47 protein-coding genes (1 of these 47 running past the window's edge) are annotated in these 57,671 nt (G+C 41.7%); 18 read left to right on the forward strand and 29 right to left on the reverse strand.

Annotation, left to right across the window (positions count from 1 at the left end; genetic code table 11):
• Positions 1-331: 331 nt before the first annotated feature.
• On the reverse strand, positions 332-1,189 hold the full coding sequence (locus NYF15_RS05345) for a tetratricopeptide repeat protein (RefSeq protein ID WP_062570212.1): 858 nt from the start codon (positions 1,187-1,189) through the stop codon (positions 332-334).
• A gap of 83 nt (positions 1,190-1,272) precedes the next feature.
• Here NYF15_RS05345 and NYF15_RS05350 point away from each other — a divergent pair, with 83 nt between their 5' ends.
• Positions 1,273-2,586, forward strand: a complete 1,314-nt coding sequence (locus NYF15_RS05350; RefSeq protein WP_371353024.1) for a M20 family metallopeptidase — start codon at positions 1,273-1,275, stop codon at positions 2,584-2,586.
• 1 nt (position 2,587) lies between these two features.
• On the opposite strand, the gene NYF15_RS05355 is transcribed toward NYF15_RS05350, so the two are convergent.
• From NYF15_RS05355 to pomA, 4 genes are all read right to left on the reverse strand, one after another.
• Complete coding sequence (locus NYF15_RS05355; protein WP_371353025.1) at positions 2,588-4,498, reverse strand: DNA topoisomerase III; 1,911 nt, start codon at positions 4,496-4,498, stop codon at positions 2,588-2,590.
• A 51-nt stretch (positions 4,499-4,549) separates the two neighbouring features.
• On the reverse strand, positions 4,550-5,041 hold the full coding sequence (locus tag NYF15_RS05360) for a hypothetical protein (protein ID WP_371353026.1): 492 nt from the start codon (positions 5,039-5,041) through the stop codon (positions 4,550-4,552).
• 132 nt (positions 5,042-5,173) lie between these two features.
• Positions 5,174-6,097: a flagellar motor protein MotB gene (locus NYF15_RS05365; RefSeq protein ID WP_130150836.1), complete on the reverse strand. Its 924-nt coding sequence runs from the start codon at positions 6,095-6,097 to the stop codon at positions 5,174-5,176.
• Between the two features lie 2 nt (positions 6,098-6,099).
• Complete coding sequence (gene pomA, locus NYF15_RS05370) at positions 6,100-6,867, reverse strand: flagellar motor protein PomA (protein ID WP_062570207.1); 768 nt, start codon at positions 6,865-6,867, stop codon at positions 6,100-6,102.
• A gap of 272 nt (positions 6,868-7,139) precedes the next feature.
• Between pomA and xseB the strand changes: the two genes are divergently transcribed.
• From xseB to NYF15_RS05390, 4 genes are all read left to right on the forward strand, one after another.
• The gene (gene xseB / locus NYF15_RS05375) at positions 7,140-7,382 is read left to right on the forward strand and encodes an exodeoxyribonuclease VII small subunit (protein ID WP_062570206.1); all 243 of its coding nucleotides are present in this window, start codon (positions 7,140-7,142) and stop codon (positions 7,380-7,382) included.
• 5 nt (positions 7,383-7,387) lie between these two features.
• Entirely contained in the window at positions 7,388-8,275 is an 888-nt protein-coding gene (gene ispA, locus NYF15_RS05380) for a (2E,6E)-farnesyl diphosphate synthase (RefSeq protein ID WP_130150835.1), read from the forward strand.
• Between the two features lie 87 nt (positions 8,276-8,362).
• Positions 8,363-10,225 carry a 1-deoxy-D-xylulose-5-phosphate synthase gene (gene dxs / locus NYF15_RS05385; RefSeq protein ID WP_371353027.1) on the forward strand — a complete coding sequence of 621 codons (1,863 nt, stop codon included), beginning with the start codon at positions 8,363-8,365 and terminating at the stop codon, positions 10,223-10,225.
• Positions 10,226-10,444: 219 nt separating this feature from the next.
• Entirely contained in the window at positions 10,445-12,568 is a 2,124-nt protein-coding gene (locus NYF15_RS05390) for a hypothetical protein (RefSeq protein ID WP_371353028.1), read from the forward strand.
• A gap of 79 nt (positions 12,569-12,647) precedes the next feature.
• Here NYF15_RS05390 and NYF15_RS05395 read toward each other — a convergent pair whose 3' ends face one another.
• The 10 genes from NYF15_RS05395 to glyA all read right to left on the reverse strand — a co-directional run bounded on the left by NYF15_RS05395 (position 12,648) and on the right by glyA (position 23,022).
• On the reverse strand, positions 12,648-15,734 hold the full coding sequence (locus tag NYF15_RS05395) for a ligand-binding sensor domain-containing diguanylate cyclase (RefSeq protein WP_130150833.1): 3,087 nt from the start codon (positions 15,732-15,734) through the stop codon (positions 12,648-12,650).
• Between the two features lie 33 nt (positions 15,735-15,767).
• Complete coding sequence (locus NYF15_RS05400) at positions 15,768-16,253, reverse strand: phosphatidylglycerophosphatase A (RefSeq protein ID WP_371353029.1); 486 nt, start codon at positions 16,251-16,253, stop codon at positions 15,768-15,770.
• Positions 16,250-17,224 (reverse strand): thiamine-phosphate kinase, encoded by a 975-nt coding sequence (gene thiL, locus NYF15_RS05405; RefSeq protein ID WP_130150831.1) that lies wholly within the window; start codon positions 17,222-17,224, stop codon positions 16,250-16,252. The genes NYF15_RS05400 and thiL overlap by 4 nt, the downstream gene beginning before the upstream one ends.
• Positions 17,225-17,268: 44 nt before the next feature.
• On the reverse strand, positions 17,269-17,679 hold the full coding sequence (nusB, locus tag NYF15_RS05410; protein WP_054552571.1) for a transcription antitermination factor NusB: 411 nt from the start codon (positions 17,677-17,679) through the stop codon (positions 17,269-17,271).
• A 15-nt stretch (positions 17,680-17,694) separates the two neighbouring features.
• Positions 17,695-18,159, reverse strand: coding sequence for a 6,7-dimethyl-8-ribityllumazine synthase (gene ribE, locus NYF15_RS05415; protein ID WP_036966328.1), 465 nt, complete (start codon positions 18,157-18,159; stop codon positions 17,695-17,697).
• A 91-nt stretch (positions 18,160-18,250) separates the two neighbouring features.
• Positions 18,251-19,366 carry a bifunctional 3,4-dihydroxy-2-butanone-4-phosphate synthase/GTP cyclohydrolase II gene (gene ribBA / locus NYF15_RS05420; protein ID WP_130150830.1) on the reverse strand — a complete coding sequence of 372 codons (1,116 nt, stop codon included), beginning with the start codon at positions 19,364-19,366 and terminating at the stop codon, positions 18,251-18,253.
• Between the two features lie 41 nt (positions 19,367-19,407).
• Positions 19,408-20,061 carry a riboflavin synthase gene (locus tag NYF15_RS05425; RefSeq protein ID WP_130150829.1) on the reverse strand — a complete coding sequence of 218 codons (654 nt, stop codon included), beginning with the start codon at positions 20,059-20,061 and terminating at the stop codon, positions 19,408-19,410.
• Positions 20,042-21,205 (reverse strand): bifunctional diaminohydroxyphosphoribosylaminopyrimidine deaminase/5-amino-6-(5-phosphoribosylamino)uracil reductase RibD, encoded by a 1,164-nt coding sequence (gene ribD, locus NYF15_RS05430; protein WP_371353030.1) that lies wholly within the window; start codon positions 21,203-21,205, stop codon positions 20,042-20,044. Before ribD ends, NYF15_RS05425 begins: the two co-directional genes overlap by 20 nt.
• Positions 21,206-21,207: 2 nt before the next feature.
• Positions 21,208-21,657, reverse strand: a complete 450-nt coding sequence (gene nrdR, locus NYF15_RS05435; RefSeq protein ID WP_054552576.1) for a transcriptional regulator NrdR — start codon at positions 21,655-21,657, stop codon at positions 21,208-21,210.
• Positions 21,658-21,765: 108 nt separating this feature from the next.
• Entirely contained in the window at positions 21,766-23,022 is a 1,257-nt protein-coding gene (gene glyA / locus NYF15_RS05440) for a serine hydroxymethyltransferase (protein WP_062570197.1), read from the reverse strand.
• A 293-nt stretch (positions 23,023-23,315) separates the two neighbouring features.
• Here glyA and NYF15_RS05445 point away from each other — a divergent pair, with 293 nt between their 5' ends.
• A complete protein-coding gene (locus NYF15_RS05445) occupies positions 23,316-23,684 on the forward strand; it encodes a hypothetical protein (protein ID WP_371353031.1) in 369 nt (122 codons plus the stop codon).
• Between the two features lie 48 nt (positions 23,685-23,732).
• Here NYF15_RS05445 and thrC read toward each other — a convergent pair whose 3' ends face one another.
• From thrC to NYF15_RS05465, 4 genes are all read right to left on the reverse strand, one after another.
• On the reverse strand, positions 23,733-25,016 hold the full coding sequence (thrC, locus tag NYF15_RS05450) for a threonine synthase (protein WP_237120093.1): 1,284 nt from the start codon (positions 25,014-25,016) through the stop codon (positions 23,733-23,735).
• Positions 25,017-25,034: 18 nt separating this feature from the next.
• Positions 25,035-25,961: a homoserine kinase gene (gene thrB / locus NYF15_RS05455; RefSeq protein WP_237120094.1), complete on the reverse strand. Its 927-nt coding sequence runs from the start codon at positions 25,959-25,961 to the stop codon at positions 25,035-25,037.
• A 9-nt stretch (positions 25,962-25,970) separates the two neighbouring features.
• Positions 25,971-28,388, reverse strand: coding sequence for a bifunctional aspartate kinase/homoserine dehydrogenase I (gene thrA, locus NYF15_RS05460; protein WP_371353032.1), 2,418 nt, complete (start codon positions 28,386-28,388; stop codon positions 25,971-25,973).
• Positions 28,389-28,617: 229 nt separating this feature from the next.
• The gene (locus NYF15_RS05465) at positions 28,618-28,992 is read right to left on the reverse strand and encodes a response regulator (protein ID WP_062570192.1); all 375 of its coding nucleotides are present in this window, start codon (positions 28,990-28,992) and stop codon (positions 28,618-28,620) included.
• Between the two features lie 237 nt (positions 28,993-29,229).
• On the opposite strand from NYF15_RS05465, the gene NYF15_RS05470 reads away from it, so the two are divergent.
• Both NYF15_RS05470 and rdgC read left to right on the forward strand, forming a co-directional pair.
• Positions 29,230-30,993 (forward strand): sensor histidine kinase, encoded by a 1,764-nt coding sequence (locus NYF15_RS05470; RefSeq protein WP_062570191.1) that lies wholly within the window; start codon positions 29,230-29,232, stop codon positions 30,991-30,993.
• Between the two features lie 90 nt (positions 30,994-31,083).
• The gene (gene rdgC / locus NYF15_RS05475) at positions 31,084-31,992 is read left to right on the forward strand and encodes a recombination-associated protein RdgC (protein ID WP_062570190.1); all 909 of its coding nucleotides are present in this window, start codon (positions 31,084-31,086) and stop codon (positions 31,990-31,992) included.
• A gap of 86 nt (positions 31,993-32,078) precedes the next feature.
• On the opposite strand, the gene NYF15_RS05480 is transcribed toward rdgC, so the two are convergent.
• On the reverse strand, positions 32,079-32,921 hold the full coding sequence (locus NYF15_RS05480; protein ID WP_062570189.1) for an HDOD domain-containing protein: 843 nt from the start codon (positions 32,919-32,921) through the stop codon (positions 32,079-32,081).
• A gap of 269 nt (positions 32,922-33,190) precedes the next feature.
• On the opposite strand from NYF15_RS05480, the gene NYF15_RS05485 reads away from it, so the two are divergent.
• Positions 33,191-34,894: a Zn-dependent hydrolase gene (locus tag NYF15_RS05485; RefSeq protein WP_371353033.1), complete on the forward strand. Its 1,704-nt coding sequence runs from the start codon at positions 33,191-33,193 to the stop codon at positions 34,892-34,894.
• Positions 34,895-34,955: 61 nt separating this feature from the next.
• On the opposite strand, the gene NYF15_RS05490 is transcribed toward NYF15_RS05485, so the two are convergent.
• Both NYF15_RS05490 and NYF15_RS05495 read right to left on the reverse strand, forming a co-directional pair.
• Positions 34,956-35,705, reverse strand: coding sequence for a substrate-binding periplasmic protein (locus NYF15_RS05490; RefSeq protein ID WP_371353034.1), 750 nt, complete (start codon positions 35,703-35,705; stop codon positions 34,956-34,958).
• A gap of 55 nt (positions 35,706-35,760) precedes the next feature.
• Positions 35,761-36,165 (reverse strand): HIT domain-containing protein, encoded by a 405-nt coding sequence (locus tag NYF15_RS05495; RefSeq protein ID WP_371353035.1) that lies wholly within the window; start codon positions 36,163-36,165, stop codon positions 35,761-35,763.
• Positions 36,166-36,277: 112 nt separating this feature from the next.
• Between NYF15_RS05495 and NYF15_RS05500 the strand changes: the two genes are divergently transcribed.
• Entirely contained in the window at positions 36,278-38,503 is a 2,226-nt protein-coding gene (locus NYF15_RS05500) for a DPP IV N-terminal domain-containing protein (protein ID WP_371353036.1), read from the forward strand.
• A gap of 149 nt (positions 38,504-38,652) precedes the next feature.
• Positions 38,653-40,290, forward strand: coding sequence for a methyl-accepting chemotaxis protein (locus NYF15_RS05505; RefSeq protein WP_130150819.1), 1,638 nt, complete (start codon positions 38,653-38,655; stop codon positions 40,288-40,290).
• A gap of 45 nt (positions 40,291-40,335) precedes the next feature.
• Here the strand turns inward: NYF15_RS05505 and NYF15_RS05510 are convergent, their stop codons facing one another.
• From NYF15_RS05510 to NYF15_RS05525, 4 genes are all read right to left on the reverse strand, one after another.
• Positions 40,336-41,859: a leucyl aminopeptidase family protein gene (locus NYF15_RS05510; protein WP_371353037.1), complete on the reverse strand. Its 1,524-nt coding sequence runs from the start codon at positions 41,857-41,859 to the stop codon at positions 40,336-40,338.
• A 103-nt stretch (positions 41,860-41,962) separates the two neighbouring features.
• Complete coding sequence (locus NYF15_RS05515; protein ID WP_062570182.1) at positions 41,963-43,645, reverse strand: carbon starvation protein A; 1,683 nt, start codon at positions 43,643-43,645, stop codon at positions 41,963-41,965.
• Between the two features lie 105 nt (positions 43,646-43,750).
• A complete protein-coding gene (dinB, locus tag NYF15_RS05520) occupies positions 43,751-44,803 on the reverse strand; it encodes a DNA polymerase IV (protein WP_371353038.1) in 1,053 nt (350 codons plus the stop codon).
• Between the two features lie 62 nt (positions 44,804-44,865).
• Complete coding sequence (locus NYF15_RS05525) at positions 44,866-45,072, reverse strand: hypothetical protein (protein ID WP_371353039.1); 207 nt, start codon at positions 45,070-45,072, stop codon at positions 44,866-44,868.
• Positions 45,073-45,225: 153 nt separating this feature from the next.
• On the opposite strand from NYF15_RS05525, the gene NYF15_RS05530 reads away from it, so the two are divergent.
• The 3 genes from NYF15_RS05530 (at position 45,226) to NYF15_RS05540 (ending at position 47,778) form a co-directional block, all read left to right on the forward strand.
• Positions 45,226-45,654 carry a thioesterase family protein gene (locus NYF15_RS05530; RefSeq protein ID WP_341803901.1) on the forward strand — a complete coding sequence of 143 codons (429 nt, stop codon included), beginning with the start codon at positions 45,226-45,228 and terminating at the stop codon, positions 45,652-45,654.
• Positions 45,655-45,666: 12 nt separating this feature from the next.
• Positions 45,667-46,719, forward strand: coding sequence for an aldo/keto reductase (locus NYF15_RS05535; protein ID WP_371353040.1), 1,053 nt, complete (start codon positions 45,667-45,669; stop codon positions 46,717-46,719).
• Between the two features lie 144 nt (positions 46,720-46,863).
• Entirely contained in the window at positions 46,864-47,778 is a 915-nt protein-coding gene (locus tag NYF15_RS05540) for an ABC transporter substrate-binding protein (RefSeq protein WP_371353041.1), read from the forward strand.
• Here NYF15_RS05540 and NYF15_RS05545 read toward each other — a convergent pair.
• Complete coding sequence (locus NYF15_RS05545; RefSeq protein WP_371353042.1) at positions 47,729-48,340, reverse strand: fumarylacetoacetate hydrolase family protein; 612 nt, start codon at positions 48,338-48,340, stop codon at positions 47,729-47,731. The genes NYF15_RS05540 and NYF15_RS05545 overlap by 50 nt on opposite strands.
• 296 nt (positions 48,341-48,636) lie before the next feature.
• Between NYF15_RS05545 and NYF15_RS05550 the strand changes: the two genes are divergently transcribed.
• From NYF15_RS05550 to NYF15_RS05565, 4 genes are all read left to right on the forward strand, one after another.
• Positions 48,637-51,582 carry a TonB-dependent receptor gene (locus tag NYF15_RS05550; protein ID WP_237120107.1) on the forward strand — a complete coding sequence of 982 codons (2,946 nt, stop codon included), beginning with the start codon at positions 48,637-48,639 and terminating at the stop codon, positions 51,580-51,582.
• Between the two features lie 90 nt (positions 51,583-51,672).
• Positions 51,673-53,214: a tryptophan halogenase family protein gene (locus NYF15_RS05555; protein WP_130150813.1), complete on the forward strand. Its 1,542-nt coding sequence runs from the start codon at positions 51,673-51,675 to the stop codon at positions 53,212-53,214.
• 20 nt (positions 53,215-53,234) lie between these two features.
• Entirely contained in the window at positions 53,235-53,960 is a 726-nt protein-coding gene (locus tag NYF15_RS05560) for a SapC family protein (RefSeq protein ID WP_371353043.1), read from the forward strand.
• Positions 53,960-54,970, forward strand: a complete 1,011-nt coding sequence (locus NYF15_RS05565; protein ID WP_371353044.1) for a cupin-like domain-containing protein — start codon at positions 53,960-53,962, stop codon at positions 54,968-54,970. The genes NYF15_RS05560 and NYF15_RS05565 overlap by 1 nt, the downstream gene beginning before the upstream one ends.
• A 65-nt stretch (positions 54,971-55,035) precedes the next feature.
• Here the strand turns inward: NYF15_RS05565 and NYF15_RS05570 are convergent, their stop codons facing one another.
• Positions 55,036-56,061, reverse strand: a complete 1,026-nt coding sequence (locus tag NYF15_RS05570) for a glycoside hydrolase family 16 protein (RefSeq protein WP_237120111.1) — start codon at positions 56,059-56,061, stop codon at positions 55,036-55,038.
• On the reverse strand, positions 56,052-57,671 hold the 3' portion of the coding sequence (locus NYF15_RS05575) for an exo 1,3/1,4-beta-D-glucan glucohydrolase (protein ID WP_371353045.1). Its footprint extends 897 nt past the window's final position; 1,620 of the gene's 2,517 nt are visible here — the last part of the coding sequence; the start codon falls outside the window, past its right edge; its stop codon occupies positions 56,052-56,054. Before NYF15_RS05575 ends, NYF15_RS05570 begins: the two co-directional genes overlap by 10 nt.

Below are 57,671 nucleotides of genomic sequence, written 5' to 3' on the forward strand. Positions count from 1 at the left end.
TCAAACTTTCTTTTTAGACCGTTTTAAACCGAAGTTTTACTTAACTCTCTGTCACTTTGCTCAGCGCTTTTCATTGCTGCCTGCCGTGTCAGTGGATGCGCATTATAGGGATGCGAAGAATTAACGCAAGCACTTTTTGTAGAAAATTACTAAAAACTTACCTTTCGCGCAAAAAACAAGCTAAAGGCAGTAAAAAACACAGTTTACTGTACAAAATACAGTCAACTTTTCTCGAGAGGATCTTAAGTATTATCGAAATTAGGTAATACGCAAGTTTTTAAATAAAAAAGCGCCACTATTTTTAATGGCGCTTTTATCAATCAATGATGGATTAGTACAAGATACTATATAGTTTACGACGATACTTAGACGCCAATGCATCGCCATCAGGTAAAGAGGCAATGATTTCTAGATAGCTTGGTTTTGCATCCGCGTAGTTAAGATCTTTTTTAAGCACATTAAATAACACCTCTAAAGCTTCTTCTTTACGACCCGCGTTATTGAGCGCATTGCTTAGCTCTACTTTTATCTCTAAATCATTTGGGTATTTTTCAACTTTAGCTTGCAGTGCTTTTATTTCTGGAGAGTCTGTTGCAGCTAATGCTTGTTCACACTTTGCTTGAATATTTGTGAAATACGCATCACGTTCATTCTCTGCCACTGAATCTAGTAATGCTTGTGCATCTTCTAATTTATGAATTTGAATACAAATATCAGCTAATACTAATTTTACACGCGTATGGCTCGGATCAAGCTCATAAGCCTGCTTTGCATAATTAAACGCATTATTTAAATCTTGATTAATTAACGCTTGCTTAGCTTGCTCCAGTAATAGCTCGTGCTGGGCAGGTAAATGTTTGGCTAGCGCGTCACGAATTTGCTGCTCTGTTTGAGCACCCGGTAACATATCCACAGGCGCTGAATCTTTTAACATCACAAGCGTTGGTAATGCTTGCAAACCAATTTGCTGTGCAAGTTGCGCTGCAAGGGCCTGCTCAACATCACAGTCTAAGGTTGCTACTAATAAATGCTCACCGTATTCATGTGCGATTTTTTCTAAAATGACAGCTTGCTGATGACACTCTGGGTTTTGCGCAGAGTAGAAAGTTAGTAAAACTAATTTTTCGGCTGAGGTCTCACCCAGTACTTGCTGTAAATTCTGTGGAGTAACATTTACCATATTATTCATTTGATCAATTGCACTATATAAGTATTTAGGTTTTTATATGGTGACAAACATAACAATTACAAGCCCATTCAGTCGAGGTCATTATGAAATTATCAGTTATATCTGCTGCGTTATTACTTCTCACTCCCATAACACAAGCAACAACCTTAGATTTAAATCTTCAGAAAACCATGCCAGAGATTGAAAAGCTTTACCTAGATTTACATCAATCTCCAGAACTTTCTTATCATGAAAAACAAACAGGTAAAAAATTAGCAAAGCGACTTACTAAACTTGGCTTTGAGGTTACTGATAATGTAGGTGGCTATGGCGTAGTTGGTATTTATAAAAATGGTACTGGACCAACTGTGATGATCCGTACCGATACAGATGGCTTACCCATTGTTGAACAAACTGGTAAACCGTACGCTTCAAAAGTAACGGTTACAAACGACGAAGGCTCAACTGTCGGTGTAATGCATGGCTGTGGTCATGATATTCACATGAGTTCGTTTATTGGCACAGCCCAACAGTTAATGACACACAAAGAGCAGTGGCAAGGTACATTAATGATGGTCGCACAACCCGCTGAAGAAGTAGGCGGTGGTGCAAAAGCAATGCTTAAAGAAGGACTTTTTACCAAGTACCCTACGCCTGACCACGTTATTGCTTTACATGTCAGTGCCAGTGTTCCAGCTGGTAAAATCAGCATGAAAAATGAGTACACAATGGCAAGTGTTGACTCAGTTGATATTACTGTAAAAGGAAAAGGCGGTCACGGTGCTTACCCACACACAACCATTGACCCTGTTGTGATTGCTTCACGTATTGTGTTGGCACTGCAAACTATTACTAGTCGCGAATTATCACCACTTGAACCGTCAGTGATCACCGTTGGCTCAATTCACGGTGGCTCTAAACACAATGTCATTTCAGATGAAGTTAAACTGCAATTAACGCTTCGTAGTTATAACCCTGAAGTGCGATTACAACAAATCGCAGCAATTAAACGTATCTCTAAAGGGATTGCATTAAGTGCAGGACTTGATGAAAGCTTAGCGCCCGAAGTGTATGTGCATGAAGATGAGTCTATTCCATCTACTTATAATAATCCTGAGCAAACCAATCTAGTCCGTAATGCTATTTCTAACGCAATAGGCAAGAGCAATGTACTGGAAACTGACGCTGTGATGGCCGGCGAAGACTTTGGTTTATACGGACGTACAGATAAGAATATTCCAATTACTTTATTTTGGTTAGGTGGTGTTGAGCCTAGTCAGTATGATGCGGCGATGCAATCTGGTGCAACATTACCTTCTTTACACTCAAGTAAGTTTGCACCTGATTACAAAAAAGCACTTCCTACGGGTATTACAGCTATGAGTAATGCCGCGGTTGCCCTATTCAACAAACAGTAGTTTAGGTTGATTTAGCTCTGGGCTTAGCTTTTCTTTTAAAACGTCGCTTTTGCGGCGTTTTTGGTAATTGAGCAAAGACTTGACTGTCGCACTGTTTGGCTTGATCGACTAAAGCATGTAACTCAGTCAGTAATGGCGTTAAAAACTGCTGATAACTCATATGCTGTTCAGCTATGTTCCCTAATGATGCTTCCCACTTAGCTGTTAAGTCAGGGCTAGCAAGCTGCTCGGGTAAAGTGCTAATAAGTGCTTTACCTGTTGCTGTAGCTAAAATGTTTTTACCTTGACGCTCTAAAAAGCGGCGCTTGAATAAAAGCTCAAGAATGCCTGCCCGTGTAGCCTCAGTCCCTAGACCATCCGTTTCTTTGAGGATCTTTTTAATTTCAGAGTCTTTTACATATCGGCTGATGCCTGTCATAGCACTTAGTAAGGTCGCATCAGTAAAGTGCGCTGGCGGTGTGGTCATTTTGTCTATCACTTCACCTTGATTACAATGCAGCGGCTGACCTTTTTCAAGTGCAGGTAAGGTTTGCTCATCTTTTAACTCTGTTTTGCCCATTAATGTTTTAAACCCTAAGCTAATATCTTGCTTAGCAGCAGCTTTAAAAAGACCACCCGCAATTTCAACCGTTACTTTGGTTTCGTTAAACACATAGCTTGGATAAAACTGAATTAAATAATGACGACAGATCAATCGATAGATTTTTTGTTCATCACTATTTAATGATGCTGAGCGAAGTTGTTTTTCGGTAGGAACAATAGCGTGGTGAGCTGCAACTTTGCTGTCATTAAAACATTTACTCCGCTTACTGGTATCAGCTTGCTTACAAGCTTCACTACTTTGCCCTTCATTATTAGCAATTGCAGCAATAATACTCGTTACATCTTTATGGTGTTCTTTTGGTAAATAGCGATTATCTGAACGAGGATACGTAATTAACTTATGGCGTTCGTACAAACTTTGACAGGTATCGAGCACCTTTTGTGCTGGCATTGAAAACGCTTTTGCTGCATCGATTTGTAAAGCAGATAAGTTATAAGGCAATGGGGCTTGTTGTTTTTTTTGTTTTTGCTCAAGCTCAACCACCTTAGCTGGTTGATTAGTTATTCGTGACACAACATTTTCAGCAAGCCCTCTATGTAATACTCTACCTTCTTCATCTTGATAGGGCTCGCATGCTTTACTTGGTTGCCACTTAGCAGAGAATGTTTGTTGCTGCTCTGTTTCAAGATGAGCCAAAACTTCGTAGAAAGGTTTTGCTACAAAGTTAGCTATTTCATTATCGCGATTTACAACTAGCCCTAAAATAGGTGTTTGAACACGACCTACAGACAACACATTACCAAACCCTGCTTTTTGTCCAGCAAGCGTATAAGCTCGCGTTAAATTCATACCAAATAACCAATCGGCACGTGAGCGAGCTAAGGCTGATACGCTCAAAGGAATAAAATCGCGATTCGACTTTAAATTATTCAGCGCTTTTTTAACTGCACTTAAGTTTAAGTCGCTTATTAAGAGCCGCTGGATTTGTTGTTTTTTAGCTTGGCTTAGTTTTACCTGTTCAATTACTTCATCTACCAATAACTGTCCTTCACGGTCAGGATCACCGGCATGGACGATTATACTCGCTTGCTTAATCAGCTTTTTTAATACGGTGAGTTGTTTGCGTGTTTTTGATTTAGGTTTTAACTGCCATTGTTCAGGCACGATAGGTAAGTGCTCAAATCGCCACTTTTTAAAACTTGCGTCGTAATCGTCAGGCTCAGCTTGTTCAAGCAAATGGCCAATACACCAAGAAACACAATCACCATTAGCAAGCTCAATATAACCATCTTGCTTTTTTTGTGGTTTTGGCAATGCATCAGCAATGGCTCTTGCTAGGGACGGCTTTTCGGCAATGTAAAGTTTCATAACGCAACACTAAATACTGTTTTTATAAACAGTAGTCTAACACAGCATTTTTTACTTAGGAATGGTGTCGGCGAGCCTATTGCGACGGGTGAATAAGTAAATCATAGGCAAATAACATACAACTACAGTGCCTATATTAATAAGAGGGAGTAAGGTTTTATACATATATGTGCTATACGATAAATCCCATAAGTGAATATCAATTACGCGAAATAGTTGTAATATGGGTGCCATTACAACAACTAACTGCCCTAGCACGCTCTGCCAAAGATAAACCTTATCTTTTATACCAAGATAAGCAATGATGGCCATCCATGCTATGTCATTAAATGCCCATACGACGTAACGCCAAACAAAGATGTCATCAAACTCGCTAAGGCTTGAATGGATAAGAGTGCCATATAGAAAAAAACTAGCGGTTATTACAGAAAACCTAAAGGCGAGCCAATCATTTCTGATATAAAAAACAAAAATAGCTGGGCTCAGAATGAACACCCAGCTATTACTCAATATAACAATAAAAGAGTTAAACCAATCCGGCACAAGTAGCGACCTTAATCAGTTTTCTGTTTTACCATCGTTACCATCACCGTTACCTGGCAGGTAGCAATATTTATCAAGCTTTTTCATTCTTATACCCATTACATTCTTTAACTAATTGTAACTGTAACTGATTTAGGGTCTTACATCAATAGGATCCGACTCTTGCGCCTTGCCTTGCATAATTGAGATTTCGACGCGACGGTTACGCTTTCTATCTTCATCGGTAACATTGGGAACAAGTGGCCTCGTTTCAGCATGGCCCACTACGACCATTCTCGATTTATCGAAACCTGGGGCTTTTTCCATTTCACTTGCAACTGCAACTGCACGCTTTGAAGATAAATCCCAATTATTGGTATATAACTCATTGGAAACCTGAAAATCATCTGTGTGACCAGATACCGTTATTTCGCCAGGCACGTCTTTTAGCAAGGTTGCAATATCTCGAATAATTGGTTTGAATTTAGGTTGTAAAAACGCACTCCCTGAAGGAAATGAGCCATTTTCCCGAATACGAATAATAATTTGCTGGCCTAAAGACTCTAGTTCAATCGCACCATCAATAATCTGTTGTTCAAGTTGTTGCGCAATTTTCTTCACAAGCTCGTTGGTTTGTTCTTGATTCGCAGCGGAAATAGATTGATCCATCGCTTGTTCTTGCGCTGTACTTTGAGACTCACCGCCACGCTTGTTACCACGCTGCTCTTGACGTCCACCTGCTGAGCTTTCATCACCGGCTTGGAATTCCAACATTTGCTGGGTCATTTCAACCGTTTGTTGTTGAATTGTTTCGATAGGCGTAGGCTCGGGTTTACCTGGCGTAAACTCCATGGCTATTACTGAAGTTCCTTTTGGGATGTCTTTTACTTCAATTTTGTTTTGCACACCAAAAGCAAACTTCATTGAGCCAGCAATTTGCTTAAACTTAAGAACATCCATTTCAGAAAAGGCAAGCAAGAGTACAAAGAAGCACATTAACAGTGACATTAAATCTGCGAAGGTTCCCATCCAAGCTGGTAAACCCGGAGGTGGACATTTGCACTCTTGATCAGACATGCTTACTCCTCAGTATCCACTTTTCGTTTAGACTCTGCTAAGTAGTTTTTCAAGATACCTTCTATTACTTTCGGGTTTTGACCGTCTTGAATACCTAGTACTGCGTCGAGAATTAAGCGTTGATTAAGAGCCTCTTCGTCTTTACGTAGCTCTAGTTTGACCTGAATTGGAATAGCAACCACGTTCGCTAAGAAAGCACCATATAATGTCGTTAATAGTGCAACGGCCATCGCAGGACCGATAGCTTTAGGATCATCCATATTTGATAACATGGCAACAAGGCCAATTAGCGTGCCTATCATACCCATTGCAGGAGCTATGTCGGCTAACGATTTAAATAGTCCCGCGCCATGTTCATGACGAGTTGCAGTAAGTGCGATATCTTTTTGCAAGGTAGCACGAACCACATCGGCGTCATGACCATCGACGAGCATATCAACGCCCTTGCGCATAAAGCCATTAGGAATTTCAGCTTCTTCGAGTGCTAAAAAACCACCTTTACGTGCTGAATCAGCTAACTCTACAGCTTTCTCTATTAGCTCTTCTGGAGATTCTATTTTGAACATGAAAGCTTTCGCGGCAACTTTACCTATGCCCAAAAACTGACCCATAGTAAAGTTTGACAACACAATGAAAATAGAGCCGCCAAATACAATGACCACCGAAGGGGTGTTATAAAACATTGCAACTTGGCCATCACTACTTAACACCATCGACATAGCAATTAAGCCTATGGCACCAAGAATACCTATTATGGTTGCTAAATCCACATACCCCTCCAGAGGAACAATTGCACGATACCCTAAGGCATCAAATTTTTATTATTAACTGCTTATCGGCAAGCAATTGAAATACTTAAATCATTAAATGAATTAATTTTATTTTAATGTAAGTTTCTCAAGCTACAAGTTTATCTTGTGTCTAAAAGCGTAAAAATAGCATATTGGCGTTGCTTTATGCGTAAAAAAACACATCATTCTTTGACCTAGTTTAGCATTCCCCCTAAAATTGGCCTCACTTTCTATCAGCTAGTGAGGCCACTATGGCAGCGAAGAAACCAGAAAACTTGAGCTTTGAAGAAGCCTTGGATGAATTATCTAATATTGTTGTACAAATGGAACAGGGTGACTTGTCATTAGAGCAATCTCTTAAGCAGTTTGAACGTGGTATTGCATTAGCTAATGCCTCATCAGGTAAACTACAACAAGCAGAACAAAAAGTTGCCATACTTATGGGTAACGATAGCCAAGCTCCACTGAGCAATTTCGATTCAAATTTGGACTAATTTCAGTGCAATTAATAGACCAACTGCAAGATGCTCGCAATGATGTTGAAGCAACACTTAATCACTATTTTGATCAGCCTTTAGATACCGAACAAACAATAAAAGAAGCCACTCATTATGGCGTGTTAAATGGCGGCAAACGATTACGTCCTTACCTTGTTTATGCAACAGGTAGGATGATGGGGGCACAGAAAAAAGACCTCGATATTCTTGCAGCAGCCATTGAGTGTATCCATAGCTATTCACTAGTTCATGATGACTTACCAGCAATGGATGATGACGATCTGCGACGTGGCCGCCCTACTTGCCATATAGTTTATGGTGAAGCAAACGCTATTCTTGCAGGTGATGCACTACAAACACTTGCCTTTGACTTAATTGCCAATCATCCTTTTTCTGTACCGCCAGCGCAGCAAATAAAAATGATCGCCTCATTAAGCAAAGCCTCAGGTATTGAAGGTATGGTAGGTGGTCAAGCGCTTGACATTAGTGCGACGAATAATGAAATCAGTGTCGAACAATTAGAGCGTATTCACCAACTGAAGACAGGGGCACTGCTTAATTGTGCAATAACCCTAGGTGCATTGTGTGCCAATCAGTGTGACGAACACACATTAAAACAGCTTAATTTGTTTGGACAAGCGATAGGTCTGGCTTTTCAGGTACAAGACGATATCCTAGATGTCGAAGCAGATACAGAAACACTTGGCAAACCGCAAGGGTCAGATATTGCAGCAAATAAAGCAACCTACCCCGCTCTTTTAGGACTGGATGGCGCAAAGCAAAAAGCGCAAGATTTACTCGCGCAAGCACATCAAGCTTTAGAGGCGATTAATTTCGATACGAGTGAACTGGCAAGGCTTGCCAACTATATTGTTGAACGCAAATATTGATGCGTAAAACAACGACAAAATAACTAAAAAATCAGAGTCACAATAAGCTATAATGCACTCTGGTTAGCGAAGGATGTATATAAAATCATGACACTTGATAGTAGCAAGTATCCATTATTAAGTTTGGTTGACGAGCCAGCACAGCTGCGTGATTTAGCGCAAGATAAATTACCTGCGTTTAGTAAAGAGTTACGCGAGTACCTGCTTAACTCAGTCTCGCAAAGTAGTGGTCATTTAGCCTCAGGGTTAGGCACGGTTGAATTAACTGTCGCTCTGCATTATGTTTATAACACGCCCTCTGATCGACTCGTTTGGGATGTAGGCCATCAAGCCTACCCACATAAAATTTTAACGGGTCGCCGTGACCAGATGCATACTATTCGTCAAAAAGACGGCTTACACCCTTTCCCATTTCGCGAAGAAAGCCAGTACGACACATTTAGTGTGGGTCACTCAAGTACATCAATTTCAGCCGCGCTAGGAATGGCCATTGCCGCTGAAAAAGAAGGTAAAGATCGAAAAACCGTAGCTGTTATTGGTGATGGTGCGATTACCGCAGGTATGGCATTCGAAGCGATGAACCACATGGGTGATGTAAACCCTAACGTATTAATTATCTTAAATGATAATGAAATGTCGATTTCTGAAAACGTGGGTGCACTGAACAATCATTTTGCACGAATCTTATCAGGTAGTTTTTATACCAACATCCGTGAAGGCAGCAAAAAGCTGCTATCAGGCTTGCCTCCAGTAAAAGAGCTTGCAAGTCGCATGGAAGAGCACTTAAAAGGTATGGTCATCCCTGGCACTTTCTTTGAAGAGCTGGGTTTAAATTATATCGGCCCGATTGATGGGCACGATGTAAATATGTTGGTTGATACCTTACGCAATATGCGTAACCTTAAAGGCCCACAATTACTGCACATAAAAACGCAAAAAGGGAAAGGTTATAAACCTGCTGAAGCGGACCCTATTGGCTACCATGGTGTACCAAAATTTGATCCGAGCATGTCAAAACTACCCAAATCAAAACCAGGAGCCGCAACATTCTCTAATGTATTTGGTGACTGGCTTTGTGATATGGCTGCACAAGACGACAAGCTGATGGCGATTACCCCAGCAATGCGTGAAGGCTCAGGCATGGTACGCTTTTCGAAAGAATACCCCGAGCAATACTTTGACGTTGCTATAGCGGAGCAACATGCAGTAACACTGGCAGCAGGTTTAGCATGTGAAGGCTTAAAACCAGTTGTTGCCATTTACTCAAGCTTTTTACAACGTGCATATGATCAGCTCATTCATGATGTGGCACTACAAAACCTTCCTGTTTTATTTGCCATTGACCGTGCAGGTATTGTTGGCGCAGACGGGGAAACTCACCAAGGTGCCTACGACCTAAGCTTTATGCGCTGCATACCGAACATGATTATCATGGCACCAAGCGACACCAATGAGTGCCGACAAATGCTTTACACTGGTTACCAATGTAATCAACCAGTGGCTGTTCGCTACCCGCGTGGCAGTGCGGGCAATTGTGACGTTGAAACGCAAATGAGCGCAATTGAAATAGGCCGTGCACGCACTATACGCAAAGGCAGTAAAGTGGCGATTTTATCGTTTGGTACATTACTAGAAAACGCTGAACTGGCGGCAAAAGAACTCAACGCCAGCTTACTTGATATGCGTTTTATTAAGCCGCTTGATACACACGCTATTGATGACTTACTCGCAGAGCACGATATACTTGTGACATTAGAAGACAACGCCATTGCTGGCGGTGCTGGCTCTGCAGTAAATGAGTATTTAGCAACCGCTAAAGCGAATGTGAAAATATTAAACTTAGGTATTCCTGATGAATTCATTAAGCATGGCACTCAACAAGAGATGCATGCAGAAATGGGATTAGATCCCCAAGGAATAGTAACCAGTATCAACGCATTCATAGCCTGACATTAATTTACAAAAAGGAGCATAGAGCTCCTTTTTTTATTTATAGAACAATCACATCCAAAAAAATTGAAAAATAATTAATTTTTCTGCATCCAATCATACCCCTTCTTCGTTTATTCAATGAGGTTAACCCGTGAGCAAGTAATATGCTTTTAAGCTGTGCTAAGCAAAACCGATGTCTGTTCACATTTGATGGAATATTAGAGAAGGTATGAACAAATGAAAGCGTTTAAAAACAACCTAGCAGTAGAACAAATCGACACTCAATCTAAACTTATGAAATTAACAATTTCGGCCTTAGCACTCGCTGTTACGATTGGTATTGCAGGCTGCAGTGGCGATGATGGTAAAGACGGTGCAGCAGGTCAACAAGGTGTTGCAGGACAAGATGGTTCGGATGGAATGGATGGGCAAAATGGTGCGCCAGGCTTTGCGGCAGCCACCTTTATTCTAGCTAACAATGGCGCTGATAACGCAGGCACAGTCAACTTGATTGATCAAAATGCGGCTAAATTAAGTACGTTTAATAGCGGCGCCAACGAAGGTGTTGCATTCGATAGCCTAGGTAATTTAGTGCAAGCAGCGGATTCTGGTAATGGCTCGTTAAGCACCGTATGTCAGGTGCTCAGTCGTAGCGATGGCAGCTACAACAGCAGTATTGATCGTATGATAAGCGGTACTAACACAACCCTTGTCAACCCTAAGGGTATTCATGTATCTCACAAGCATGGCTTGGTGCTGATTGCTGATTTTAATGCGATGCAAGTCACTGTATTCGGTAAAGAAGCTGCAGGTGATGTGGCCCCACTTGCAACAACAATCACAGCTGCAAAACCATGGGACTTAACCTACGACGATGACAACGATCGTTTATACGTTGCACTAACTAATGGTGATGTAGCAGTTTATGACAATTACGTCAGTGGTGGCTTTGTCGCAACACCAGCCCGAACAATTACACCTAGCGATGACAATGGTGCTAAAGTTTCAGTCAACATTCATGGCATCGCGCTTGATATGCAAACTAACACCTTAGTACTCTCTGATGTAGGCAGTGCATCAGATGCAACAGATGGTGCAATTTTTGTTATTTCTGATGCATCACAAGCCAGTGGCATGGTCGCGGTAGATCGTCATATTGCAGGGCCTATGTCTATGCTAGGTAACCCAGTTGATATAAGCCTCACAGGAAGTGACTTAAGAGTCGCTGAAAAATCAAATGACGCAGTTCTGGTCTTTAGTAACATATTTGCAGGCCCAAGCGGTGATATTTCGCCAGACTTAGTCACTGCGACCACAAAACCAGAATCAATTACAGAAACCATCATGCATAACGATATGCAAGATAGCTCAGATAGTATCATGGTAAATATGCCACTACTTGGTGTTGCAGTCAGCAGTAACCCAGGGACTGCAGGCCCTACTACAGGGCAAATTAGTCGTTTAAATGCTCCTTTAACAGCCGAGCTTGCGACTTATAATGCAAGCCAAACCATTGAAAGTGTTGCATTCGACAAATCAGGAACCAGCTATGCCACATTTGATAATGCAAGCACGTCAATTGGCGGCGTTGCAATTTCAACTAAAGTGGCGACTTCTCGTGATGGCGAAAGTTTTTCAATGGCTCAAGACAGATTAATTACCGGCGCAAATACCGGTATTATTTCACCGAAGGGGCTTGATGTAGCATCTGATGCTGGCATGGTATTTGTTGCAGAATTCAATCCAACTACACCTGGGGTGCTGATATTTTCAAGCTGCGCAACAGGTGATGTAAGCCCACTCATGACACTGACTCCTAGTGCTAGTGCACGCCCTTGGGATGTTGACTATGACCCTGCAACAGATAAAGCGTTTGTTGCACTGACCAATGGGACGGTTGCAGTATTCGATGAAGTTAAAAGCAAATGGCTAGCGGGCATGACAACTATTTCCGGTGAAGATCGCTTAATTACTCCTGCATCGGGTGGTACTGCATTTGTGGCGCCAACAAACATTCACGGCATAGACTACGATCCAACCAGTGACTCGTTAATTATCTCTGATGTAGGCAGTGCTGCGGATGCAACAGACGGTAAAATTTACGTGATAAATAATGCTTCAATGGCAAGTGGTTTAACCAACGTTAGCGTTAACATCGCAGGCCCCGCTAGTCAGCTTGGTAACCCTGTAGATATTATGTACACAGGCAGCCATCTCTATGTTGCTGAGAAATCAAACGGTCTAGTAATGCGTTTCGATAATATTTTAAATAGCCCCGGAGGCGATATAGCTGCAGATGTCAGCTACTCATTTACAGCGCCTGAGTCGGTGGCTATTTTACCAGCTTGGCTTAACCACTAAACCATCAATAGGCGTTTAGGTAACAAGCGCCTTGGTTGGCCTCCAATGCCTTATCTAGCCCTAGATAAGGCATTTTTATTTAGCGCATCCAGATTTTAATATCTGCTAGACCATTAGCCTGAAGAGCGCTGAGTTGCTGATCAACATTTTGAGTTTGTTCAAACTCAAATGCGTCAAGCTGCTCATCAAACGTTATATTAGCCACCCCGTCGCCACCACGCTTTTTAACTTGATGTAGCGCGATATCTGCAAGGTTCACTGATGTTTCCCAACCAATAACTTGCCCACCTAGCAAAGGAAGCGGATAAAAAGACCATCCAAGAGAAGCAGTAATGGTTGTTGACTCTCCATTTGGAAGTCTAAATGCATTACCCGCAATAGCCTCACACAGTTCAGCTGCATAACTATCTATACCAGAACGTTTAAAATCACGCAGTAAAAGTAAGAACTCATCACCACTCCAACGTGCAACATAATCAGAGCCTTGGGTACGACTATTCAACAGTGTAGCCATTTGCTGTAAGCAACTATCACCAGCCAGCGGTCCATAGGCGTCATTGATACGGCTAAAATTATCAAAGTTAATAATCATCAATACTAAGGATTTACCCTGCGCTTGCAGTGATTGCGAGTTACGCTGGAAGTGCTCAATATCCTTAGGAAGTTGATCAAATAAGAAGCGACGACTACGAAGCCCGGTAAGCTCATCTGAGTGACTAACTAATTTAAGCTGTGAGTTCACTTGATTAAGCTTATCGTTCGCTTCACGAAGCTCTACGGTGCGTTCTGTTACTAAGCTTTCAAGGGCTAACTGCTTGCGTTTTTCTTGCGCTCTAAACACCCAAAAGACAAGATAAAATAATAAAATAAAACTGCTTGTAATGAGCAATCTAAAATAAATAGTTTCATCAAATCGTTGCGGCACAACAAACGCATATTCTGTTCTGCGCGCTTTCTGCCAGTCTTCACCGCGGCGTTTAGCTTCTAGATGAAATAAAAAAGAACCCGGTGGTAAGTTAGTGTAGATTGCTTCGCGACGTGTGTTTGCATAGCGCCAGTGACTATCTAACCCACTTAATCGGTAACGGAATTCAATACTTGAAGGAGCATAATAATCGATAGCAGTGTACTTAATGGTGACATCTCGCTCATCAATTTGTAATTCAGGTTTAGCACCTAGCGAGGCCGTACTCATTTGGCGAAGAGGTGTGGTAATGTTTTCAATACGTGGTTTAAGCGCTTTAACACCAAATAGTTCAACACTTTTAGGTATTTCAACGACCCCTTGTAGACTTGGATACCAAATCGAATTACCAGTGTCCGCCACCGCATCATGACCAAGACCTGCACAACATTGGCTAGCTTTACCATCAAGCTGGCGGTCAAATGACGAAATAACCTGCTCAACTTTCAAGCTCTCAATGTCAGTACTAAACTGCTCAACAGGCATACGGTATACGCCTTTCATGGTACTGACCCAAATACGCTTTAGTTGTTTGTCGTAGACAAGACTGAAAATAGAGCCATAGGGTAAACCGTCAGTAGCATCTAGCTGACGCCACTGCCCTTGTGTACTGCGATAAAATAAGCCATCATTCAAAGAGCCAATTAAAATACCCACACCGTCGATATTTAAAATACTAGTCACATACGCACTCTCTAAACTGGTCTGATCGCCAATTTTCTCAATACCGCGGTCGGTAAAGTAGTAAGCACCTTTACTTGTGCCAATTAAGCCAAAGTTTTGCTCATCCAGTACGTAGGTTATAAATTTACTGCTTAAAAAAGCGTTGTAAGCGAATGGCGTTAATCCCCCATAACTCAACCGATACATGCCTCGACCCGTGCCAAGCCAAAAACCACCTTTGTTTGAACGGCTAATTGCAAATACGGGGTTATCACGAAGAGCTCGACCAGGTACCGTATATAGACGCTGGTTTTCATAATAAAAAACGCCTCGACCAGTGGCAATATAAAGGCGGTCGCCATCAAATTGTAAGTCATGCACCGCAGCCCGACCAAATTGATTGCTGGGTATTTGATTTACAAAATTTTTATTGTAATCGAAGTAACCAACACCACTACGGTTAGCAACCCATAACTTACCGTCAGGCGCTTGGCTGATCGCCATCACCGCTTCGGTCATATTTGAAATAGCAGAGTGGCGCTCTATTCGCCCTTCGTGAGCAAGCCACAAACCTTCACTAAAGCTTGCCAGCCAAATATTATTTTGATTATCACGAAAAATGTCAGCAAACCAAATGCTCTGATCTAACTGACTAGGCTCAACCCACTGCCAGTCACCTGAGTTATCTCTAAATAATAAACGACCATAGGTGGAAATCCACAGCGCACCATCTGAATCGCTCATAAACTTGTAAACAGCTGAGTTACTCGCGTTAGGGAGTGGGAATGGACGCAGCTCATCATCTAAATCAAGAAAGTATGCACCCAGCTCCGATGCCAAATATAAGTTCCCCTCAAGCCAAGCCATATCATGGATAATGGTCTGCGCTAGGCGCTCGGGTAATGACACTTTTGCGGTAAGTTCTAAACGTAGTTTTGCAAAGTCAGATGAAGTATTGGTTAAACGTAATAAGTGACGCTCATTGACCAACCATATACCTTCTGGTGATAGCGCCATTTGACTGACTGAACCGACAATTTGCGTAATTGGTGTGGCATTGGATACAGGCACGACCAAGGCTGAATTTTGATTTAATGTAACCTGATTACGTGCTACGAAATAAAGGCCATTGGCTGCAATCCAAATACTGCCTTTTGAGTCTTCAAGAATATCGCGAACAGGCCCTTTTACGTTAAAGGTTTGCGACATCATAGTTTTAGGGTCAAGTGTTACCAAACCATTTTTGGTACCAACCCAAAGTAACCCAGTGCTATCTACCAATAGCTTATTAATACCATTACTAGGTAGAAAATCGCTATTTTGTGTATTGAAGTTAGTAAAGGTGTTTCCATCAAAGCGGCTTAGGCCAAACTGTGTGCCTAGCCACATATAGCCTTGCTCATCTTGAGCAATACTTTTTAAAGATTGTGAGGGCAAGCCATTTTGGATATTCCACTGTTTAACGACGTAGTCGGTAATAGACGCAAATGCAGACGTGCTGCAAAGCATCAACAAACAGAGAATTATAAATCGCATCATATACTTGCCACCAAGTAACACCTAACTCATCGTTTAAAAAGGTAAATAGCCTGCTTTAAACAAGGCTTGAACACAAATTAATGAAAATATACCTGCTAAAATATCATCAGCCATGATGCCCAAGCCACCGTGTAAACGTCTATCTAAAATTCGGATAGGGCCTGGTTTAGCAATATCAAAAAAGCGGAACAATAAAAAACCAACCAATAGTGACTGCCAACTTAATGCGGCACCCATCATGGTGATATAATAACCAGCAACTTCATCCCAAACAATGGCTGGATGATCATGTACCCCTAAGTCATCGGCTGTTTTACCACAGGCCCAAATACCAAACACGCTGATCACAATTGCAAACACAATCTGTAACCACAGCGGAAAATACATAGTGGTGAAAATAAATGGCAAGGCAACAAAGGTCCCAAAGGTGCCTGGTGCTTTAGGTGCAAGACCTAAACCAAAACCCAAACCAAAAAACTGGTGTGGGCGTTTTAAGTTGAATAAACGGTTATTGCTCAAACTGGCTCCTTCGTAAAGTGCTGAAAGCCCTTACCTTGATAGTTAAATTTTTCACCATCAAGTAATAGCTCAATCTCGCCCTCGCCACTTTTAATTTGCCCAACACAACTCGCTTCAACACCGTACTGGCGTAGTTTCATATCTACCATGCTTTTATTACTTTCAGGCACAGTAAACAACAACTCGTAGTCGTCACCGTAATTTAGAATGTAATCAAATTGCTCTCTACGTGGGATCGACGAATTTAATGCATCTGACACAGGCACTTTATCAACATTAATCACAGCACTAACTTGCGATAGCGCTAAAATATGGCCTAAATCTGCCAGTAAGCCATCAGAAATATCAATGGCCGATGAGGCTGCACCGCGTAGAACTTGCCCTGCAGCCACACGGGGGGTCGGGTAATCGAGGCGATTATTTAAATAGCTTAAATGTTCAGGGGCAATATCAAGGCCTTGCTTACGGGCTTCAATGGCTACGCCAGCATCCCCTAGTGGACCGGTTACATAAATCCAATCACCCACTTTAGCGCCACTACGACGCAACGCTTTGCCTTCAGGTACAATGCCTTTAGCACAAATGGTAATCGTTAAAGGGCCTTGTGTAGTGTCACCGCCAATGATCTGCACATTGAAGTACTCCGCAATCTCATGCATGCCTTCGGTGAACTGTTCAAGCCACTCTATATTAGCTTCTGGCAATGTTAAACCAACCGAAACCCACGTAGGTTCAGCGCCCATAGCAGCCAAATCACTTAAATTAACGGCTAAAGCACGGTGCCCAAGAGCACGTGGTGATATATCATCAAAAAAGTGTACACCCGCAACTAAGGTGTCTGTTGTTACTGCCAGTTGGCAGTTTTCAGGCACGGTCACTAACGCACAATCGTCACCAATTCCAAGGTTTACATCACGACGAATAATGCCGCGACCTTTAAAGTAACGATTGATTAATTCAAATTCCTTCATACACAAAAAAGCCGGCCCAAGCCGGCTCTCCTTTACGGGGTTGATTACTTGCGCAGCTCTTTCACTGCTTTATCAAGTACACCGTTAACAAATTTATGGCTGTCTTCAGCACCAAACATCTTCGCAAGCTCAATGCCTTCATTGATGGCTACTTTGTAAGGTACGTCTTCACGGAATTTCAGCTCGTAGCCAGACAGACGTAAAATTGCTTTTTCGACCATGTCTAACTCATCAGCTGGGCGTGCTAAATGTGGTGCAACGATTTCATCTAATTGCTTACAGTTAACAACAACACCGCGTGCTAGGTCTTTGAAATATTCGACGTCGATTTTAGTCACATCATTTTCAATTAACATTTGCTGTTCAATATCAGCAATTGGGTTACCGCTTAACTGCCAAGAGTATACGGCTTGAAGTGCTAAGATACGTGCTTTACGTCTTGCTGCTGGTTTCACAGAGATTCCTTAAACTTAAATTTTGTCTAACACATTAACCATTTCAAGCGCACCTAAAGCAGCTTCGCCGCCTTTATTACCCATTTTGGTACCTGCGCGCTCAATTGCTTGCTCAATGCTTTCAGTGGTTAATACGCCAAATGCAACCGGGATATCGTACTCAAGAGATACTTGCGCAAGACCTTTGTTTGATTCGCCAGCGACTAAATCAAAGTGTGGTGTACCACCTCTGATCACTACGCCTAAAGCGATGATTGCATCGTGTTCTTTCTTTGCTGCAACGCGTTTCGCTGCTAAAGGTAATTCAACGGCACCTGGTACGTAAACAACAGTAATGTCGTCGTCAGATACGCCACCTGTGCGTTTAAGCTCATCAACAGCACCTGCTAATAGGCTACTACCAATAAAGTCATTAAAACGAGAAATGACAATGGCAAATTTTTTGCCTGGTGCGTATTTGTTACCTTCAATAATTTTCATTTAATAACCCTAAAAAATAAGTTTAAGCGGTTGCGATTGCGCAAAAATTACGGCGCATAATACCACAAAAATATAAAAGTAGCCTAGTTAATTAAGACTGCGGCTCAACGTAGTCAACCACCTCTAAGTGGAAACCAGATAACGCATGGTACTTTTTCGGACGGCTCATTAAACGCATCTTTTCAATACCTAAATCAGCTAGGATCTGAGAACCGACCCCCACCGTACGCGATGTACCTTGGAATTTACGATGACTGACATTTTCACCCGCATCTTCAGCGGCAAATGCTTTTACTGTTGCTTCAAGCTCTTCGGTTGACTCTTGTTTACCTAAAATTACTAATACACCATCATGTTTAGCAATATAAGCCATTGCATCAGATAAACCCCAACTACGGTCAGCATTGCGATCTGAGAGCAAAATATCATTAAACGTACTTTGTAAGTGAACACGTACTAACGTTGGCTCATCTTTAGATACGTCACCTTTTTGTAAAACATAATGAAGTTGACCATCAATAGTGTCTTTGTAGGTCACTAAATCAAACTCACCGTGATCGGTTGGCAGTTTACATTTAGCAACGCGCTCAATGGTGGTTTCGTTTAGGTTTCTGTACTCGATTAAATCCGCAATGGTGCCAATCTTTAAGTCATGCTCTTTCGCAAATACTTCAAGATCAGGGCGACGTGCCATGGTGCCATCTGCATTTAAAATTTCAACAATCACTGATGAAGGTTCAAGACCCGCTAAACGCGCTAAATCACAACCTGCTTCAGTATGACCTGCACGTGTTAACACGCCACCTGGCTGCGCCATAATCGGAAAAATATGCCCTGGTTGAACGATATCGCTAGGCACGGCACCTTTAGCAATAGCCGCTTGCACTGTGCGTGCACGGTCGGCCGCCGAAATGCCGGTTGTTACACCTTTCGCCGCTTCAATCGACATAGTGAAATTAGTTGAAAAGGCAGCACCGTTATTTTTGACCATAAGTGGTAATTCTAACTGCTGACAACGCTCTTGTGTCATGGTTAAACAAATTAAACCACGGCCGTGTGTTGCCATAAAGTTGATGGCATCAGCACTAATATGTTCTGCTGCGATGATTAAATCGCCTTCATTTTCTCTGTCTTCATCGTCCATTAAAATAACCATTTTACCGGCTTTAATGTCATCGATAATTTCTTGCGCGCTGTGTAAATTCATAATGTGCCCATGAGAGTATGATTAATTTGACCTATCCGTGCTTATTTAATAAAGCCAGCTTGTGCTAGCAAGCTCATTGATATGTCTGAACGGGAAGGTTGTTCAGCCCCTTTTATTAGGCGCTCTAAGTAGCGAGCAATCTGGTCAACTTCTAAGTTCACCTGAGTACCCACCTGAAATTCTGCAATCGTTGTTTGCTCAGCGGTGTGTGGAACAATCGTCAACTTAAAGCGATTTTGCTCGACTTCGTTAACCGTTAAGCTAATACCATCAATACATACCGAACCTTTGTACGGAATGTATTTCATTAAATCGCTGTTGGTACTTAGCCAATACTCTGTTGCACGAGCGTTAGGACTAATACTTTCTACCGTCGCAATACCATCAACATGGCCTGATACCAAGTGCCCACCTAAGCGAGAAAGTGGTTGCATGGCTTTTTCGAGATTAACTGTTTGGCCTTTTTTGTAATGTGCAAATCCAGTTAAGCTGATTGTTTCGTTTGATAAGTCAGCACTAAAACCATCGCTATATTTTGCGACAACCGTTAAACACACACCGTTGGTGGCAATACTGTCACCGAGCTTGACGTCTTTCATATCCAAATTAGTGCTTTGGATACGAATAGCTAGATCACCTTGCTTTTGTGTTAGTTCAACAATTTTACCTGTTGCTTCAATTATTCCAGTAAACATAGTGCTGCTCTTTATTTTCAATATATGTGGCTTGCTTTGCTTTTTTCGCGGTTATACGGATGTCGTCACCAATCATCACTGTATCAGTAAAGGTCAGCTCAGTGATATCACTCATCATGGTGACTTCTGCAAAGTTTAGTAAGCTTTTGCCCAAATCACCTATTAACTTAGGAGCAATATAAACAATGTATTCGTCAATTAAACCTTGCTCTGCGAACACCCCAGCAAGGGTTGCACCCGCTTCGAGCCAAACATGATTAAATTGTAGTTCAGCAAGACGCTTTAAAACCGCCGATAAATCAACTTTATTGTTATTTGCTTGCACCACTTCGTGTTTAACAAAGTGAGGCCACTTGGTGTGATTATCAAGCGAAGTGGTAAAAATAATCACCGGACTTTCAATGCTAAATAAAGCGAGTTCTGGGGTTAACCTATTTTGTGAATCAATAATGACTCGGGTCGGCTGGCGTAAAGGCAGCGAGGTTGGCATGATAAATGGAAGCTCTTCAATGCGAACATTCAGTTTTGCATTATCGGTCATAACCGTATCTGCGCCAGTGAGTATCGCGCAACTTTGGGCACGAAACGCTTGCACGTCTTGGCGTGCTTTAGAGCCTGTTATCCATTTACTTTGGCCGTTACTTAGCGCAGTTTTACCATCTAAACTACACGCCATTTTACAAGTCACATATGGCAATCCTGATTCCATACGCTTTAAAAAACCTTTATTTAAATCGCGCGCTTGTTGTTCAAGTAAACCAGATGCAACGCTAATACCGGCGTCGGCTAAAATTTGTAGGCCGCGACCACTCACCGCAGGGTTTGGGTCGACCATAGCGGCAATCACCTTGCTAACACCCGCTGCTTTTAAACCTTCGGCACAAGGTGGAGTGCGTCCATAATGACTACAAGGCTCTAAAGTCACATAGGCAGTGGCGCCTTTCGCGTTGTCGCCAGCTACAGCCAAGGCATTCACTTCAGCATGGCCCTGCCCTGCTAATTGATGAAACCCTTCACCGACTATTTCGCCATCTTTAACCAAAACACAGCCAACATTCGGGTTTGGCGTCGTAGTAAAACGACCTTGTTTAGCAAGCTCAATGGCACGCGCCATATAAGCTGTATCAAGCTCTGTAAACGACATGATTAATCACCTAAACGAGCGATTTCTTCACCAAACTCGCGAATATCTTCAAATGAACGATAAACCGATGCAAAGCGCACATAGGCCACTTTGTCGAGTTTCTTCAGTGACTCCATGATGCACTCACCAATTAAATGGCTAGAGATCTCACGCTCACCGGTGGCACGAAGTTGAGATTTAATGATGTTAACGACTTCATCGACCTGCTCAGTGCTAACAGGGCGTTTCTCTAAAGCGCGATGCAAGCCATTGAGTAACTTGTCTTCATTGAATGGTTCGCGGCTACCGTCTTGCTTGATGACTCTTGGCATCACAAGCTCAGCGCCTTCAAAGGTGGTAAAGCGCTCATGGCATTCGTTACATTCACGTCGACGTCTCACTTGGTGACCACCGCCAACAAGTCGAGAATCAATTACTTTGGTATCTTTTGCGGTGCAAAAAGGGCAATGCATAGGGTTCAACTTCCGTTTATAAAAAACAAAAAAAGGCCGCTTAGTAAGCGGCCTTTATAATAGCAAAAAACAACGCTATTGTTATCTTAATTACGGTTTAACCAGTAATTAAGCGTAAACTGGTAATTTTTTACAGATAGCTTTCACTTTCTCTTTTACTTCTGCTTGTACAGACTCATCGTTGATGTTGTCTAGTACGTCACAGATCCAGCCCGCAAGCTCTTTTGACTCAGCTTCTTTGAAACCACGGCGAGTAATCGCCGGAGAACCAATACGAAGACCAGACGTTACAAACGGTGAACGTGGGTCGTTTGGTACTGAGTTTTTGTTAACTGTGATGTTTGCATTACCTAGTGCAGCGTCAGCATCTTTACCTGTGATATCTTTATCGATTAGGTCAAGAAGGAATAAGTGGTTGTCTGTTTTACCAGAAACAACTTTGTAGCCACGCTCTTGCAGTACTTCAACCATAGCTTGAGCGTTCTTAACAACTTGTGCTTGGTACGTTTTAAACTCTGGTTGTAATGCTTCTTTGAAAGCAACCGCTTTAGCAGCGATGATGTGACATAAAGGGCCACCTTGACCGCCAGGGAATACAGCGCTGTTTAGCTTTTTGTAAATCTCTTCATCACCACATGCAGAAACGATTAGACCGCCACGAGGACCCGCTAATGTTTTGTGAGTTGTTGTAGTAACAACGTGTGCGTGAGGGATTGGGCTTGGGTATACACCCGCAGCGATAAGACCAGCAACGTGAGCCATATCTACGAATAAGTATGCACCTACTTTGTCAGCGATTTCACGGAATTTAGCCCAATCAACAACGCCAGAGTATGCAGAGAAACCAGCGATGATCATTTTTGGCTTGTGCTCTAATGCCAGTGCTTCAACTTGAGCATAATCAATTTCGCCAGTCTCTTCATTTAGGCCGTATTGAATTGCATTGTACGTTTTACCAGAAAAGTTAACGTGTGAGCCGTGAGTTAAGTGGCCACCATGAGCTAAGCTCATACCTAGTACAGTATCGTGTGGCTGAAGAAGCGCTTGGAAAACAGCTGCGTTTGCTTGTGAACCTGCGTGAGGTTGAACGTTAGCGTAGTCAGTGCCGAATAATTCGTTTGCACGGTCAATAGCGAGTTGCTCAACAACGTCAACGTGCTCACAACCGCCATAGTAACGTTTGCCTGGGTAGCCTTCAGCATATTTGTTCGTTAGCTGAGAACCCTGTGCTTCAAGCACGCGTGGGCTACAGTAGTTTTCAGACGCGATCAGTTCGATGTGCTCTTCTTGACGAGCCGTCTCTTTATTGATGGCTGCAAATAACTCTGGATCGAAATCCGAAATATTCATGCTACGTTCTAACATGGGGTCTCCTAAGGCAACGTGTATGGTGTTTTTTTGAAGGCTATATTGTACGCTTAAAACGCACTTTTGCCTATCGTGTAATGATGAACATATTTAAACAGGGATTGAATTTATTTCACAGTGTTTTAATAATGATATTTTTTTATTGATACATAACAAAAATTTATAAATTTAAAATATTACATATATTTTTAAAATGTCACTAAATTAAAAAAGCGGCCGCTGACACTTGTATTTCCGCTTACACCAACTAATCTTATAGTATTAGTTAGTATCAAGGATGATAGCGAGACATGTTAGCCAAACCAATTTACGAAGTTGTCCCTTATGTGTACTTCTTTCTCGGGGTGAGTTGTATTACGTTAGCCAAAGATAGTGTGCCAACTTTAATCGGTATAATACTGTTTTTAATGGGCGCTAATGTGTGGCGTATGCGCTCTGAGGCCAGAAGAACTGATCACTCAAGCCAAAGAATAAAACAAACAAAATCTCACTATTACTATGAATTTAAACCATTTATTTTATTCATTTCAGCGTTCACTTTAATTCAGTGGACACAAAACGAAATAATCTCAATTATCAGTGTGTTACTGTGTATCGCCTCTTTGGTAATTCTCATTATGCGAGTTTTAAACCGTCATAGCCTTTCACTACTTCATTAAAATAAGCAATATAAAAAAGAGCGACTTAGCCGCTCTTTTTTATAGATATTACGCGAGTTTACTGAGTAGCTCAGTGCGAAGCAATTGATAATCAAACTTGATATCTTCAGCTAAACATTGCTTTGCTAATGCATCAGCAAGTGGTTTCGGCATAGACAGTTCAATGTCTAAAATTTCTTCAACACTTTCTTTAAATTTAGCTGGGTGTGCTGTCGCTAAAAAGATACCTGCGCTGCCGTCTGCTAGATTTTCTTTCAAGCCTTGATAAGCAATTGCAGTATGAGGCTCTGCAATGTAACCCGTTTGATGAATTTTTTTCATCACCTCTTTTGTTTCTTCTTCACCCACACAGCTTGAGTAAAAATCATCATAGCTAAACCATTTGTTATCCAACATAAACTGAACACGTGGCCAGTTATTCGGTTTACTCACATCCATTGCGTTCGATAACGACTCAAGCGTGTCATTAGGCGACCACTCTTTGTTTTGTAAAAAACGTGGCACAGTGTCGTTTTGGTTAGTTGTAGCGCTTAATTTAGCAACCGGCATACCAAGCACTGCTCCAATCATCGCAGCGCACACATTACCAAAGTTACCACTTGGTACTGAGATATGTGCTTTACTACGCTGCTCTTTAGGTAATTGAGCAATGGCTTCAAAGTAATAGCATACCTGTGCAACTAAACGACTGATGTTGATTGAGTTAGCAGAGTTTAGACCTAGCTTTTGTTTAACTTCATCGTCTAAAAACGCTTGTTTTACCATGCTTTGACAATCATCAAAGCTACCATCAACAGCATAGCAGTGAATGTTATTACCTAACGTTGTGAATAGCTTTTGCTGCGCCAGTGATATTTTCCCTTTCGGGTATAAGATCACGACATCAATATTTGGCTTGTTGTAAAAGGCATGGGCAACCGCAGCTCCTGTATCGCCTGATGTAGCCGTTAAAATCGTGACTTTTTCGCCTTGGTTAAATTGCGCAAGACATTCAGCCATAAAACGGCCACCAAAGTCTTTAAACGCAAGCGTTGGACCATGAAATAGCTCTAAGCAATAAATGTCTTTTTCTACTTCAACTAATTTCACATCAAAGTTAAAGGCATTTTGCACCATCTGAGCAACGGTATCTGCTGGTAGCTCATCACCAATTAGGTGCGATAAAATCTTGCTGCTACGGCTAACAAAGTCCAAATCTAGTAACGCATCAATGTCTTGAATTGGCGTTAGGCTTTCTGGGAAGAACACCCCTTGGTTACGCCCTAACCCTGTTTTTACCGCTTCAACAAACGACACCTGTTGTGTTTCATCTTTTAAATTATGTAATTGCATGTTTATTCCTTAAATTCTCTAAAGCTGTCGTGTGCCAAGCTGATCTAGTTGACAGATATGGCAAAAGCCCTGCTCATTAATGTAATTATCATTCAGCCACGCTGCACACTGCTTAGCAGCTGCAAGGCTCTTACACACGGTAAATAATGTTGGACCCGCCCCCGAAATACTGACAATCTCTGCGCCAAGCTCTGGTAAGGCACTTTTAGCTTCTGCAAAGCCTTGTATGAGTGGAGCACGATGTGGCTCGGCTATTTCATCACTCATAATGGATAGCGCTGCATCAAAGCGACCAGTTAGCAATAAGCTACTAAACGCAGAAAGTCGCTGTGCAAACTCAACACTATCGTGCATTGATAATTGCTTTGGCAGTACTGATCGCGCTTTTGCGGTATTAAGTGAAAAACCTGGAAAAGCCGCTACGTAATACCATTGATTATCAACAGGTAACGAAATTGACTTGTTCGGAATAAGTTCACCAGTTAATTGCAAACCACCTAAATAACATGGCGTGATGTTATCGTAATGACGGCCGCCACTAACAATGGCTTCAAAATCAGCCATCAACTCGATGAGTTGCTCTTGAGATAAATTTGTTTCAGCAAATTTATCAAGGGCTGCAAACGCAGCCACCACAGAACACGCACTTGAACCTAAACCAGAACCAATTGGTAAGTTCTTTTTAAGCTCAAGTTTTACCGCTGGCATAGTCGGCGCAACGTGTTCTTTAAAATGAATTAAACATTGATAAGCCAAGTTTTCTTCAGCATTAGCAGGCAGTTTATGAGCATAGTCGCCTGAACATACAAAGGTATCTTGCTCAGCGGCACTCACCTCGACAACATCACCTAATAAGGTGCCATCGATAGGTGCCAGCGCAGCACCTAACGCATCAAAGCCGACAGCAAAATTCCCGATTGAAGCGGGTGCATATACACGGATCATGACCTGCTCCTACCGCGTTAACGTTTTTAAGATATCAGCAAATACGCCTGCGGCCGTTACTTCAGCACCTGCGCCATAACCACGAATCACAAACGGGCGTGGTTGATAATATTGACTTAAGATTGCCAGTGCATTTTCACCGTCACGGATATCGTATAAAGCATGGCTACTATCTACGGCTTCAATGCCTACTTTACATTGACCGTTTTCAATAGTGCCCACATAACGAAGTACTTTACCTTCACTTGCTGCACTTTGAATGCGGTCGTTAAACTGCGCATCAAGAGATGGTAGTTTTGCCATAAAGTCCGCTACAGAATCACCTTCTGCAAACCCTTTTGGTAAAACAGATTCAACTTCAATATCGCTTAGTTCTAACTCAAGACCTGATTCACGGGCAATGATCAGTAGTTTTCGGGCAACATCGGTACCTGATAAATCATCACGCGGATCTGGCTCTGTAAATCCACTTTCTTTCGCTTTTAATGTTGCTTCGCTTAGTGATAAACCATCTTGTAGCGCACCAAACATATACGATAATGAACCCGATAAGATACCGCTGAATTTAATAAGTTCATCACCCGCACCAAATAGCGATTTCAGGTTATCAAGAACCGGTAGGCCTGCACCTACGTTTGTTTCGTATAAAAACTTACGGTTATTCTTTTGTGTTGCTGCGACTAAATCTTGGTAGTAAGCATACGAGCTAGTATTGGCTTTTTTATTCGCCGCAACGACATGGAAACCTGCATTTAAGAAATCAACATATTGCGCAGCAAGTTTATCGGCTGAGCTACAATCTACGATCACAGGGTTGATTAAGTGATTTTGTTTAACAAATTGCTCCACTAGGTTTAAATCAAATGCTTGCTCTGAGCTGGCTAGCTTGTGTTGCCAGCCATCAAAAGCAATGCCTTCGCTATCTAGGTAAAGCTGTTTTGAGTTAGCAACACCGTATAGGTTCAGCTTAATATTACGTTTTTCAAGCCATGCTTGTTGGCGCTCTAACTGCTGAATAAGCTCTTGACCAACTAAGCCACAGCCAAGTAAAAACACATCGATTGAAGGAATATGCGTAAAGAAGTTTTCATGGCACACTTTTACAGCATCGTTGCACAGCTCACCATCAATAACTGCTGAAATGGCGCTTTCAGTTGAGTCTTGTGCGATAGCAACAATGTTAACTTGTGCTTGAGCTAGTGAAGCAAAAAACTTAGCAGCTAAACCTTTATGAGCACGCATGTTATCACCCACTAAAGTGACAATAGCAAGATTACGCTGTACTTGAACTGGCTCAATTAAACCAGCTTGTGATTCTAATTCGAAGGCAGTTTGTAATGCTTCAAGAGCAAGTGATAGGTCACTCTCATGCACACAGAAACTGATGCTAAATTCACATGAAGATTGAGTGATTAAAACAATTGAAACATTGTCATGTGCCAATGCATTAAATACTTTTGACGCCATGCCCACTTTGCCTTTCATACCTGGGCCTGACACCGTTAACATAGCGAGGTTTTGTAAACTTGATAACGCTTTAACTGGATCGCTCGACACGCTGTCGTTACTGATCACTGAACCTTCTGCACGTGGGTTATGAGTATTTTTTATCTCGCACGGCACACCTGCTTTAGCACAAGGTAAAATCGTTTTTGGGTGCAACACTTTCGCACCAAAGTAAGAAAGCTCCATTGCTTCTTTATATGAAAGCGAATCAACCTTAGAGGCTTTTTTGATATAGCGCGGGTCAGCATTGTACACACCGTCTACATCAGTCCAAATCTGGCATACATCAGCTTCTAAACACGCTGCTGCAATCGCAGCTGAGTAATCGGAACCATTACGACCAAGTGTTGTAAGCTCCCCTAGCTCATTAGATGCTGTGAAACCTGGCATGATATAAATAGTACTTGGCGCCGCTTTCAATGCTTCTTGAAAACGTACTTTACTTGCTGCTAAGTCAGCTTCAGCATCAATGTAACCACCTACAGAAGCTATACACGCCGTCGCTTCGAGGTAGCGAGCATTGCTCTCTTTAAGCATACATTCCATCAAGGCAACACTAACGCGCTCACCAAAACTGATTACATAAGCACGTACTTGGTCTGGGCAGCATTTTAAAAGTGCAACACCATCTAGCTTATTCTTAAGCTCATTCAAGTCTGGCCAATTTGCTACCTGACCAAAATCAGCTTCGACAGCTGCTTTTAATTGTTCACAGCGCACAACCAGTGCTTGCCATAACTCACTAAAATCTTGCCCATGCTCTGCTGCACTTGCTAACGCTACCAGAGAATCTGTCATACCACCTGGTGCTGATAGCACTAACAACATTTCATCACGTAATTCTTCTTTGACTAACTGAGCTACCTGTTGCAAACACGCGTAGTCAGCCAAGGACGACCCGCCAAATTTTAATACTCGCATTATTTATGTTTCCTCATCCCATAAACGAAAAAAAGGCCTGTGTTCTAGTGAACACAGGCCTTTATATTTGTTGCACCGACCTATGCCACTATCCCGTAAGGATGATGGTTGTAATAATAATGGTCGTTGCGTGATTAAATGTTTTCATAGCCTTTAGACTGCCCTATTACTAGCTAGGCTGTCAACCCTTTACTTAAAGATAAATTATGCATTTAGGTTATAAGAAACACTAATGAATACCAAATTTATGCAAGGTCGCTTTTAAGCGGGCAATATCTATCGGCTTGTCGATAAAGTCGATAGCACCTAGTTTTGCAACTCGTTGTTTCATTTCAACTTGAATATCAGCCGAAATAACTAAGACAAAACACTCTATTTTTTCAGCTTTAATGGTTTCGAGTACAGTTACGCCATCGACTTCTGGCATAGTTAAATCCAAGCACAGCAAATCAAAGCTCTGCTCTCGTAAAAAAGTAAGTGCTTCTTTACCATTCTTGGCTTGATGGATATCAGCACTGATGCAATCACCTAGGCACCTAACAACTTGTTTCCTAGCAACATTTGAGTCATCGCAGACAAGTACTGTGAAATTAGAACTATTCATGAGATAAAAATCTTTGCTGTAGCAAATACAACATTAAAAAAGGCTAAAGTAAAAGATGAAGTAAATTTATAACACACTTTTTAAAGTGCAGTAAGGCTAAGTTTTTTCAATATTTAGTAACAATTTATAAATGTTTCTTCAAAAAAGGATATATTTATTTATTTTTAATCATTTATTAGCTAACTTTAGAACTAGCTGAATGTATTACAATTGTCACCAAGGAGCTATGGATATTCCATGCTACAAAAAAGCCTGTCAAAAAAATTATTAACCAGCGTACTCTCGGTCTACTTTTTATTAACGTTTGTAGTTACGTGTGGGCAGGTCATTGCTGAATACGTTAATACTAAAGACTATATACGTGACGAATTAACCACCTTGCAAAAAACATTTAGTCGAAGCTTAACCCGCGCCATTTGGGAGTTAAACACCAAACAAACAATTACCACGGCCGAGGGATTACTCGCCATTCCAATGATTGAAGGTATTATTGTTCGTGATGATAGCGGTGAAATTTTATCCCAACTTGGGCGCTCTCTAGATATACACGAATTATACAGTCAACAACTAGTGCAAGAAGAAGCCATTATCGAGGACACCCCTTCGGGCTTATTTGGTTATACTTTCCCACTTATTTTTGAGTTTTCAGGCAGAGCAACCCAAGTCGGTGATGTCACCTTATTTTCAAGCCGCGAAGTTGTCTTTAGCCGTATTATGATTTCAATTTATTTCTTGATTGGTAATGCGATGATCAAAACCACGTTTTTGATCATTTTATTTTTAATCGCCTTTAGAAAACAACTTACCGAGCCACTTGCACAACTCACCGAACAAATTGAAGACCTAGAGCTCAATGACTTAGAAGGCCGTCACATCGAAATCGAAACTAGTGAGCATAACGAACTAAAAGTGATGGAAGAGTCATTCAACCGCTTAATAGATAAAGTGGTGTTGTACAGAGAAGAGCTCGAACATACACAAAAAGAACTGCTCATCAGCAACGAAAAACTTGACCAACAAAACCTGCAATTAGAGCAAGAAGTTGCACGCAAAACATCCAACCTCAGCCAAGCTATGATGGACTTGCAACAGCAAAAATATGAGTTAGAAAAACAAAAACTAACCCTCACAGAAGAAATCGATTTACGTAAACAAACCGAACAAGAATTAATTACCAAGCAAACAGAATTACAACGTTACCTTGATGAGCTAAACATGGCACAAGAGCGCCTTGTCGGCTCAGAGAAAATGGCTGCATTAGGTGGTTTAGTCGCGGGTATTACGCACGATGTAAACACACCGATTGGTATTGGTGTAACTGCAACCTCATTTTTACAGGAGCGGTTGGATCAAATAGAAGCCGCTTACAAAGACAAAACCTTGTCGCCAAAAGCGCTTGAAGAATTTATTAATGATGCCAAACAAAGCACAAGCTTACTCACCAGTAACCTTGACCGCGCTTCAGAGTTGGTTGCAAGTTTTAAACAAATTGCAGTAGACCAAGCTAGCGAAGCGGTGCGAACCATTAACTTTAAAGAATATTTAGGGGAAGTTATTCGCTCACTACATCCTAAATTAAAGAAAACATCGCATCATATTAATCTTGATTGTCCTGAAGATTTAACCCTTAACTTACCGGCTGGCGCTATTAGTCAAATTTTCACCAACCTTATTATGAACTCGCTGATCCACGGCTTCGAGGGCATCGAAAATGGCCTTATTGATATCATTATCAAAGACGAAGAAGATGAAGTGATCATCGACTTTAAAGATAACGGTAATGGCGTTACCAAAGAGCAGTTAGAAAAACTTTTTGACCCATTCTTTACCACCAAACGCGACCAAGGCGGCAGTGGCCTAGGGACACATATCACCTTTAACCTAGTGAAACAAACGCTTAGTGGTGATATTGAAGTCAATAGTGAACCTGGTAAAGGCTTGCACTATCACATAAGCTTTCCAAAAAACATGCCGAAACCGCTTTCAATGTTCAACTCGTAAGCAAAACGTCATGATGCCGAAATCATTCATTTCGGCATCACTTTTTTATTGTTATGATTGGGCAAATTTATTGAAAGGATTAGCCTAATTATGTGGTTTAGTAACCTTATCTGTTACCGCTTTAAACAAGACGTCTCATATAACCAAGAAGATTTCGACAAAGCCCTAGAGCAAGACCTATTTCGTTCATGTACAGGCCAAGAGCTATCAACGTTTGGTTGGACAAAAGCATTTGGCAAACATGGCCAAACACTTTCTCACTTCTCTCAAGACAGTATTTTAGTGTGCGCTAAGCGTGAAGAAAAAGTACTACCGGCGGCCGTAATCAACGAACTTGTAATTGAAAAAGTAGAACAAATTGAAGCCGAAGAAAATCGTCCTGTTAAGAAAAAAGAAAAAGACGAATTAAAAGAAAATATTCTACACACGCTACTTCCTCAAGCATTTAAAAAATCGAGCCTACAGTTTGCCTTTATCGATCAAAAAAATGGCTGGGTAATCGTAAACAGCGCAAGCTTTAACAAAGCAGAAGAGCTGCTAGCCCTTCTTCGTAAATCACTTGGCACACTGCCTGTTGTTCCTGCATTTGCAAATTACGACCTTGATGTATTTTTAACAGATTGGCTAACTAAGTTCAGTGCACCTGACGGGTTTGCTATCGGCAATGATGCCGAGCTTGAAGAAGCTGATGACAGCGGTGCTCAGGTAAAACTAAAAGGTCATGACCTTTCATGTGATGAAGTTAAGTCGCATCTAGAAAATGGTAAGCGTGTAACTAAGCTTGCGCTAGATTGGCAAGAACGCGTTAAGTTTATGCTGCAAAATGATGGTTCTATCAAACGCATGAACTACTCAGAAACATTAAAAGAAGAAAACGCTGACATTCCTAAAGAAGATATGGCAGTCAAGCTCGATGCAGACTTTATCCTCGCATCAGAAGAGATCAAGCAAATGTTAGAAGAACTAACACAAGGGCTTGGTGACGCTGACGATTTATAACCGAGCATGACACAAAAAAGTGCGATAAATATCGCACTTTTCAATTACTTCATACTGAGTAAATAAAAATTATATCCTATGTGGCTTTAGTCGGTAAAAACAGCCTTAACCTCATTGAGCATATTATGGTACTCATCAGTATTGAACATATCCAGAGACTCAATGACCCCTTTATCAACATACATTTGCAACGCAGCCGATTTATCTGAAACTTGTAAAATTCCCTCCAGAATCGCACCAATACGGATAAAATCCACGTAACAAATATGCTCAGGGCGGTAATTAGGATTTGCCCAGCTTTCAGCAACTTCAACAAACTCATCAGTGAAGCCCCATGCTCGCATGATAGCACCGCCGACCTTCCCCCCTAGCTTTTGAATAGCGTGGGCAAGAAAACTAGGATTGGCAAATACTTCGGGGTGTTTTTCAGCTTCAGTAAGAATGGGTAGCACGCCAATGTTATAAACCAACGAAGCGAGTGTAATGGTATCTCGATTCAATGACGTGTGCTTATTCATATGTAAAAAGAAGTCCATTAAGGTAATTGAATGGCAGGCAACTTTAAGCGTCTTTTGCCATGCTTTATCCATATAACCTTTAATTAACTCATTATGTGAAACAAAAAGCTGTTCCATGGCCATTGCCGTAGCAATATTCTTAATTTGCCTTAAACCAATACGTGTTACCGCTTGATGTAAATTTGTGACCTTCACTGAGCGTCCCATAAATGCACTGTTGGCCACTTTAATCATTCTTGCCGATAAAGCAGGATCATGTGCAATGACATCCGCCATCTGCATTAAATTTACATTCGGATCATCTGCCGCTTGCCTCACTTTGACTGCAACTTCCGGTAAGGTAGGTAACACTAACGTGTCATTATTTATTCTGTCGACCAAAATGGTCAGTAAAGCATTCTCTGTTGACATATACGTGCCATCCTCTTGAATTAGTCACTTGCAAATAACGTAAACTAATGACTGACATTCTTAGATTAATTATAGTTTTAGTATTATCTAAGTTAGCGCTAAAGTTAAGAAAAACACAGAAATTATATTTTTTATATTTTTAAGTCACTACCTGATAAATAAATATTGCTTCTAGCGCACTAAACTTGCCATATATATGTCAGATTTGCTTTAATGCGAAGACATTCTGTTTTAAACGTAATGATTCTCTCTTTCTAACGGGCAAAAAAATGACATTAAATAAAATTAGCCAAGCACTTATCTTATCAGGTGCTGTTTTTCTTGGCGCATGCTCTAATGAGCAAGCAACCACTTCTCAAACTAAGCCTACAGCACAACAAACAAAGCAAATTACTGAAGAAAATAATCCTCAACTTATCAATGCTGACAAGAGTCGTTTAGATATTTATACAGACTTTACACTTACATCAGACTTAAGCCACTTAAGTGACAATCAAAAACAAATGGTTGGTAAGCTAATTGATGCATCAAAAATCATGGATCAACTATTTTGGCATCAAGCATTTGGTGAAAACAAAGACGCATTTTTAGCAAAAATAAATGATGAAAAAGTTCAGAAATTTGCGGATATCAACTACGGCCCTTGGGATCGTTTAAATGGCGATAAAGTATTTTTATCTGGCTACGAAGAAAAGCCACTAGGCGCAGGTTTTTACCCAAGCGATATCACTAAAGAAGAATTAAATAGCGCAAATGTTGAAGACAAAACAGGCCTTTATTCTGTAATTAAGCGTGATGAAAATGGCAAACTTTATAGCGTTGCATACTCTGTAGAATATGCACAAGAGCTTGAAAAAGCTGCGAACTTACTACGTGAAGCAAGTAAACTTGCTGACGACAAAGAATTTGCAAACTACTTAAGCATGCGTGCCGATGCCCTAGTAAGTGATGATTTCCAACCATCTGACTTTGCGTGGATGAATATGAAAAATAACCCAATTGATGTTGTTATAGGCCCTATCGAAACTTACGAAGATCAGCTATTTGGTTATCGCGCCGCCTATGAATCTTATGTACTTATTAAAGACCTTGCTTGGAGCGAGCGCTTAGCTAAGTTTGCTGCTTTTCTACCTGAGTTACAAAAAGGCTTACCTGTTGCAGACAAGTACAAGCAAGAAGTACCAGGCTCAGATGCAGACCTAAATGCTTATGATGTTGTGTACTATGCTGGCCACTCAAATGCGGGTAGTAAAACAATTGCCATCAACCTGCCAAATGACGAGCAAGTTCAATTAGAAAAAGGCACACGTCGCTTACAGCTGAAAAATGCAATGCGCGCTAAGTTCGATAAAATCTTAGTGCCAATTTCAGAGCAGTTAATCGTTCCAGAGCAACGTAAGCACATCACCTTTGATGCATTTTTTGCTAACACCATGTTCCACGAAGTAGCCCATGGTTTAGGCATTAAAAACACCCTTACAGGTAAAGGGACAGTTCGCCAATCACTACAAGAGCATGCCAGTGCCCTTGAAGAAGGTAAAGCAGATATCCTAGGGCTTTACATGGTTGAACAGCTACTTAAAAAAGGCGAAATCACTGACGGAACATTAGAAGATTATTACATCACCTTCATGGCTGGTATCTTCCGCTCAGTGCGTTTTGGTGCATCAAGTGCCCACGGTAAAGCAAATATGATCCGCTTTAACTTCTTTGCTGAAGAAGGTGCGTTTTCTAAAAATGCGGACGGCTTATACAGCGTTAACATGGAGAAAATGAGTCAAGCAATGGAAAAACTTTCGCGCTTAATCTTAACGATTCAAGGTGACGGTGATTACCAAAAAGTTGATCAGTTAATCGCAACCCATGGTGAGATTAAAGCTGAGCTTGCTAAAGATTTAGAAAAGCTAAGCCAAGCAAATATCCCTGTTGATGTAACCTTCAAGCAAGGTAAAGACGTATTAGGTTTAAACTAAACCAGTTATTTTGAAATAAAAAACGCTGCCAGTGGCAGCGTTTTTTATTATTTAAAGCTTATTAATGAGCAACAAAACTGAGTCCATACTTGTTGTTTAACTTTACGATATCGCCACTTATCAACATGTTATGAAACTCTCGGTTAAACTCATCAATAAAACGACCTAACTCTCGTTGTTTAGAAAAACCAAAATAGCCTTGATTAACAGTTAGCAAGGGCGAAAGCATAATAACGTCTTCAGCAATCCCTAATCTTTCTATTACAGGCTTTGCCGCACGTGGATGAGCCAGAAGCAAATCAACTCTATCGTACATTAACTGTAAAAAGCTTGCTTGCACACTCGCCACCTCAGAGAGTGACAAACTCGATTCATAACGCTTAAACTCTTGACCGTAATCCCAACCTCGAATTACACCTATTACGTCTTTTTTTAAACTAGCTAAGTTGCCAAGCCAAGTAACTGAGTTACTCGGTTTAGTATAAAATACAATAGGATCCTCATAGAAAGGCAGTTCACTGTACAGGATATATTGTTCGCGAAGCAGCGACTTGTAAGGTCCAATAATCGCATCAGCCTTCCCCTGCTCAACCATTTTCAACGCTCGCTTCAATGGCATCACATCGATAATTACGGTATGCCCTAAACGCCGACATATTTCATGAACAATATCAGCACCCAGTCCGGTAGCATCACCTTGGGGGTTAGGCTCCAAAATTGCGGGGAAATGGCTCCCTACAAAGTAATAGCTTTTAGCAAAACATGAAAAGGAGCTAAAAATAAAAAGTACAGAAAGCATTAATCTTTTCACTTTTTACTCCCTCCTTTTAGTATTCTGAAAAATAAATTTTACTCTAGCACGAATATTAAAAATGCGCTTTAAGTGCTGAGATTTGCTCATCGCTATAAGGTATAGCAGGTAACTTTCCCCATACAGGTGCGGGCCATGCGGCATCGCTTTTAAAACGCGCAATATGATGAATATGTAATTGCGGTACCATATTACCCAGTGCAGCAACATTCAGCTTATCAGGGCTAAATACCTGTTGAAGCAGCTTACTTAACTTAGCAGATTCTTGAAGTAACATAATTTGTTGCTGTTCAGACAGGTCAATGATCTCTTTAACACCCGCCTCTCTTGGCACTAAAATAAACCACGGATATTGGCTGTCATTCATCAGCAATACTTTACACAGTGGCCAATCAGCAAGTTCGATACAGTCGCGCTGTAATTCTTTGGCCAGAGAAAACGGCGTGTGGGTATTTTCCATCAAAAAATCCTTAAATCTAAGTTGTACCCCTGTTACTTTATAGCATTTAGTTGCAGTTGCCTAAGCTTACCATTAACATCGTGGCAGTTTTTATTCGAGCAAAGGTACCCTTGTGCTAAAAAAAATTAAATATCTCTCACTTGCCCTGCCAATGGTTGCAACGGTATTTAGTGTAAACGCAGAACAACTCACCCTAGAACGTATTTTTGATGATCCAAGCCTAGCTGGTAAAGCGCCTGTACAATTAAAGTTTTCACCTGATGGAAGTCGAGTTACTTACCTACAAGGTAAAACAGATGACTATAACCGCTACGATTTATGGGAATACAATCTAAAAGATAACAAAAATCGTCTACTGGTTGACTCCGCAGCATTATTTTCAGGCCCAGAAAATTTATCTGATGAAGAAAAAGCACGTCGTGAACGTCAGCGTATTTTTGGTAAAGGCATCTTAGAATACAAATGGTCAAAAGATGGAAAGGCACTCCTTTTTCCACTTAATGGTGATCTTTACTACTACGAACTTGCCTCAGCTAAAAGCCGCAAGTTAACGGACACTGACGCATTTGAAACCGATGCACGTTTCTCACCAAAAGGCCATTATGTATCCTTTATCCGTGAGCAAAATCTTTACGCACTTAATTTAAAAACGGGTAAAGAAATCCAATTAAGTAACGATGGCGGTGGCGTAATTAAAAACGGCATGGCTGAATTTGTTGCGCAAGAAGAAATGGGCCGTATGACGGGCTACTGGTGGTCAGGTGATGAAGCAAAAATTGCCTATACCCGTGTTGATGAAAGCCCTGTAAAAGAAGCCATTCGTAACGAAATTTACGCAGATGAAGTAAAGCTTTTTAATCAACGCTATCCGTTCACTGGCACTGATAATGTTGAAATAAAACTTGGCGTAGTAAATATCAACAATCAAAAAACTGATTGGATTGATTTAGGTGAAGATAAAGACATCTACATCGCTCGAGCTAAGTGGTTAAAAGACAACAAAACCTTATCATATCAGTGGCAAGACCGTTCACAACACAATTTAGAGCTGCGTTTTTATAATAGCGATAGTAAAAAACAAAAAGTCGTATTAACAGAAACAAGCAAAACGTGGATAAACCTACACTTTGATCTTGAATTCTTAAATGATAAAAAGCATTTTGTTTGGGCATCTGAACGCGATGGTTTTAAACACCTATATTTATACCGCACAAACGGTGAAATGATCCGCCAAATCACGCAAGGTGATTGGGTTGTTGACAGCTTAAAAGGGATTGATGAGAAAAAAGGCATCGTTTATTTTGCAGGTCGTAAAGACACTGCACTTGAGAGCCACCTTTACAGCGTACCGCTATTCAAAAAAGGCGAAATCAAGCGCGTAACTGAGCTAGGTGCTTACCACAATGTGGTAATTGCTAAAGATAATAAAACCTTTATCGATAACAGCTCATCAGTGAATAAGCCAGGCTCTGCTGCGTTACGTAAAATCAATGGTGATTTCATCACTTGGCTTGAAGAAAACAAGTTAGATAAGTCGCACCCATTAACGCCTTACCTAGCTGATTTAATCACCCCAGAATACGGCACGTTAACGGCTGAAGACGGACAAATCATGCATTACCGTTTATTCAAGCCAACTAATTACCAAGACGGTAAAAAGCACCCGGTTATAGTTAACGTGTATGGCGGCCCTCATGCTCAGCGCGTAACGAACAGCTGGCGCAGCAAAAACTTGTACTTCCAATACATGGCGCAACAAGGCTATGTTATTTTCCAACTTGATAACCGTGGCTCATACAACCGTGGTAAAAAGTTTGAAGATGTGATTTATAAGCACTTAGGTGTTGCTGAAGTTGCTGATCAAATCAAAGGTGTCGAGTTCTTACGTACCCTTGATTACGTTGACCCTGAGCGTATTGGTATTTATGGCCACAGCTACGGTGGTTACATGGCGCTTATGACGATGTTTAAAGCGGGCGACTACTTTAAAGCCGGTGTTTCTGGTGCGCCAGTAACTGATTGGGCACTGTACGATACGCACTACACTGAACGTTATGTCGGTCACCCTGCAACTAACGCGAAAGGTTACGAAGCAAGTGCCGTATTCCCCTATGCTGAAGGCTTAAAAGGCCCGTTGATGATTTATCACGGTATGGCGGATGATAACGTATTATTCACTCACGCCACTAAGTTGTTCAAACAACTGCAAGATCAAGAAAAGCAGTTCGAAATGATGACTTACCCTGGCTCAAAACACAGTTTACGTGGCAAGAGCGTACAAACGCACTTACACCAAACCATCACAAGTTTCTTCAACCGACACTTTAACGTTGAGTAATCACGTTTAATTTCGGTAACTTAGACTAAAGGCTGATTGTAAAATCAGCCTTTTTTTTGTCTCAATATATTCTACTAGTTAACTAGATTTTCGACCTATTTTAGCTACGCTTAATACATTGCTCCTATGAGCATGACGAAGGAACATACATGAATTATTTACGCCGCTTTACTATTTTACAACGTCTTGCCATGTTGGTGAGCGTAGTAGTGATTGGTCTTATCTTTTTAAGCATATCAAGCTTAACGCAACAATATGAATCTTTAGAACAAGAACAATACATCAAAACCCAAAACTTAGTTGAATCAGCTCATAGTATTATTGAGCATAACTATGCACTTTTTACAGAAGGCAAGCTCAGCGAAGAACAAGCAAAACAAGCTGCCTTACAAACTATTTCTGCACTACGTTACGACAACAACAATTATTTTTGGATTAATGACTACCAACCAGTTATGGTGATGCATCCATTTAAACCAGAACTAAATGGTAAATCGCTTGCGGGCAGTAAAGATCCTGATGGCGTACTGTTATTTGTCGATATGGTCAATATTGTCAAAAAACAAGGTGAAGGATTTATCCCTTACAAGTGGCCAAAGCCTGGTAAAGATCAACCCGTCGATAAAATTGCTTATGTTAAAGGGTTTGCTAAGTGGCAATGGATTGTTGGCTCAGGTGTCTATATCGATACCATAGAAGAAGCATTCGCTTCACTACGAAACCACGTCATTATCACTGCCGTGATCATTATCGCCTTGTTAACGGCGCTCAGTTACCTCATTGCAAATAGCATTTTACGGCCAACGCAGCTTGCTGCAGACATGATGAAAGACATTTCTCAAGGAGAAGGTGACTTAACTCAGCAACTTGATGAAAATGGTAATGATGAAGTATCACGGTTATCGCGCTATTTTAATCTTTACACAGCTAAAATGCGTGAATCGCTCAAGCATGTTGCACATAATGCCCAGCAAGTAAACCAATACGCTCACAATGTCGATGATGCCAGTAAGACCAACCTGTCATTTATAGAACTTCAAAATGACAGTTCAACTCAAGTGGCTACAGCAATGGAGCAAATGACGCATCAAATCCATGATGTCAGTCAAAATGCCGAACAAGCCGAGCATGCAGCCAATGAAGCATCCCACAACGCTGAAAATGGCAAGCAAGTACTGAATAAAACCATCACGGCGATAGAGACATTGTCACATAATATTGAGCAAGTCAGTCAAGCGACCGCAGACCTTGCTGCCGAAAGTAACAATATAGGTTCTGTACTTGATGTGATTCGCAGTATCGCCGAGCAAACCAACCTACTGGCGTTGAACGCAGCTATAGAAGCAGCTCGTGCTGGTGAACAAGGCCGCGGCTTTGCTGTTGTCGCTGATGAAGTGCGTACTCTTGCCAGCCGCACAGGCAAGAGCACTGATGAAATTCAAGCCATGATCAGTAAATTACAAACCGGCGCCCAAGCCGCTGTTGATGCAGTTTCAGCAAGTCAGCAGCTTTCGAGCGATACCGTGCTACAAGCTGGTGAAGCGAACACATCGCTAACAGAAATTGAGCGTTTAGTGAGTGTAATTAAAGACATGAACAGCCAAATAGCACGCGCCACAGAGCAACAAACAAGCGCAGCAGATGAGGTAAATTTACGAATAAATGAACTTTCACAGTCAACAGAGCAATCCCTATCAAATACTCAAGGGTTATCAAATGACAGTGAAAACTTAAAGCAAAGCTCCCAAGCATTAAGCGATGTTGTAAACCGCTTTAAGCTCGACTAACGACAAAAAACCCGCATGACGCGGGTTTTTTCTTAATCTAATAACTTACAAACAATAACGTGCAAATAAGCTGCTAACTGTTGCAGCCGTTGGCTTACCATGCTGCCAATCGCCACCTTCTACGCCGCTACCTGCGATATCCATATGCACATAAGGTAATGGTTGCGCTGATTCAGTGCCATGTTTATCTAAGCCACCAACAATCGCTAAGAATGCCATTGGGAACTGATGACCACGAGCAGTTACAGCTGACGCAGCGTTATTACTTGAAAGTACATCGTCAGCTAACGTGCGAGGGCGAATGAAGTCATAATCTTCACGGCGGCTGCGAGATACTTCTGCACCATCGGCCCATAAGTCACCTAAATCAGCAAGCTTACGTGAAATATTAGCTTGGCGTGCAGGGCCATTTTCAACATAAGCACTGTAAGGCCCCATTGCTCGTGCTGCATGGCCTGTTAAAGTCGCCACGGTGAATAACTCAGGGTTTACTTCGTTTAACGCACGATCTTTCATTTCGCTTAGTAAGTCACCCATTGCTAAACGACCTTCAGCATCTGTGTTACCGATTCGAACACGCACACCTTCACGACTCGTAATGATTTCATCTGGAACAAAACAATCAGAACCAATCGAATTACGAACCACAGCTAAGTAAGCAATCACTTTTACGCCTTTTGGAGCAAAGTCAGCAACTGATTTCATAAAGCCAGCAACCGAAGCTGCACCGCCCTTATCGCGGCTCATACCTGCCATAAAGCCACCCACTTTAAGGTCTGCACCACCGGTATCGTAAACTAAACCCTTACCAACAAACATCAAGGTACGCTCAACGTCGCCTTCAGGTACATATTCTAGTTTCACAACGCGTGGGTGATGGCGCTCAACAGCGTAAGAAGCACGTGCTACCGTGCTCATCATTGGGTAATCTTTGTCGATAGTGTTGATATCTGAAATCACCTCAACAGACACCTTGCTGCCTGCAAATAACTCAACGCAGTAATCTGCAAAACGTGGTGGTGCCATGCGCTCAGGCTCAGTACCACACAAATCACGCGCAGCATATTGACCCGCTGCAATCGCATTCACAGCTTTCGTTGTTTGCTCATTTGCGCCAATAAGGCTAATTTGACTAATAGGCTCAATGGATTGCCCATGAAATTCTCGCGCTTCAAGCGGTTGCCACAATGCCTGACATGCACCTAAAAAAGCCACCTCAAGTGCATGTTGATAACGCCCATCTTGGCTTGCTTGTGGTAAATACAAAGCTGGTTTAGTGCTACCTGATGCTTTGGCTTCTAATATACCTTGCTTTGCAGCATCAAAATAACGACGTACATCGTCATAGTCGCGATTAAGTGGACCTGTTGGTGCTAAAATTACACGTTTAGAATCAATCACAAGTAACGTTACTTGCTTACCAATACGTGCATCAACAGCTTGATGTGTAGTAATTGCTTGGCTTAAGTTTTGATCAGCTAAAGAAGAAAAGTCATCACTGATAATAATTAATGCATCGTGATCTGCATCAGCAATCTGAGGTGCTGACATTGCATGAGGGTATGCCATAAAAAAGGTCCTGCTGTTAGAAACATAGGACCGTATTATCATTGATTTGGTCAGCTATTGCCAGCCAAGCAAATTAAGCTGCTTTATGGCTGGCAAGCTAAGTTTACTGCTCTGTAACTTGCTTATTATCGTTACGATGCTTAACGATCACAGACCACGCTTCTAACATCACCAAAACGCTAATTACTAGCACTAAAACATCAAGGGTAACTAACAGCCAGTTACCTTGCTGATAGTATTCACCCAGTTTTATTACGCCAGCGAAAAACGCCATCACTAGCACAAAGCTCATCGGGATCAGTGTATATTTTGCAGGGCGGTTCGCTTTAATTAACATCACTGAAATAACCAGTAACGTTAAGCTTGCAAGGATCTGGTTAGTAGAACCAAATAAAGGCCAAATAATCATACCGCCACTGCCATCAGCGCCACCAGCACCAAAAGCGAGCAGTAAGCAACACAGTACGGCAATTAAGGTTGCAATCACACCATTGCGAATAATACTGATGTTATAAATATCACCCCATTCTTGGATAATATAACGCTGCAGACGCACACCCGAATCCATCGTTGTACCAGCGAATAACACAACCATCACGGCAAGTAATGTTGAAGCTATCTCGTTTGATAAGCCCCAGCCACTTTCAATTAAGTTAGCACCGCCATTAATAAATGCACTGACACTACCAGCCCCTAAATGACTGTAAATTTCATGCCACTCTTCAGGCGAAACAGCAAGCGCAACACCACTTACCGCAACTAAGGTAATCAACGCTAGCATGCCTTCGCCCACGGCACCTAAATAACCAACGAAACGGCCATCGGTTTCTTTATTTAGCTGTTTAGAGCTCGTGCCTGATGACACGATACCGTGGAAACCAGACACCGCACCACAGGCAATAGTAACAAATAACAACGGAATAATACTTGGCGTATCCACCGCAGTTTGGGTATTAAATGCAGGCGCTGTGATATCTGGCATAGAAATAAATACCGCACCATATAGCAGGACTAAACCAACCAGTAGTTGCATACCATTAATAAAGTCGCGTGGTTGCAGCAGCATCCATACAGGTAGAAGTGAAGCGATAGCAGCATAAATGAATAAAATAATAATCCAGTTTGCATTTGCGCTTAAACCAAACATTTCGTCAGGTAAAGCAATTGGCATTCCGCTTCCTAGATAAATGGTGTAATAAAGTATCCCCACACCAACAAAGCAAAGTGGGATTAAAGACACTTTACGTCTTAATAACTGACCAATAACTAAAGCAACAACAATGGCAGCCCAAGCAGGAAAAACAGCATTTGGTTGTGATACAAATGACTTGGCAATAACAACGCCAAATACAGCGTTGACCATTAGCAGTACTAAAAATACCACAATCATAAATAACGCACGGGTGCGTTTACCTATCACCGTCTCAGACAGTGCCCCCATTGACTTTCCTTTATTGCGGGCACTGGCCCACAAAGCGCCCATGTCATGCACACCAGCGAAGAAAATAGTACCAAATACAACCCAAAGTACAGCAGGTACCCAGCCCCAGTATACAGCAATCGCTGGGCCGACTATCGGCGCAGCACCTGCCACTGAAGTAAAATGATGGCCCCACAACACAACCTTGTTTGTAGGCACATAGTCAACACCATCTTCAAGTTCATGAGCGGGTGTGACAAAATTATCATCCATTTTGAAAATCTTCTCGGCGATGAATTTCGAATAGAAAAACCATCCGAACAACATACCGATTATTCCGAGCAGCACGATCACGACCGATTGCATAGTCATCTCTCTTATTTAGTTATAATGTTGTCTTAAGGAGGTGTATAGAAAGATTTAGCACCCCATTAGACACTATCAAACTTTCAACCACCAAGGTGTTAACCTTTAGTCTAATATACTGAGCTGAAAATGCTCATGAGCTTGACTCTTTATTCCAACACCTATTCCCAATAAACGCACTGGTTGGTCTTTGCCACGTTCATACGCTTTACTTAATAACTCTGAAAATATACTTTGATCTAATTGATGATGACTTTGATCGGCACTGGTTACTACAAAGTTCGCAAACTTCACTTTTACCGATAGTTTATTTATTCGGTTATGTAATTGCTGTTTATCAAGGCGGCGTGTTAATTCATCCATTAAAGAAGGTAACTGGCTTAAACACTCGTCTAAATTATTTTTGTTGTATTCATAGGTATGCTCAACACTCAGTGATTTACGTACCCGCTCTGTGGATACTTTACCAATGTATTCACCCGCACACTTTTGATATAAAGAAACGCCGAAATTTCCAACATGCTGCTGCATCCAATTAACCCCTTTTGCGCGAACATCAGCTCCTGTATAGAGTCCTTTAAGTTGTAGCTTTTCCAATGTCACCTTACCTACACCAGGGATTTTACCCAGCGGCAATTTTGCCAAAAAGTCATCGACTTGCTCAGGTAACACGACAAACTGCCCATTAGGTTTGTTTTCATCGCTAGCAATTTTGGCAATAAACTTAACGGGCGCAACACCAGCAGATGCAGTCAGGCCTGTCGTATCATAGATTTCTTGACGGATTTGCTGAGCCATAAGCGTAGCACTGCCTTTACAGGCGGTGCTGTTAGTTACATCAAGGTAAGCCTCATCAAGTGATAAGGGCTCAATTAGGTCGGTATATTTAGCGAAAATAGCGCGTATTTGCGTGGAGATGTCTTTGTAAACCTGCATTCGCCCAGGCACAATGACCAGATCCGGACACAATTGTTTGGCGTGGTAGTTAGACATTGCCGAACGCACACCGTATTGGCGGGCAATATAGTTAGCTGTAGAAAGCACCCCACGACGACTATTACCGCCAATTGCTAACGGCACACTTGCCAATGCAGGGTTATCACGCATCTCAACGGCGGCATAAAAGCAATCCATATCAATGTGAATGAATTTTTTCATCAGGCACATAACAACTGTTTATTTATACAGTTATTATTATTTAATCTGCCTAATTGTGCAAGCTATGAGGTTTGACTTGAGTGCTCAGACGGTTTTTTACGGTTAAATAATCGATAGCCAAATAACCAAAATGCGCCTTCAAGTAAAAAACCAATCACAATTAAAGCGATAAAACCTGACATTGTGCCCATACTATAGCAGAGTAAAGCAAGTGCTAGTACGATGAACAAGGCTATCCACTTCATTATCCTCACTGTTATTTGCTGCATAATAAAATCCTTTATTGTGTATTCTATATGAGCCACACTTTACGTAAGCGTGAACCATTAAAGTTAGCACAATTTGCCGGAATTTCTAATTTCCTTGAGCTAAAAGCAGCATATTGCTAACCTAAGTTTTCTCACAATTAATGAAGATTTACTATGCAATCGTTTATAGAACAACATCCTATCAGAACAAAAATTAATGTCGCTTGGGGTGAAATGGATGCCCTGCAACATGTCAATAATGTGGTCTATTTTCGTTATTTCGAAACAGCTCGAATCGACTTTTTTACCCAACTAGGTTTTCTTAAAGATTTACAAGTAACAGGTGTAGGCCCTGTGATCAGCGAAAACAATGCCCGCTATAAACGCCCTGTGACATTCCCTGATACAGTTCATGTTGGCGTAAAGATTAGTGACATTGAACAAGATCGTTTTATGATGCATTACACTGTATTTAGTGAAAGCCAAGACGCTGTCACCACCATTGGCTCATCACAAGTCGTTATGTTTAACTTTAAAACGGGTAAAAAAGCCCAGTTAAGCGATGAGCTATTAACTGCACTCAAAGCCCATTCTCACGATTAACAAGGAACTAATATGCTTTATAGTCCACTTGGCCGAAGTGGTATTGATGTTTCTCGTGTCTGCCTAGGTAGCATGACATGGGGCATGCAAAATAACCAAGCTGATGCCGATGAACAAATTGCTTACGCGTTAGATAAAGGCGTTAACTTTATCGATACTGCCGAAATGTATGCCGTTCCTCCTTCACCTGACACATACGGAAAAACAGAAGAAATTATTGGAAATTGGTTAGCTCGTAACAAAAGCAAGCGCGATAACCTTGTCATCGCAACGAAAATTGCAGGCAATGGGTTATCTTGGGTACGTGATGGCGGCGACATTACTCGTCAAGCTGTGATTGACGCTGTTGATGCGTCACTGAAACGCTTACAAACTGATGTTATCGATTTATACCAACTTCACTGGCCAAATCGTACTTCGCCACATTTTGGCAAGCAGTGGCCTGGTATAGTCCGCTTTTCAGATGCCGACACCGAGCAAAATATAGCAGGTATGCTCGATATTCTTGAAGGTCTGAATGACTGTGTAAAGGCTGGTAAAATTAAACACTGTGGTTTATCAGACGATACGCCTTGGGGCATTAGCCAATATCTGCGTTTAAGTGAGCAGCATAACCTTCCGCGCATGGTTTCTATTCAAAATGAGTTTAGCCTACTGCATGCCAAAGATTGGCCTTATTTAATAGAGCAATGTATTCACGAAGGTGTCGCTTATCTGCCTTGGTCAGCTCTTGGTGGCGGCATGCTGAGCGGTAAATATTTAAATGGTAATCGCCCAGAAGGGAGTCGCTGGACTTTGGTACAGCGTAATGGACTATTTAGAGACACAGCGCAATCACAGCAAGCGATTGCAAATTATGTCGATATTGCAAAAACTTACAATATAACGCCAGCACAACTTGCTCTTGCGTGGTGTAACCAAGTTGATGGTGTTAGTTCGACTATTATTGGGGCAACTTCTATGGCCCAATTGCAAGACAACATAGCAGCTTTTTCAATTGAGCTATCAGAACAAGCTCTTACCGATATCAACAATGTATTCAAACAATACCCGCAACCTTTCTGATCTATAAAACTTCTGACTGAATAAGTATTAACACCCAAAAAGCAATACTTATTCAGTAATTTATTTAACAACCCATTATATTTTCAATACTTTAGTGTATAGTTAACATAAGTAATTATGAGTGGGTTCTCGATGAGTAAGCATATGAAGTTAAAATTTTATACTGTTTTAAGCTTGTTTTTAGCGCCGTTAGCTCATGCCTCAGAAACGTTATCAATTACTTGGCTCGAAAATGACAGCAAACCGTTTTATCTAGAAAAAAGCGACAAAAACCAACAGGGTGGTTTATGTAATGATATTACAGATATGCTTATTGAAGCGCTGCCTAACATTAATCACAGTAAAGTATTACTACCGCAAAAAAGAGCAGGAAAGTACCTCGATGAAGGTCATATGGCGTGTTACTCCTGCATGATTCATCGGGAACAAAAAACTAAGCGTGCGACTTATTCAATCCCAACCACAGTTTATCCTCCTTTCACAATACTTAGTACCCATGAGCAAGCCAAAAAAATAACCCAAGCTCATGGTAACCCTGTTTCTTTGATTTCATTACTGACTGACTCTGGGTTTATATTTGGTCAAAACGACGCGCGTAAATTCGGGAGCAAATTTGAAAAAATAGCTAAAAATACCAAGTTATACGAAAGCGCAGCGCTTAGTAGCACTGGTAGTCATCCTAATTACGCGATTCTTACGCAACTTCAGCATGGTTATATTGATTACACAATTGATTACCCGTTTGTTGCTGATTATTACAATCAAAAAAATCAGCAACACATAGAAAAGCTAAGCATTGGTAACCCAAAGCAAAGTATGATGCTTGGCGCGATTGGCTGCTCAACAAGTGCCCCAAATAATTACGCCGAAAAAGTACTCGCTGAAATCAATCACGCATTAAAAACAAAAGTATTACCCAGTGAGCGCTACCAACAGAGTCAACGAGTATGGTTAGAGCAAAACTTTGCAGATTTTTCGTCACAGTATGAGCGCTTGATACTAAACCCAATCATACAGCCTGCCACTGGTGAGACAACACCTCAGTCTGTTCATCCATAAGCAGCACTTGAAAAGTTGAACCTGATTCAACCTCCCCGACTCCTTCAGGTGTACCAGTCATAATGATATCGCCGTCTTCGAGATCCATAAATTCACTAATTTCAGATAAAATTTTCTCGGCATTATGAAGCATTAATTGTGTGTCACCATGCTGAGCAGGCTTACCATCTATCAGTAAACTAAACTGATAATGCTTGGTATCATTACATGGTACGAAGTCACTAAAAAGAGCGGCACCATTAAATGCCTTAGCGCGCTCCCAAGGTAACCCCTTTTCTTTTAAATTTGATTGTAAACGGCGCTTTGTTAGGTCAAGCCCAAGCCCTACACCCGCAAGCTGTTTATCTTTAACTAAAAAGCACAACTCAGTCTCGTAGTGTAACTGTTCAGCACCGTGAGTAGCACAAAGCGTATCTGACAAAGCACTATTGGGTTTTATAAATAACACTATACTGGTTGGCGTTTCATTATTAAGTTCTGCGATATGAGCCGCATAATTTCGACCAACACAAACCACTTTACTTGGTATGACTAACTCATTTACAAATTTAACTGCTCGCATGATGGTCTCCTAGATTGTGCTTTTCGGTGAGCAACCTTTTCAATTATTGCTAAAAATAGATACATTTCATACTACAACAATAAAATTATAGCTAAAATAATATCTATAATAACATGAACATACATATTAATTGCGTTCATAAAAGTTATTTTTATTGACGATTGTTTTACTTTCTAATAACTTATTGTAAGCGGTTACATTTATAAAAATCGGGTTCGGCGATTTTTTTTGCAATAAAATGTAAGCGCTTACATTAGACAACAAACACAAAAATAAAACCAAATCTGGAGATTTGCATGAACCACACACAATTCAAGAGAAAGCAGCTTGCCATTAGCCTGTCTGTGGCAATGGGTTTAAGCGCGCTAGTTCCTCACTCAGCTGTCGCCGAAGAACAATCCGACAAAGCAAGTGATATTGAAGTTATACAAGTATCGGGGATCCGCGGTAGCCTTGTAAAATCAATGGACATTAAACGTCAATCTGCAGGTGTTGTTGATGCAATCACTTCAGAAGACATTGGTAAGTTCCCCGACACGAACCTAGCCGAGTCACTGCAACGTATCACCGGTGTCTCTATCGACCGAAGTAACGGTGAAGGAAGCAAAATTACCGTGCGTGGTTTTGGTCCTGAATTTAACCTAGTGACCCTAAACAATCGTCAAATGCCAACAACGGGCGGACGTTCATTCGATTTTGGTGACATCGCAACAGAAAGTGTAAGCGGTGTTGAAGTATATAAAACGGCGCGTGCCGACATCCCTAGTGGCGGCATTGGCGCAACAGTTAATATCACGACTGCAAAGCCACTTTCAAATCCTGGTTTACATGCTTCTATCGGTGCAAAAGCCGTTCACGATACATCGAATGAAACTGGTGATGATGTAACACCAGAATTATCAGGCATCTACAGTAATACGTTTAATGATGACAAATTCGGTATTTTAATCTCAGGTTCAGTGCAAGAACGCGATAACCGCGAGCAATCAATGGCGGTTGATAACTGGATCCCAAATGTCGATCTCTCTACCTCGCCAAACTTAAATGTAACAGACAACAATCAACGTGCAGACGGTACAACTTGGTACCCACAAAATGCGGGTTACGCTTTCTCTGATAACTCGCGTAAACGTACCAATGGCCAACTTGTACTGCAATACGCGCCGAGTGATCGCGTAACGACAACCCTTGATTACACTTATTCAAAACTAGAGTTTGAAAAAGACGGCCGTAGTTTTGGTGTATGGTTTAACAACGGTGGTAATGTTAGTTCTGCAACGATTAACGAAAATGGGACATATACTAAGGTTAGCGAGTTTGGCGGAGATTACTCAACAAACCTAAACCGTGGTGCAACAACCAACGAAAATAAATCTCTTGGTTTAAATATTGATTGGCAAGTAACCGACACTTTAAATATTGAGTTTGATGCCCATAACTCATCGGCAGAAACAGCGGGGGTTGGTTTAGGTCATGATGCCTTTATGATCATTGGTAATACCTCATGCTCGTGGTGTGAAAACCCAACTGTTAATATCGATGAAAAAATGGCTGATTTTAGCCAAGGCGAAATTCCACTAATTGATATGACATTAACTAATGGCCAAGCAGAGCTTCTACCTAGTGATATGGGAACGCTATTTGCTGGGGTTAATAAAGATACGAACACAAATGATCTTGATCAGTACCAGTTAAAAGGGACTTGGTTAAACGAAAATAATAGCGCCCTTACAAGTATCAATTTTGGTGTTTCACATACCAAAATTGACTTTAGAACCACACAAGCTTATTCAGAGCAACTTGCTGCTGGTTGGTGGTTAAACTCAGCTGATTGGTACAATGATGACATGTTTACTCGTGTTGATAGTTCAGGTTTATTAGACGGCTTCTCAGGCGGCGGTAACGATAAGCTATTAAACTACTACTACGATGCTGATTTTGATGAAATAGTTGCCATCGCCCAAAGCATTGACTGTGACCATCCAGATGGAGGCATTGGCGCATGTAGCTGGCCTGCTGAATTAAATGGAATGGTACAAGCAGGGCCGATTGATAATGATCATCGAGTAAGCGAAAAAACCTTATCATTCTACACTCAAGCAAACTTTGAAACTGAGTTTAACAATATGTATGTCACCATGGCGGTCGGTTTACGCTATGAAAAAACAGATGTTAGCTCGCAAAGCCTAGAAAAACCTGCAACAGGTATTACTTGGGTTAATGGTAATGAGTGGTCATATAACTTTGGTGAGCAGGCTTTCGCAAGTGGTGAAGGCAGCACCAGTGAATTTTTACCAAACTTAGATATTAATGTTGAAGTGACAGAAGATGTAATGGCTCGCTTTTCGTATAGCCGAACACTCGCTCGCCCTCCGGTTGATTCACTGCGTTCAACAACCTCATTTTTAGGTAACCCAAAAGTAGGTCAACGTAAAGTGGCTGTGGGTAACCCTGACTTGAAACCATTCGTAGCTGACAACATAGATTTATCACTTGAATATTATTATGGCGAAGGCAGCTATCTATCTGCAGGTTACTATCGTAAACAAGTTGAGAATTTCATTGTTAACATTACAACCCAAGAGACCATGGGAGATATTCGTGACCCATTCCTTGGCGAGCGTGCTGATCAAGCCCGTGAAGACTTAGCAGCAGAAGGAGTAACACCTTCTGACCAAGCTATTCACGATAAAATCAATGAAAATCAAGGAACTGAGCAAGGAACAGGTATTACAGGCATTGGCACTGATCCACTCACAATCTTTGATGTTTCTCGCGACACCAATGTGGAAACAGGTAACCTTTGGGGTTGGGAGCTGGCAGCACAACATATGTTTGGTGATTCAGGCTTTGGTATTGCCGCCAACGCGACTTTCGTATTCGGTGATGTTGAAGCAGACCGAGATGCTATTGGCTATCAATTTGCTCTGCCTGGCTTAAGTGATTCAGCTAACTTCTCTGCTATTTATGATTTAGACGGTTTATCGGCTCGTATTTCTTATAACTGGCGTGATGAGTTCTTAACAGGCTTTGACCAACATGCTTCACCAATCTTCACTGAGTCTTATGGTCAGTGGGATATCAACGTGAACTATGCAGTAAACGAGAACCTAACGGTATTTGTTGAAGGTCTAAACCTAACAGATGAAACGCAGCGTACCTACGTTCGTTACTCTGAGCAGCTGTTACGTGCAAACCAATACGGTGCGCGCTACAACATCGGCTTCCGCTACTCGTTCTAGCATTTTGTTGTCAAAAAAGCCGCTCAACAGCGGCTTTTTTTTTCACAATTATGCTAGTTTGTCTATATAGCATTTGAGGTAGCCTTGAATATGCAACACAAAGAAGTAAAAAAAGTCGTCATTTTAGGTGGTGGTACTGCAGGTTGGTTATCTGCAGGGTTAATTGCAGCCCAGCCCCATTTAACTCACAACGCACAGATCACCCTGATTGAGTCGCCCGATATTGCCACCATTGGTGTTGGTGAAGGTACTTGGCCAACCATGCGACAAACCTTAAAAACCATCGGCATTAGCGAAAGTGAATTTATTCAACGTTGTGATGCGTCTTTTAAACAAGGTTCACGCTTTGATGGCTGGTGCGACGATAAAGGCGACGCACATTATTACCACCCGTTCAGCTTACCGGTGGCGTATCAGCAATTAAATATTGCACCTTATTGGTTTGCCAACAAAGATGCCGTGAGTTTCAGCCACGCGGTGGCAAGCCAAACCTACTTATGCGATCACCATAAAGCACCAAAAAACCACTTACATAGCGCCTATCAAGGTGAAGCAAACTATGGCTATCACTTAGATGCCGGTAAGTTTGCCACGCTGCTACAACAGCACTGCACCACAAAACTAAACGTTGAGCACATCATCAGTCATGTTGAATGTATCAATAGCAATGAAGATGGCTATATTAGTTCATTGCAAACCCGCGATCATGGCACTATTGCAGGTGATTTATTTATTGATTGCTCAGGCACCCACGCAAAGCTGTTACATCAACATTACGGTATCGAACTAATCGAGCAACAAGATGTACTATTTAACGACCGTGCTGTGGCCGTACAGGTGCCTTATTTAAACCCGCAGCAAGAGCTCCTGTCTTATACCAAAGCCACTGCGCAAGATGCTGGTTGGATTTGGGATATCGGCTTACAAAGCCGCCGTGGTCTAGGTATGGTGTACTCAAGTCGTTTTGCCAGCAGCGAAGATGCAAAACAAGCGCTTAGTCAGTACATTGCAAAAACCCAACCCGATACAAACCAAAATGAACTAACCTTTCGTGAGATCAGTTTTACCCCAGGCTTTAGACGCCGTTTTTGGTATAAAAACTGTTTAGCTATTGGTATGTCTGCTGGCTTTATTGAGCCACTTGAAGCCTCAGCGTTAGTCATGGTGGAGCTTGGCTTGAATAACTTACTTGCTAATTTCCCAACACATCGTGCTGCAATGCCGACACTAGCCAAGCGTTTTGATGAGCAATGCCATTATCGCTGGCAGCGTATTATTGAATTTTTAAAGCTGCACTATGTGTTGTCAAAACGCACTAGCCCCTATTGGCAAGCCCATAAAGAGGTAAACTCTGTTCCTCAGCAACTACAAGAAAACTTAGCACTGTGGCAATATCAAAGTCCGTGGCTAAACGACTTTGATCGCGCTCAAGAGGTTTTCTCCGCGGCTAGTTACCAGTATGTACTTTATGGCATGAAACAACTACCGCAATTTCCAGCTCTAACAATGCCTTCAGCGATTGTTGAACACTTTAGTGCTAACCAACAACAAGCCAAACGCGGATTACAACAACTACCCACTAACCGCGAGCTGTTAAATCATATTCAGCAATTTGGCATACAACCTATTTAATCTCAGCATTAGGAGGCCCAATGGCCAATCATGTCTTACTTGATAACATCAGCCATAAAGACCTAAAAGTGATCACCACACGCGGTGCTAACTGGGGCGATAATATTAGCTGCGCTACCGTATTCCCAAGCGAGTTTGCTAAAGTTCAAGCAAATCAACCCATCGTATTTCGTAAGCACCCTCAAACAGGCCAATTTGAAGCCCTCGCTTTATTTGGTTTTGAAAATGGCGAGAACTTGCTGCTAAACGAGCAAGGCGAGTTACAACTGAGTTACTTACCACTGAGTATGCAGCGCCAGCCATTTTTAATTGGTCAACAAACCCAGTATAACAATGGTATTCCTGAGCAATCACTAGTGGTACATATTGATTTAGACAGCCCACGCATAAGCACACATGATGGCGAAGCCATTTTCCTTGAACATGGTGGGAATAGCGATTACTTAAATCATATTGCTCAAGTACTTAACGCGTTACATCAAGAACACCAAACAATTAATCACTTTTTTGAACGTTTGCTAAGCGTTAATTTACTCGAAGCGTTTAGCATTGAATATGCTCAAAAAAATGGTGAAAAAATCACTGTAACTGGCTTCTATACCATTAACCAGCAGGCACTAAATAACTTAACTGCTGAACAACTCAAGCAGTTACAACAGCAAGGAGACTTGCAGGCTATTTATATGGTGCTGGCATCAATGGAGCAAATTCCTCATTTGCTTAATAAAAAATGGGCGAGGCAGTAATGTTTGCGGCTGCGCCAATAAAAGAATGCCAAGCTGCAAGCATTGCTGATCTAAAAGCGTTTTTAGCTGAGCTAACTGAGCCGCTGGTAATAAGAGATCTCTGCGCTGATTGGCCACAAGTCATTGCAGCTAAGCAAAGCTCTAAAAGCGCCCTAGACTATCTTTTAGGCCTTGCCAATAACGCCCCAGTACGCAGCTTTAGTAGCGACGCAATTCATCAAGGTCGCTATTTTTATAACGCTGATTTCACGGGGCTTAATTTTTCACAGCACGCCGATAACCTACTTTCTGTACTACAAAAATTAGCAATATCACTCACACAAACCGACAGTGATTCATTGTATATGGGCTCTACAGCTGTGGAGTATTGCGCTCCTAGCTTTAGCCTTAAAAACCCATTGACAGTGACCGATTATAACTGCCTAACAAGCCTCTGGGTGGGAAATCATAGCCAGATTGCGGCTCACTATGACAATGCCGATAACCTAGCTTGTGTTGCTGCGGGTAAGCGTACGTTTACTCTATTGCCAACGGAACAGGTCAATAACCTCTACGTTGGTCCACTCGAATTTACACCCGCTGGGCAAGCGGTTAGCTTGGTTGATTTTAATAACCCCGATTTCAGCCGCTTTCCGCGTTTTAAAGAGGCTGTAGCAAAGGCACAATCGGCCACCCTTGGACCTGGCGATGCTATTTATATTCCAGCGCTTTGGTGGCATCAGGTTAGCGCAACCAGTCCGTTTAATGTGTTGGTGAACTATTGGTGGCGACAAGCCCCAGAGTATTTAGCAAACCCATTTGATGCCATGCTACATAGTATGCTGGCAATTAAAGACTTACCAAACGAGCAAAAACAGAAATGGCAGCAACTTTTTAATCATTATGTGTTTGCTGATGATGTGGATTTAGCAAGCCATGTTGCTGAGCCTGCGCAAGGAATATTAGCGGATATCGACGAACTTACGGCCAGAAGAATAAGACAGCTATTACTACAAAAGCTCAACCGATAGAATGAACCAAAAGCCAGCGGATGCAACGAGTTCGGCGAAGCATCTGCAGGCTCTTGGTTCATAATTTATTTACCCTTAATTTGTACTGCTGATGGCTGTGTTGTTGCGCAGCCAATGCCTGTTTCACTATTTTTACTACATTGAAAAACACGCACGTAATCCACCAGCATTTGCTTAGGGTAACCCGTAAAATCAACGCCTTTGTCATTCACATTTGCTGGCCAGTTTCCGCCTACTGCAAAGTTAAGAAGTAAATGAAAACGCTGATCAAATGGAGCAAAGCCAGTATTTTCTATAAACGAGCCGTCTTGTTGTTGTGATGTTGAATACCACTGGTCGTGGCGAAATGTCGCATAATGAACATCATCAACATACCAACGAATTTCATCTTGCTGCCATTCTAGGGCATACACATGAAAGTTATCAGCTGGGTTATTAGCTTCGCTGAAACGGTACGGCGTACCGCTGTAAACATTTTTAGGTGCAGGACCACCATAATGCAAGGTGCCGTGTACGCGCGTTTCAAGGCTGCCTGCTGGCGCTGTTTTGTCATCGGTAAGGGTCTTTAGATTAACTGCTTCCATGATGTCTATTTCGCCTGATGATGCCCAGCGACCATAACGCCAATCAGTCGGTAACATCCAAATTGCTGGCCACGCGCCTTGCCCTGCTGGCAATTTAGCGCGAATTTCAAAACGGCCGTATCGCCAATCAGCTAAGTTTTTAGTGCGTAAACGTGCTGAAGTGAACGGCTGAGTCGCTTGTTTTTCTCGCTCAGCATCGCTGCTCACTTCATCGCTATTATGCAATGGCCCAGTGTATTGCTCTTGGCGAGCAACAATATGCAATAGGCCATCTTTAACAAAACTGTTTTCGCTACGCGCGGTATAGCATTGCTGCTCATCATTACCGCCACCTCGACAATTTACTTCGTGTTGCCACTTAGTTAGGTCGAGATCATTTTGCGAAAATTCGTCTTGCCAAACTAACTGCCAACCTTCTCCTAGGCTGGCTTTGACAGGCGCTGGGGTTTGCTGACAGGCACTAAGCGCACCTGTTAGCAAAATAACAGCATACGATTTTACTGACATGAGAGCATTGCATCCTCAGTGTGCGCGCTCGTTACTGATAGCTTAGCAATTGATACTTGCCATGCACCTTCAGTGGCTAATTGCCAAGGCGAGAATACTTGCCCAAGCTGCACACCTTGCTCTGCAAAGCAGCTCAAATCTACAGTTAGCGTTTGCCAATCATTTGCTGCTTTAAGGTGTTTGCTAATATCAAATTGGCCGTCACAGTTTTCACCACATTGCATTCCCAGCATCAGCGGCACATCAGCAGCTTGGTCTATCTTAATTTGCATTTGCAGTTGACCCGCTTTTTCAACGTATGAGCGTAAATCCGATGGGAACGCCGCCATTAAACGAACTGCAGCCGCTTCTTTACCATTAAAGCTGATTGCGCGCGCATCTTCTTGTACGTCTTTATCAAAGGTTTTTACGCTAACCGCATTAAGTGCTGCACGGCTACTGGTCATGGCTTGTAACTCAGAACCACTTTGTAGTTGCAGTGACCACGGTGCTTTTACGGCACGTTCAAATAATACTAAGTCTTCTAATTTAGCCGCGACGTGTGATTTTTCGCTAAGGTCATCCGCCAAGGTGTTTTTATCTTGATACGTTAAACCAAAGCCATAAGGCAATAGTGGCGCGTAATCTTTATCACCACGGTTTTGGTTACCTACCGGGTTATTTGGCCATGAGAACGATAATTTACCTTTAAAGTCATGATTGATAGAGCCATCTTGGTTTTTAAAGATAACATCGCTGATTGCATCACCTTCACTGCCTGGTAACCAAGTTGCGACAAACGCATCACTGGCATTCAGCTCAGCATTCACCCACATTGGGCGGCCACTAATAAATAGCGACACCACAGGAATACCGGCATCTTTTAGTTTTTTAAGCAGAGCTAAATCAGTTTTATTACCGCGTTGGTATTCAAGGTTATCTAAATCACCATTGCCTTCTGCATACGGTTGCTCGCCAAACACAACAATCGCAACATCTGGCTTAGATTCAAATTCGCCATTCACATTGTATTGAACCTGACCACCGGCTTGCTCAACTGTATTTTTGATGCCATCAAAAATTGAAGAACCACCCGGAAAATCGCTATTCTCATTACCAGTCCCTTGCCATGTGATTGTCCAACCACCTGACTGCATGCCAATGTTATCAGCGCCTTGACCTGCAACTAATACATTTGCATTTGCTGATAGCGGTAACAACTGTTGTTTATTTTTAAGTAGTACCAGTGATTCACGGACCGCTTGTTTTGCAACTGCACGATGTTCTGCACTGCCAATGATCTCTGTTTTACCTGAAAGCGGACGCTTAGCAGGGCTTGGCTTATCAAACAAACCAGCGCGCATTTTTACACGTAAGATACGTGTTACTGCATCATCAATGCGGCTTTGTGCAATTTCGCCACTTTTAACTTGCTTAATAAGGTTTTCGTAAAGTGGTTTCCATGCATCTGTCGGTACCATGTACACATCAAGACCTGCATTTGCTGCTTGCGCACAGTTGCCATTAGTACACCCTGGAATTTGACCGTGGCCATTCCAGTCACCAACAACAAAACCATCAAAGCCCATTTTGCCTTTTAGTACGTCGGTAAGTAGGTATTTACTGCCGTG

The organism is Pseudoalteromonas sp. 68 DY56-GL68 (genome assembly GCF_041414825.1).
GTDB lineage: Bacteria > Pseudomonadota > Gammaproteobacteria > Enterobacterales > Alteromonadaceae > Pseudoalteromonas.

What these genes read in the sequence shown, in the direction of transcription:
- NYF15_RS05345 (WP_062570212.1), bottom strand. Translation starts at nt 1,189, where the DNA reads ATGAATAATATGGTAAATGTTACTCCACAGAATTTACAGCAAGTACTG.
- NYF15_RS05350 (WP_371353024.1), top strand. Translation starts at nt 1,273, where the DNA reads ATGAAATTATCAGTTATATCTGCTGCGTTATTACTTCTCACTCCCATA.
- NYF15_RS05355 (WP_371353025.1), bottom strand. Translation starts at nt 4,498, where the DNA reads ATGAAACTTTACATTGCCGAAAAGCCGTCCCTAGCAAGAGCCATTGCT.
- NYF15_RS05365 (WP_130150836.1), bottom strand. Translation starts at nt 6,097, where the DNA reads ATGTCTGATCAAGAGTGCAAATGTCCACCTCCGGGTTTACCAGCTTGG.
- xseB (WP_062570206.1), top strand. Translation starts at nt 7,140, where the DNA reads ATGGCAGCGAAGAAACCAGAAAACTTGAGCTTTGAAGAAGCCTTGGAT.
- dxs (WP_371353027.1), top strand. Translation starts at nt 8,363, where the DNA reads ATGACACTTGATAGTAGCAAGTATCCATTATTAAGTTTGGTTGACGAG.
- NYF15_RS05390 (WP_371353028.1), top strand. Translation starts at nt 10,445, where the DNA reads ATGAAAGCGTTTAAAAACAACCTAGCAGTAGAACAAATCGACACTCAA.
- NYF15_RS05395 (WP_130150833.1), bottom strand. Translation starts at nt 15,734, where the DNA reads ATGATGCGATTTATAATTCTCTGTTTGTTGATGCTTTGCAGCACGTCT.
- thiL (WP_130150831.1), bottom strand. Translation starts at nt 17,224, where the DNA reads ATGAAGGAATTTGAATTAATCAATCGTTACTTTAAAGGTCGCGGCATT.
- ribE (WP_036966328.1), bottom strand. Translation starts at nt 18,159, where the DNA reads ATGAAAATTATTGAAGGTAACAAATACGCACCAGGCAAAAAATTTGCC.
- ribBA (WP_130150830.1), bottom strand. Translation starts at nt 19,366, where the DNA reads ATGAATTTACACAGCGCGCAAGAAATTATCGATGACATTAAAGCCGGT.
- NYF15_RS05425 (WP_130150829.1), bottom strand. Translation starts at nt 20,061, where the DNA reads ATGTTTACTGGAATAATTGAAGCAACAGGTAAAATTGTTGAACTAACA.
- ribD (WP_371353030.1), bottom strand. Translation starts at nt 21,205, where the DNA reads ATGTCGTTTACAGAGCTTGATACAGCTTATATGGCGCGTGCCATTGAG.
- nrdR (WP_054552576.1), bottom strand. Translation starts at nt 21,657, where the DNA reads ATGCATTGCCCTTTTTGCACCGCAAAAGATACCAAAGTAATTGATTCT.
- glyA (WP_062570197.1), bottom strand. Translation starts at nt 23,022, where the DNA reads ATGTTAGAACGTAGCATGAATATTTCGGATTTCGATCCAGAGTTATTT.
- NYF15_RS05445 (WP_371353031.1), top strand. Translation starts at nt 23,316, where the DNA reads ATGTTAGCCAAACCAATTTACGAAGTTGTCCCTTATGTGTACTTCTTT.
- thrC (WP_237120093.1), bottom strand. Translation starts at nt 25,016, where the DNA reads ATGCAATTACATAATTTAAAAGATGAAACACAACAGGTGTCGTTTGTT.
- thrB (WP_237120094.1), bottom strand. Translation starts at nt 25,961, where the DNA reads ATGATCCGTGTATATGCACCCGCTTCAATCGGGAATTTTGCTGTCGGC.
- thrA (WP_371353032.1), bottom strand. Translation starts at nt 28,388, where the DNA reads ATGCGAGTATTAAAATTTGGCGGGTCGTCCTTGGCTGACTACGCGTGT.
- NYF15_RS05465 (WP_062570192.1), bottom strand. Translation starts at nt 28,992, where the DNA reads ATGAATAGTTCTAATTTCACAGTACTTGTCTGCGATGACTCAAATGTT.
- NYF15_RS05470 (WP_062570191.1), top strand. Translation starts at nt 29,230, where the DNA reads ATGCTACAAAAAAGCCTGTCAAAAAAATTATTAACCAGCGTACTCTCG.
- rdgC (WP_062570190.1), top strand. Translation starts at nt 31,084, where the DNA reads ATGTGGTTTAGTAACCTTATCTGTTACCGCTTTAAACAAGACGTCTCA.
- NYF15_RS05480 (WP_062570189.1), bottom strand. Translation starts at nt 32,921, where the DNA reads ATGTCAACAGAGAATGCTTTACTGACCATTTTGGTCGACAGAATAAAT.
- NYF15_RS05485 (WP_371353033.1), top strand. Translation starts at nt 33,191, where the DNA reads ATGACATTAAATAAAATTAGCCAAGCACTTATCTTATCAGGTGCTGTT.
- NYF15_RS05495 (WP_371353035.1), bottom strand. Translation starts at nt 36,165, where the DNA reads ATGGAAAATACCCACACGCCGTTTTCTCTGGCCAAAGAATTACAGCGC.
- NYF15_RS05505 (WP_130150819.1), top strand. Translation starts at nt 38,653, where the DNA reads ATGAATTATTTACGCCGCTTTACTATTTTACAACGTCTTGCCATGTTG.
- NYF15_RS05510 (WP_371353037.1), bottom strand. Translation starts at nt 41,859, where the DNA reads ATGGCATACCCTCATGCAATGTCAGCACCTCAGATTGCTGATGCAGAT.
- NYF15_RS05515 (WP_062570182.1), bottom strand. Translation starts at nt 43,645, where the DNA reads ATGCAATCGGTCGTGATCGTGCTGCTCGGAATAATCGGTATGTTGTTC.
- dinB (WP_371353038.1), bottom strand. Translation starts at nt 44,803, where the DNA reads ATGAAAAAATTCATTCACATTGATATGGATTGCTTTTATGCCGCCGTT.
- NYF15_RS05525 (WP_371353039.1), bottom strand. Translation starts at nt 45,072, where the DNA reads ATGCAGCAAATAACAGTGAGGATAATGAAGTGGATAGCCTTGTTCATC.
- NYF15_RS05530 (WP_341803901.1), top strand. Translation starts at nt 45,226, where the DNA reads ATGCAATCGTTTATAGAACAACATCCTATCAGAACAAAAATTAATGTC.
- NYF15_RS05535 (WP_371353040.1), top strand. Translation starts at nt 45,667, where the DNA reads ATGCTTTATAGTCCACTTGGCCGAAGTGGTATTGATGTTTCTCGTGTC.
- NYF15_RS05540 (WP_371353041.1), top strand. Translation starts at nt 46,864, where the DNA reads ATGAAGTTAAAATTTTATACTGTTTTAAGCTTGTTTTTAGCGCCGTTA.
- NYF15_RS05545 (WP_371353042.1), bottom strand. Translation starts at nt 48,340, where the DNA reads ATGCGAGCAGTTAAATTTGTAAATGAGTTAGTCATACCAAGTAAAGTG.
- NYF15_RS05550 (WP_237120107.1), top strand. Translation starts at nt 48,637, where the DNA reads ATGAACCACACACAATTCAAGAGAAAGCAGCTTGCCATTAGCCTGTCT.
- NYF15_RS05555 (WP_130150813.1), top strand. Translation starts at nt 51,673, where the DNA reads ATGCAACACAAAGAAGTAAAAAAAGTCGTCATTTTAGGTGGTGGTACT.
- NYF15_RS05560 (WP_371353043.1), top strand. Translation starts at nt 53,235, where the DNA reads ATGGCCAATCATGTCTTACTTGATAACATCAGCCATAAAGACCTAAAA.
- NYF15_RS05565 (WP_371353044.1), top strand. Translation starts at nt 53,960, where the DNA reads ATGTTTGCGGCTGCGCCAATAAAAGAATGCCAAGCTGCAAGCATTGCT.
- NYF15_RS05570 (WP_237120111.1), bottom strand. Translation starts at nt 56,061, where the DNA reads ATGTCAGTAAAATCGTATGCTGTTATTTTGCTAACAGGTGCGCTTAGT.